53 protein-coding genes and 1 riboswitch (2 of these 54 only partly in view) are annotated in these 57,671 nt (G+C 61.0%); of the genes, 15 read left to right on the top strand and 38 right to left on the bottom strand.

Translation table 11 applies throughout. The annotated features are described in order from the left end of the window. From QIW53_RS06320 to mtnA, 13 genes are all read right to left on the bottom strand, one after another. Positions 1-373 carry the 5' portion of a sugar 3,4-ketoisomerase gene (locus tag QIW53_RS06320; protein ID WP_371048788.1) on the bottom strand. Its footprint begins 44 nt before the window's first position, so only the first 373 of its 417 coding nucleotides appear in the window; it begins with the start codon at positions 371-373; its stop codon lies beyond the left edge, outside the window. Between the two features lie 937 nt (positions 374-1,310). Continuing rightward, a complete protein-coding gene (locus QIW53_RS06325) occupies positions 1,311-2,351 on the bottom strand; it encodes an LPS O-antigen chain length determinant protein WzzB (protein ID WP_371048789.1) in 1,041 nt (346 codons plus the stop codon). A gap of 110 nt (positions 2,352-2,461) precedes the next feature. After that, on the bottom strand, positions 2,462-2,650 hold the full coding sequence (locus QIW53_RS06330; protein WP_371049074.1) for a lipopolysaccharide assembly protein LapA domain-containing protein: 189 nt from the start codon (positions 2,648-2,650) through the stop codon (positions 2,462-2,464). A gap of 62 nt (positions 2,651-2,712) precedes the next feature. Further along, the gene (gene ihfB / locus QIW53_RS06335) at positions 2,713-3,003 is read right to left on the bottom strand and encodes an integration host factor subunit beta (RefSeq protein ID WP_371048790.1); all 291 of its coding nucleotides are present in this window, start codon (positions 3,001-3,003) and stop codon (positions 2,713-2,715) included. A gap of 147 nt (positions 3,004-3,150) precedes the next feature. Beyond that, a complete protein-coding gene (locus QIW53_RS06340) occupies positions 3,151-3,429 on the bottom strand; it encodes a hypothetical protein (protein WP_371048791.1) in 279 nt (92 codons plus the stop codon). Between the two features lie 180 nt (positions 3,430-3,609). Beyond that, the gene (rpsA, locus tag QIW53_RS06345) at positions 3,610-5,304 is read right to left on the bottom strand and encodes a 30S ribosomal protein S1 (RefSeq protein ID WP_371048792.1); all 1,695 of its coding nucleotides are present in this window, start codon (positions 5,302-5,304) and stop codon (positions 3,610-3,612) included. Positions 5,305-5,423: 119 nt separating this feature from the next. Continuing rightward, positions 5,424-6,113 carry a (d)CMP kinase gene (cmk, locus tag QIW53_RS06350; protein ID WP_192302015.1) on the bottom strand — a complete coding sequence of 230 codons (690 nt, stop codon included), beginning with the start codon at positions 6,111-6,113 and terminating at the stop codon, positions 5,424-5,426. Beyond that, on the bottom strand, positions 6,110-8,317 hold the full coding sequence (locus QIW53_RS06355) for a bifunctional prephenate dehydrogenase/3-phosphoshikimate 1-carboxyvinyltransferase (RefSeq protein WP_371049076.1): 2,208 nt from the start codon (positions 8,315-8,317) through the stop codon (positions 6,110-6,112). The genes cmk and QIW53_RS06355 overlap by 4 nt, the downstream gene beginning before the upstream one ends. Positions 8,318-8,345: 28 nt before the next feature. Next, a complete protein-coding gene (hisC, locus tag QIW53_RS06360; protein WP_371048794.1) occupies positions 8,346-9,458 on the bottom strand; it encodes a histidinol-phosphate transaminase in 1,113 nt (370 codons plus the stop codon). 11 nt (positions 9,459-9,469) lie between these two features. Next, positions 9,470-10,564, bottom strand: a complete 1,095-nt coding sequence (gene pheA, locus QIW53_RS06365; protein WP_192302018.1) for a prephenate dehydratase — start codon at positions 10,562-10,564, stop codon at positions 9,470-9,472. After that, positions 10,564-11,649 carry a 3-phosphoserine/phosphohydroxythreonine transaminase gene (gene serC, locus QIW53_RS06370; RefSeq protein ID WP_371048795.1) on the bottom strand — a complete coding sequence of 362 codons (1,086 nt, stop codon included), beginning with the start codon at positions 11,647-11,649 and terminating at the stop codon, positions 10,564-10,566. Before serC ends, pheA begins: the two co-directional genes overlap by 1 nt. Positions 11,650-11,855: 206 nt before the next feature. Further along, the gene (gene gyrA / locus QIW53_RS06375) at positions 11,856-14,510 is read right to left on the bottom strand and encodes a DNA gyrase subunit A (protein ID WP_371048796.1); all 2,655 of its coding nucleotides are present in this window, start codon (positions 14,508-14,510) and stop codon (positions 11,856-11,858) included. A 417-nt stretch (positions 14,511-14,927) separates the two neighbouring features. After that, positions 14,928-16,004 (bottom strand): S-methyl-5-thioribose-1-phosphate isomerase, encoded by a 1,077-nt coding sequence (gene mtnA / locus QIW53_RS06380; protein WP_371048797.1) that lies wholly within the window; start codon positions 16,002-16,004, stop codon positions 14,928-14,930. A gap of 108 nt (positions 16,005-16,112) precedes the next feature. Here mtnA and QIW53_RS06385 point away from each other — a divergent pair, with 108 nt between their 5' ends. From QIW53_RS06385 to QIW53_RS06405, 5 genes are all read left to right on the top strand, one after another. After that, entirely contained in the window at positions 16,113-17,447 is a 1,335-nt protein-coding gene (locus tag QIW53_RS06385) for a TRZ/ATZ family hydrolase (RefSeq protein WP_371048798.1), read from the top strand. 72 nt (positions 17,448-17,519) lie between these two features. After that, the gene (gene ubiG, locus QIW53_RS06390; protein ID WP_371048799.1) at positions 17,520-18,218 is read left to right on the top strand and encodes a bifunctional 2-polyprenyl-6-hydroxyphenol methylase/3-demethylubiquinol 3-O-methyltransferase UbiG; all 699 of its coding nucleotides are present in this window, start codon (positions 17,520-17,522) and stop codon (positions 18,216-18,218) included. A gap of 4 nt (positions 18,219-18,222) precedes the next feature. Then, complete coding sequence (gene mupP / locus QIW53_RS06395; RefSeq protein WP_371048800.1) at positions 18,223-18,894, top strand: N-acetylmuramic acid 6-phosphate phosphatase MupP; 672 nt, start codon at positions 18,223-18,225, stop codon at positions 18,892-18,894. 153 nt (positions 18,895-19,047) lie between these two features. Continuing rightward, a complete protein-coding gene (locus QIW53_RS06400; protein WP_371048801.1) occupies positions 19,048-19,788 on the top strand; it encodes a YciK family oxidoreductase in 741 nt (246 codons plus the stop codon). A 362-nt stretch (positions 19,789-20,150) separates the two neighbouring features. Beyond that, on the top strand, positions 20,151-21,077 hold the full coding sequence (locus QIW53_RS06405) for a GGDEF domain-containing protein (RefSeq protein ID WP_371048802.1): 927 nt from the start codon (positions 20,151-20,153) through the stop codon (positions 21,075-21,077). Positions 21,078-21,096: 19 nt separating this feature from the next. Here the strand turns inward: QIW53_RS06405 and QIW53_RS06410 are convergent, their stop codons facing one another. From QIW53_RS06410 to QIW53_RS06420, 3 genes are all read right to left on the bottom strand, one after another. Beyond that, the gene (locus QIW53_RS06410) at positions 21,097-22,971 is read right to left on the bottom strand and encodes an MFS transporter (RefSeq protein WP_371048803.1); all 1,875 of its coding nucleotides are present in this window, start codon (positions 22,969-22,971) and stop codon (positions 21,097-21,099) included. Between the two features lie 97 nt (positions 22,972-23,068). Next, on the bottom strand, positions 23,069-24,220 hold the full coding sequence (locus QIW53_RS06415) for a TDT family transporter (RefSeq protein WP_371048804.1): 1,152 nt from the start codon (positions 24,218-24,220) through the stop codon (positions 23,069-23,071). A 117-nt stretch (positions 24,221-24,337) separates the two neighbouring features. Continuing rightward, positions 24,338-25,534 (bottom strand): MFS transporter, encoded by a 1,197-nt coding sequence (locus tag QIW53_RS06420; RefSeq protein ID WP_371048806.1) that lies wholly within the window; start codon positions 25,532-25,534, stop codon positions 24,338-24,340. Positions 25,535-25,625: 91 nt separating this feature from the next. Between QIW53_RS06420 and QIW53_RS06425 the strand changes: the two genes are divergently transcribed. Beyond that, a complete protein-coding gene (locus tag QIW53_RS06425) occupies positions 25,626-26,165 on the top strand; it encodes a TetR/AcrR family transcriptional regulator (RefSeq protein ID WP_371048807.1) in 540 nt (179 codons plus the stop codon). A 208-nt stretch (positions 26,166-26,373) separates the two neighbouring features. Continuing rightward, entirely contained in the window at positions 26,374-29,844 is a 3,471-nt protein-coding gene (locus tag QIW53_RS06430) for a hybrid sensor histidine kinase/response regulator (protein ID WP_371048808.1), read from the top strand. Between the two features lie 135 nt (positions 29,845-29,979). On the opposite strand, the gene rmuC is transcribed toward QIW53_RS06430, so the two are convergent. After that, positions 29,980-31,344, bottom strand: a complete 1,365-nt coding sequence (gene rmuC / locus QIW53_RS06435) for a DNA recombination protein RmuC (RefSeq protein ID WP_371049077.1) — start codon at positions 31,342-31,344, stop codon at positions 29,980-29,982. Between the two features lie 175 nt (positions 31,345-31,519). Next, positions 31,520-31,843, bottom strand: coding sequence for a sel1 repeat family protein (locus QIW53_RS06440; protein WP_371048809.1), 324 nt, complete (start codon positions 31,841-31,843; stop codon positions 31,520-31,522). 982 nt (positions 31,844-32,825) lie between these two features. On the opposite strand from QIW53_RS06440, the gene QIW53_RS06445 reads away from it, so the two are divergent. The 3 genes from QIW53_RS06445 (at position 32,826) to QIW53_RS06455 (ending at position 35,229) form a co-directional block, all read left to right on the top strand. Further along, the gene (locus tag QIW53_RS06445; protein WP_130908481.1) at positions 32,826-33,050 is read left to right on the top strand and encodes a hypothetical protein; all 225 of its coding nucleotides are present in this window, start codon (positions 32,826-32,828) and stop codon (positions 33,048-33,050) included. A gap of 278 nt (positions 33,051-33,328) precedes the next feature. Beyond that, positions 33,329-33,811 carry a hypothetical protein gene (locus QIW53_RS06450; RefSeq protein WP_371048810.1) on the top strand — a complete coding sequence of 161 codons (483 nt, stop codon included), beginning with the start codon at positions 33,329-33,331 and terminating at the stop codon, positions 33,809-33,811. Between the two features lie 146 nt (positions 33,812-33,957). Next, entirely contained in the window at positions 33,958-35,229 is a 1,272-nt protein-coding gene (locus QIW53_RS06455; protein ID WP_192302034.1) for an OmpP1/FadL family transporter, read from the top strand. 89 nt (positions 35,230-35,318) lie between these two features. On the opposite strand, the gene QIW53_RS06460 is transcribed toward QIW53_RS06455, so the two are convergent. The 14 genes from QIW53_RS06460 to cobO all read right to left on the bottom strand — a co-directional run bounded on the left by QIW53_RS06460 (position 35,319) and on the right by cobO (position 46,800). Next, a complete protein-coding gene (locus QIW53_RS06460; protein ID WP_201189632.1) occupies positions 35,319-35,870 on the bottom strand; it encodes a glutathione peroxidase in 552 nt (183 codons plus the stop codon). Between the two features lie 54 nt (positions 35,871-35,924). After that, entirely contained in the window at positions 35,925-36,047 is a 123-nt protein-coding gene (locus tag QIW53_RS06465) for a hypothetical protein (protein ID WP_371048811.1), read from the bottom strand. Further along, positions 36,044-37,252: an MFS transporter gene (locus tag QIW53_RS06470; RefSeq protein ID WP_371048812.1), complete on the bottom strand. Its 1,209-nt coding sequence runs from the start codon at positions 37,250-37,252 to the stop codon at positions 36,044-36,046. The genes QIW53_RS06465 and QIW53_RS06470 overlap by 4 nt, the downstream gene beginning before the upstream one ends. A gap of 54 nt (positions 37,253-37,306) precedes the next feature. Beyond that, positions 37,307-37,711 (bottom strand): MarR family winged helix-turn-helix transcriptional regulator, encoded by a 405-nt coding sequence (locus QIW53_RS06475; RefSeq protein ID WP_371048813.1) that lies wholly within the window; start codon positions 37,709-37,711, stop codon positions 37,307-37,309. 152 nt (positions 37,712-37,863) lie between these two features. Beyond that, complete coding sequence (locus QIW53_RS06480) at positions 37,864-38,595, bottom strand: adenosylcobinamide-GDP ribazoletransferase (RefSeq protein WP_371048814.1); 732 nt, start codon at positions 38,593-38,595, stop codon at positions 37,864-37,866. 2 nt (positions 38,596-38,597) lie between these two features. Then, positions 38,598-39,173, bottom strand: coding sequence for an alpha-ribazole phosphatase family protein (gene cobC / locus QIW53_RS06485; protein ID WP_371048815.1), 576 nt, complete (start codon positions 39,171-39,173; stop codon positions 38,598-38,600). Beyond that, the gene (gene cobT / locus QIW53_RS06490; protein WP_371048816.1) at positions 39,170-40,225 is read right to left on the bottom strand and encodes a nicotinate-nucleotide--dimethylbenzimidazole phosphoribosyltransferase; all 1,056 of its coding nucleotides are present in this window, start codon (positions 40,223-40,225) and stop codon (positions 39,170-39,172) included. Before cobT ends, cobC begins: the two co-directional genes overlap by 4 nt. Further along, positions 40,222-40,743: a bifunctional adenosylcobinamide kinase/adenosylcobinamide-phosphate guanylyltransferase gene (gene cobU, locus QIW53_RS06495; protein WP_371048817.1), complete on the bottom strand. Its 522-nt coding sequence runs from the start codon at positions 40,741-40,743 to the stop codon at positions 40,222-40,224. Before cobU ends, cobT begins: the two co-directional genes overlap by 4 nt. Before the next feature lie 63 nt (positions 40,744-40,806). Beyond that, on the bottom strand, positions 40,807-42,258 hold the full coding sequence (locus tag QIW53_RS06500; RefSeq protein ID WP_371048818.1) for a cobyric acid synthase: 1,452 nt from the start codon (positions 42,256-42,258) through the stop codon (positions 40,807-40,809). Next, positions 42,255-43,247 (bottom strand): threonine-phosphate decarboxylase CobD, encoded by a 993-nt coding sequence (gene cobD, locus QIW53_RS06505; RefSeq protein ID WP_371048819.1) that lies wholly within the window; start codon positions 43,245-43,247, stop codon positions 42,255-42,257. The genes QIW53_RS06500 and cobD overlap by 4 nt, the downstream gene beginning before the upstream one ends. Then, on the bottom strand, positions 43,240-44,148 hold the full coding sequence (gene cbiB / locus QIW53_RS06510; protein ID WP_371048820.1) for an adenosylcobinamide-phosphate synthase CbiB: 909 nt from the start codon (positions 44,146-44,148) through the stop codon (positions 43,240-43,242). Before cbiB ends, cobD begins: the two co-directional genes overlap by 8 nt. After that, a complete protein-coding gene (bluB, locus tag QIW53_RS06515) occupies positions 44,145-44,795 on the bottom strand; it encodes a 5,6-dimethylbenzimidazole synthase (RefSeq protein ID WP_371048821.1) in 651 nt (216 codons plus the stop codon). Before bluB ends, cbiB begins: the two co-directional genes overlap by 4 nt. Then, the gene (locus QIW53_RS06520) at positions 44,792-46,192 is read right to left on the bottom strand and encodes a cobyrinate a,c-diamide synthase (RefSeq protein ID WP_371048822.1); all 1,401 of its coding nucleotides are present in this window, start codon (positions 46,190-46,192) and stop codon (positions 44,792-44,794) included. Before QIW53_RS06520 ends, bluB begins: the two co-directional genes overlap by 4 nt. Next, positions 46,189-46,800 carry a cob(I)yrinic acid a,c-diamide adenosyltransferase gene (cobO, locus tag QIW53_RS06525; protein ID WP_371048823.1) on the bottom strand — a complete coding sequence of 204 codons (612 nt, stop codon included), beginning with the start codon at positions 46,798-46,800 and terminating at the stop codon, positions 46,189-46,191. The genes QIW53_RS06520 and cobO overlap by 4 nt, the downstream gene beginning before the upstream one ends. A gap of 81 nt (positions 46,801-46,881) precedes the next feature. Continuing rightward, positions 46,882-47,096, bottom strand: a riboswitch (cobalamin riboswitch). Between the two features lie 154 nt (positions 47,097-47,250). Between cobO and QIW53_RS06530 the strand changes: the two genes are divergently transcribed. Further along, positions 47,251-47,835, top strand: coding sequence for a hypothetical protein (locus QIW53_RS06530; protein WP_371048824.1), 585 nt, complete (start codon positions 47,251-47,253; stop codon positions 47,833-47,835). Between the two features lie 68 nt (positions 47,836-47,903). After that, the gene (locus tag QIW53_RS06535) at positions 47,904-49,217 is read left to right on the top strand and encodes a PQQ-dependent sugar dehydrogenase (RefSeq protein WP_371048825.1); all 1,314 of its coding nucleotides are present in this window, start codon (positions 47,904-47,906) and stop codon (positions 49,215-49,217) included. Between the two features lie 159 nt (positions 49,218-49,376). Here QIW53_RS06535 and QIW53_RS06540 read toward each other — a convergent pair whose 3' ends face one another. From QIW53_RS06540 to QIW53_RS06560, 5 genes are all read right to left on the bottom strand, one after another. After that, positions 49,377-49,910 carry a C40 family peptidase gene (locus tag QIW53_RS06540; RefSeq protein WP_371048826.1) on the bottom strand — a complete coding sequence of 178 codons (534 nt, stop codon included), beginning with the start codon at positions 49,908-49,910 and terminating at the stop codon, positions 49,377-49,379. Between the two features lie 221 nt (positions 49,911-50,131). Beyond that, positions 50,132-50,761 (bottom strand): C40 family peptidase, encoded by a 630-nt coding sequence (locus QIW53_RS06545; RefSeq protein ID WP_371048827.1) that lies wholly within the window; start codon positions 50,759-50,761, stop codon positions 50,132-50,134. 214 nt (positions 50,762-50,975) lie between these two features. Continuing rightward, a complete protein-coding gene (hda, locus tag QIW53_RS06550; RefSeq protein ID WP_371048828.1) occupies positions 50,976-51,680 on the bottom strand; it encodes a DnaA regulatory inactivator Hda in 705 nt (234 codons plus the stop codon). A 229-nt stretch (positions 51,681-51,909) separates the two neighbouring features. After that, positions 51,910-52,983 carry an AI-2E family transporter gene (locus QIW53_RS06555; RefSeq protein WP_371048829.1) on the bottom strand — a complete coding sequence of 358 codons (1,074 nt, stop codon included), beginning with the start codon at positions 52,981-52,983 and terminating at the stop codon, positions 51,910-51,912. 38 nt (positions 52,984-53,021) lie between these two features. Then, positions 53,022-54,080 carry a DUF2066 domain-containing protein gene (locus QIW53_RS06560; RefSeq protein WP_371048830.1) on the bottom strand — a complete coding sequence of 353 codons (1,059 nt, stop codon included), beginning with the start codon at positions 54,078-54,080 and terminating at the stop codon, positions 53,022-53,024. Between the two features lie 370 nt (positions 54,081-54,450). Here QIW53_RS06560 and purM point away from each other — a divergent pair, with 370 nt between their 5' ends. The 3 genes from purM to QIW53_RS06575 are packed head-to-tail and all read left to right on the top strand — an operon-like array spanning position 54,451 to position 56,881. Next, positions 54,451-55,509, top strand: a complete 1,059-nt coding sequence (purM, locus tag QIW53_RS06565; protein WP_371048831.1) for a phosphoribosylformylglycinamidine cyclo-ligase — start codon at positions 54,451-54,453, stop codon at positions 55,507-55,509. Beyond that, positions 55,509-56,159 carry a phosphoribosylglycinamide formyltransferase gene (gene purN / locus QIW53_RS06570; RefSeq protein WP_371048832.1) on the top strand — a complete coding sequence of 217 codons (651 nt, stop codon included), beginning with the start codon at positions 55,509-55,511 and terminating at the stop codon, positions 56,157-56,159. The genes purM and purN overlap by 1 nt, the downstream gene beginning before the upstream one ends. Positions 56,160-56,167: 8 nt before the next feature. Continuing rightward, complete coding sequence (locus tag QIW53_RS06575) at positions 56,168-56,881, top strand: DUF3108 domain-containing protein (protein ID WP_192302058.1); 714 nt, start codon at positions 56,168-56,170, stop codon at positions 56,879-56,881. Positions 56,882-56,956: 75 nt separating this feature from the next. Here the strand turns inward: QIW53_RS06575 and QIW53_RS06580 are convergent, their stop codons facing one another. Beyond that, positions 56,957-57,671: the 3' portion of an amidohydrolase family protein gene (locus QIW53_RS06580; RefSeq protein WP_371049078.1), read on the bottom strand. 278 nt of this gene lie beyond the right edge of the window; the window shows 715 of its 993 coding nt (coding positions 279-993); its start codon lies off the right edge, out of view; its stop codon occupies positions 56,957-56,959.

Raw genomic sequence — 57,671 nt, forward strand, 5'->3', positions numbered from 1 at the left:
GATAATCCCTTATGTAATCATTCTCGTCATATAGATCGCTCGCAAGGACGAGAAGCACGCAGTCCGGAGAAAAAGAATGCATCTCATGCCAAATCATCTTTTCTATCATTATCACTTTATCAGGAGAATCCAGCCAAACGCTTTCCTCCGTACTGCCATCGTCTAGCTTCATTAGGCAACGGCCAGAAACACACACTGCTACTTGGATTAACTCTTTATGGGCATGAAAACCTCGGGGCACACCTTCGAGGGTACCAGTAAGGTAATAGGCTCTTTTTATCTCAAAAGGAACGTTTATATTATTTTCCAGGACAACCAGTTGCCCTCGTTCATCTCCAAGCGTTTTAATATCTAAAAATTTTATTAAACTCATAAGCGTTCCAATTAAACCTTACCATTTTTCGAGTGGATCCCTACGTTGGTATTTCGAAATGGCCAAGCGTCAACTACAACTGCAGCCAGAAAAATCCAATATAGGTGCTGAAGATCCCACCGATGTCGATTCTTGGCTGTAATTTGCTCGACAATGTGCGCGTGCATTACCAACATTTCTCAGCGATTTCACATGTCGTGCCAACCCATCCAAGGCTTGCGGTGGCGCCACCCTCCTGAATTTTCTGTGATTTTGTGTAAAAACTGCTTGCTTGTCCCCCTTCAGCCAACGCCGTAGCATCAGCGGGCTTCCAATCAAGGGTGAGTATTTGGATCACCTTGATGATTCAGCAGAAAACACAGCAGCAAAAGCCTGTCCGCAGCTCTTCCTGATCTCGCTCGGGTAGGTGAATGCGTGATTGAGCTGATTCATCCACCTCCAGGACTGCGTCTCCACTCGTCGAGTTGAGCGAATGCGAGGCGACATTATCTCTTAACTGGCAACGCAATGTTATTAGATTTTTCGCAAGGTTCAGCCCCGGCCCGCCCAATTTCCGGCCTCATACCAACGCATCGCGCCAGAACCCTGCTCAAATCGAGTCCCAGTAATTTCACTCGTGGCGATCTTTCAGTGCCCATCGCAAGCTCCCGGTTCAATTGAGAATGCTTGTCGTTGAATCAAGGTGCTTCTCGGAGGCGCCGGAAATTTATCCTAAAACCCTGTGAAAACAACATGTATCGCGAGCGAATTTATATCAGGATTTTTCGACACGCTGCAGCGTCTGCCATTATGCACCTTGATATGAGATACAGAGCAAAAAAAAGGGGCTGATGCCTGCCGCAAAATTAGCGGTCCCCCTCTTACTAAAAAATTTCAGCACTCACCATTGCAGGGCGCGACTGGAAATCTATGGGGTACATTTGACGTGACAACAATCTCACCGCCTGTGTTTTCCCAGAAAATATAGCGCACTAACGGTCAGCGCACCGAGCATCAAGCCTAAAATTCCGCCCATCGCGATAAACAGGCCCCGCTTCGAACTGATCCGACTGTCTGGTACATAAACCGCTCCGTCTTGGCGATACACCGAAACTTTCGATTCATCAATAGCTACATGATTAAGGGAACTAAGTTTAGCTTGCAGTGGACGCAATCCAGCAATAAATGGATCATCTGAAACCCGTTGTTTCAGATTTCTTATTTCCGCTTCGATTGCCTCACTTCCGCGCATATAAAGCGCGGGGCCGTCAGCCCCTGTTCGTACCTCTGCGACAGTGTTGCCACTAGAAACCAAAGGACGTTTGAGATTTATCATTTTTGCAATATTCAAGGCCTCGCCGAGAATTAGAATCTGGTCCTCGCGTTGCCCTATTGCTGCCTCTCGGAGGCGATTGATCTGCTCAGAAATATCGCGTATGTTCATCTGAGCTTCACCAGAAGCATTGGTGATTATTTCCTTTTTTGATTCGCTATCAGCGCGATCAACGTAGGCGCGCACCCAATAAGATGCCTCTGTCGGGCTCGACCCCCGAAAGGAGATAGAATAACGATCCTGATCCTTACCTAATACCAGGACCGTCAGTTGCCTCGAAAAATGCTGATAAAGCCGATCTTTAGGTGCCTTTTTCTCTTCGTCGGACAATCTGGGAAAGAAAACCTCATTGAAAAATGCTCGCCGCTGAGACTCATCCATCAGCTTGTGCCCGAACACATCCGACACATCCTTAACCTTATAAGGATTTAGATCCGTTCCAGGCCCTCGGCCAGAGTTCAGAGCAACCAAACCACTTTCAGTCGGCGGCAGCGTGAGGATTTTAGCTTCATATACAGGCTTTAACTTAAATGCGTAAAGCGAGACCGCGGATGTCACTAAAACAGCGATGCCGACGATTAGCCATTTTTTTGCCCATAAAGCCCGAATTAGAGCAAAAATATCAATAGCTTCATCTTGCAGATCATTCCGCATATGCTGCTGCATGAAAAAATACGTCCCTGATTGAGAAGATTTTAGAATTTTAGTCTAATTACATAAAACGTTGGAAAGTGCGGCCACGCCGAAGCGCAACACACGATTTAATTTAGCCCACATCAGAGATTCCGCTTACGCATGACGGTATATAAAGTAAAAAACGGGCCTAAGACCAATCCAGTGAGCATACTGATGACGAGAAACAAGGAGATGGGTAAGTGAGGTGTAGACCACCCAAGAAAAGACACGCTGACAGGAGTGGGATTCTCAAGCATAAAAACCAACGTTGCCACAGCGACAATCAACATTGAAGCTAACGAAATTGCGAGCTTCAGCCTCCGCCGAGTCCGCTTTCCTCCTACCAAGGTGCTCAATCATCTTCCTCCTCATTGACGCGGTCTCTTAACTCCTTCCCTGGCTTGAAATGCGGCACAAATTTCCCATCAAGACTCACCGACTGCCCAGTCTTCGGATTCCGCCCCACTCGCGGCGCACGGTAGTGCAACGAAAAGCTGCCAAACCCCCGAATCTCTATCCGATCCCCAGTCGCCAGGCACTGTGACATCTGTTCAAGCATAGTCTTGATAGCCAACTCCACATCCTTGGATGAGAGCAACCCTTGATGGGTGACTATTCGCTCGATCAACTCCGACTTCGTCATATTTTTCCCTTCTTTTTCAAGCAGCTAGGAAAATCGCTTCAAAAGGTTTTAGCATGACCAGCGGTATTTGAACAGCCCAAATAAGCGGGCACAATTATCAGCCATATAACGTTACATTTTAACCAGCGCCAGCGACTCAATCATTCGCTATCTGCACATCACCAGCATTGTTCGCGTGACGAACCCTGCGGGATTGAAGCCGAATGGATACGCATCTTCGTCCTTGGCATCATCGGATCTGGCGATGACCTTGTAACCAGCTCCCTTGCACTCCTTCGTAGCTCGGTTACGGCACTTCTCCCACCCGGAGCCCAACCCTGAGCAGTCGACCTCGATACCGCTTACCCCACGTACTGCGTGGGTCTTGGCGCTCGTCGTGCACCCCACCAGGACGAGCACCGCAATTACGATAATGAGCTTGTTCATTGCCTTCCTTAGGCCTGGCACGACACCTGACCGCTGCTTTCGGTATAGAGCATAGACGCCAATAAGCGGTTGATCCAATTAAAGAAAGAGACAACCGTGCGAGTCATTTGGTTTCAAGCACCAAATCCCGCCCACAAAAAAGGGCGACCGAAGTCGCCCTTTTTCACAGAAAGTCAGAACTTAGTTCTGTTTTTCCGCTTGTGCAGCACGCAGCAGGTCACCCAGGGTGGTGGCTACTGGAGCATCCGAAGCTACTGGCTTGTCGCGCAGGCTCTGGATGGCTTCTTTCTCGTCTTCCACGTCTTTCGACTTGATCGACAGCTGGATTACGCGGCTCTTGCGGTCAACGCTGATGATCTTGGCTTCTACTTCTTCGCCTTCTTTCAGAACGTTGCGCGCGTCTTCAACGCGGTCACGGCTGATTTCGGAGGCTTTCAGAGTCGCTTCGATATCGTCGGCCAGAACGATGATGGCGCCTTTGGCGTCAACTTCTTTCACAGTGCCTTTAACGATGGCGCCTTTGTCGTTAACCGAGACGTACTCGGAGAACGGATCGCTTTCCAGTTGCTTGATACCCAGGGAGATGCGCTCGCGCTCTGGGTCAACCGACAGGATAACGGTGTCCAGCTCGTCGCCCTTCTTGAAGCGGCGAACGGCTTCTTCGCCCACTTCGTTCCAGGAGATGTCGGACAGGTGAACCAGACCGTCGATGCCGCCGTCCAGACCAATGAAGATACCGAAATCGGTGATCGACTTGATGGTGCCGGAGATTTTATCGCCCTTGTTGAACTGGCCAGAGAAGTCTTCCCATGGGTTGGACTTGCACTGTTTGATGCCGAGGGAGATACGACGACGCTCTTCGTCGATGTCCAGAACCATGACTTCCACTTCGTCGCCGACTTGTACGACTTTCGAAGGGTGGATGTTCTTGTTGGTCCAGTCCATTTCCGAAACGTGTACCAGACCTTCAACGCCCTCTTCCAGCTCAGCGAAGCAGCCGTAGTCGGTCAGGTTGGTTACACGAGCGGTAACGCGAGTGCTTTCTGGGTAACGGGCTTTGATAGCAACCCATGGATCTTCGCCCAGTTGCTTCAGGCCCAGGGAAACACGATTGCGCTCGCGATCGTACTTCAGAACCTTGACATCGATCTCGTCGCCAACGTTGACGATTTCGGAAGGATGCTTGATGCGTTTCCAAGCCATGTCGGTAATGTGCAGCAGGCCATCGACGCCACCCAGATCGACGAATGCGCCGTAATCGGTGAGGTTCTTGACGATACCTTTGACTTGTTGGCCTTCCTGCAGGGATTCCAGCAGAGCTTCACGCTCGGCGGAGTTCTCGGCTTCGAGGACGCTGCGACGGGAAACGACAACGTTGTTGCGCTTCTGGTCCAGCTTGATGACCTTGAATTCCAGCTCTTTGCCTTCCAGGTGCGTGGTGTCGCGCACTGGACGGACGTCAACCAGAGAACCTGGCAGGAACGCACGGATGCCGTTAACGTCGACAGTGAAGCCGCCTTTAACCTTACCGTTGATAACGCCCTTGACCACTTCTTCGGCTGCGAAGGCTGCTTCCAGAACAATCCAGCATTCAGCGCGCTTGGCTTTTTCACGGGACAGCTTGGTTTCACCAAAGCCGTCTTCAACCGAGTCCAGAGCAACGTGAACTTCGTCACCGACATTGATAGTCAGATCGCCAGCGTCGTTGTAGAACTGCTCAAGCGGGATGAGTGCTTCAGACTTCAGGCCAGCGTGAACGGTTACCCAGCGAGCTTGGTAATCGATATCAACGATAACACCGGTGATGATGGAGCCAGCCTGAAGGTTCAGGGTTTTTAGGCTTTCTTCAAAGAGTTCCGCAAAGCTTTCGCTCATTTTAATTCCTGTAGATAAGGGCGAAGAATACGCCCATTTCCGCATCCCAGACGATGTGGGTTGGTTTCATTTAAAAGAAGCGCCGCAGGACTATGACTGGTCCCCTGTGGCCCTCTTGGTCACCCGGCGATATCGCGAAGCGCGATCTCACTCATGATGCGTTCCAGCACCTGATCGATGGACAATTCCGTGGAATCCAGCTGAATGGCGTCGGCCGCCGGCTTGAGCGGGGCTACCGCTCGCTGGGTGTCGCGCTCATCGCGCGCACGTATCTCATCTAGCAGACTCGACAGACTAACACCATCGACTTTTCCCTTCAACTGCAAGTATCGACGGCGCGCGCGCTCCTCGGCACTGGCAGTGAGGAAAATCTTCAGTGGCGCGTCCGGAAAAACCACCGTCCCCATGTCGCGGCCATCGGCCACCAGGCCGGGTGCTTCCTGAAATGCACGCTGACGCTGCAGCAACGCCTCACGCACGGCGGGCAAAGCCGCCACCTGGGAAGCACCGGAACCGACGCTCTCCGTACGGATCACATCGCTGACTTCGTCGCCTTCCAGAATGATGCGTTGCAACTGACCGTCGGTCGCCGCGATGAATTGCACATCCAGATGAGCGGCGAGTTTCTTCAGCAACTCTTCGTTGGTCAGGTCCACGCCATGGTTATGCGCGGCAAAGGCCAGCAAACGGTAAAGCGCACCGGAATCCAGCAGGTTCCAGCCCAGGCGCTTGGCCAGGATCCCGGCGACTGTGCCCTTGCCAGAGCCGCTTGGCCCATCGATGGTGATGACCGGTGCGATGTTTTTCACGACTGAGCCTCTTGTGCAACACGGATACCGACCTGGGCACACAGCGCCAGGAAATTCGGGAACGAAGTCGCGACGTTGGCGCAATCATGGATCCGGATCGGTGCGGTAGCGCGCAGTGAAGCCACGCTGAACGCCATGGCGATCCGGTGATCGCCGTGACCGTGCACTTCGCCGCCGCCGATCGAGCCGCCGTCGATGATAATGCCGTCCGGCGTCGGTTCGCACTTGACGCCCAGCGCCAGCAAGCCATCGGCCATTACCTGGATCCGGTCGGACTCCTTGACGCGTAGCTCCTCAGCGCCACGCAGCACGGTGCGCCCTTCGGCACAGGCTGCGGCCACGAACAGCACCGGGAACTCGTCAATGGCCAATGGCACCAGCGCTTCGGGAATCTCGATACCCTTGAGTTTAGCTGCACGCACGCGCAAGTCCGCCACTGGCTCGCCACCGACTTCACGCTGGTTTTCCAGGGTGATGTCCGCCCCCATGAGGCGCAGGATGTCGATCACGCCGGTGCGGGTCGGGTTGATTCCGACGTGCTCGAGCACCAGCTCGGAACCCTCGGCGATCGACGCCGCCACCAGGAAGAACGCCGAAGACGAGATGTCGCCTGGCACTTCAATGTGCGTGGCCGTCAGCTTGTGCCCGGACTCCACCGACGCCGTCGCACCGTCGACGCTGACCGGGCAACCGAAACCACGCAGCATGCGCTCGGTGTGGTCGCGAGTCGGTGCAGGCTCGGTCACGGTGGTCTTGCCTTCGGCGTACAGGCCCGCCAGCAGCAGGCAGGACTTAACCTGGGCGCTGGCCATCGGCATGGTGTAGGTCAGGCCTTTGAGCGCGTGGCCGCCACGAATGGTCATCGGTGGGCGACCTTCCGCAGCGGTCTCGATCACGGCGCCCATTTCACGCAGCGGATTGGCCACACGATTCATCGGACGCTTGGACAGCGACGCATCGCCGGTCAGGGTGCTGTCGAAATTCTGCGCAGCCAGCAGGCCGGACAGCAGGCGCATCGAAGTACCGGAGTTGCCCAGGTAGATCGGGCCCGGCGCTGGTTTCAAGCCATGCAGGCCGACGCCGTGGATGGTCACGCGACCATGGTGCGGCCCTTCGATCACGACGCCCATGTCACGGAAAGCCTGCAAGGTCGCCAGGGCGTCTTCACCCTCGAGGAAGCCCTCGACTTCGGTCACGCCTTCAGCCAGTGAGCCCAGCATGATCGAGCGGTGGGAAATCGATTTGTCGCCCGGTACACGAATCCGCCCAGTCAGGCGGCCACCCGGTTGTCCCAGGAAAATCAGGTCGTTGGAGTTCATAGCGTCCACATAAGCCCGGCGGGCCAGGATTTTACTGAAATGTTCGCGGGCAACCCGGGCGCGAGTGAAGACGCCCAACAACTGGTGCCCATCCCCTGCATCGACCGCGTCGCGCAAGGCGTCGAGGTCGCTGCGAAATGTATCGAGTGTGCGCAGGACAGCTTCGCGGTTGGCGAGGAAGATGTCATGCCACATGACCGGGTCACTCCCCGCGATTCTCGTGAAATCGCGGAAACCGCCGGCAGCGTAGCGGAAGATCTCCAGGTTTTCATTGCGCTTGGCCAACGAATCAACCAGGCCGAACGCCAGCAGGTGCGGCAGGTGACTGGTCGCTGCCAGGACTTCGTCGTGACGCTCGACCTGCATGTGCTCGACATCGGCGCCCAGTTCACGCCACAAGCGGTCAACCAGCGCCAGCGCCGTCGGATCGGTTTGCGCAAGCGGGGTCAGGATCACCTTGTGACGACGGAACAATTCGCCGTTGGAAGCCTCGACCCCGCTCTGCTCGGAACCGGCGATCGGATGACCCGGCACGAAATTCGCCGGCATGCCACCAAATGCTTCAGTGGCCGCGCGCACGACGTTACCCTTGGCACTGCCGACATCGGTCAGAATCGCCCGCCCCAGATCCACGCCGGCCAGGCGGCCCAGCAGCTTCTCCATGGCCAGGATCGGAACGGCCAACTGAATCACGTCGGCGCCCTGGCAAGCTCGCACCAGGTCCTCTTCACAACGGTCGACCACGCCCAATTCAACCGCGAGCTTGCGCGATTGCGGATCGAGGTCGACACCGACCACTTCGCGGCAAAGACCGCTTTCACGCAGGCCCTTGGCGAACGAACCGCCGATCAAGCCCAGACCGACCACCACCAGGCGACCGATCACAGGCTCGGCAGATTGCGCTGCGGTGACATCAACCACGAGCCAGGACCTTGGTCAGCGCCTCGAGGAAGCGGCTGTTTTCCGCCGGCAGGCCGATGGTGACGCGCAGGTGGTTCGGCATGCCGTAGTTGGCCACCGGGCGCACAATCACACCTTCGCGCAACAGGCCCTGGAACACCGGAGCCGCCACACGCCCCAGGTCGACGCAGATAAAGTTGCCCTTGGAGGGGATCCAGCTCAGCCCCAACTCACGGAAGCCTGCCTCAAGCTGCTGCATGCCGGCTTCGTTCAGACGGCGGCTTTCAGCCAGGTACGCTTCGTCCTGCAACGCGGCACACGCGGCGGCCAGGGCCAGGCTGTTGACGTTGAACGGCTGACGCACACGGTTCAGTACATCGGCGACGACCGCAGTGGACAAGCCATACCCCACGCGCAACGACGCCAGGCCATAGGCCTTGGAGAAGGTGCGCGACACCAGCAGGTTCGGGTAAGCCGCCAGGAAGTCGAGGCCGTCCGGCAGGTCGCTGCCCTCGGCGTACTCGATGTAGGCCTCGTCCAGCACCACCAGCACATGCTCCGGCACGTCCTGCAGGAATTCGTCCAGCGCCTCGGCGTCGAACCAGGTCCCGGTCGGGTTGTTCGGGTTGGCGATGAAGACCACGCGGGTATCGGCGTCGATCGCGGCCAGCATGGCCGGCAGATCGTGACCCCAGTTTTTCGCCGGAATCACCTTGGCCGTGGCGCCGACGGCCTGTGTGGCGATCGGATAGACGGCGAACGCATGTTCACTGAACACGGCGTTGAGGCCCGGCGCCAGGTAAGCGCGGGCGACCAGTTCCAGGATGTCGTTGGAACCGTTGCCCAGCGTCACCTGATTCAGCTCGACGCGGCATTGCTCGGCCAGCAGTGTCTTGAGCGCAAAACCGTTGCCGTCCGGGTAGCGGGTCAGCTCGGCCAGCTCATCGCGAATCGCGGCCAGCGCCTTTGGGCTGGCGCCCAATGGGTTTTCGTTGCTCGCCAGTTTGACGATGCTCGCCGGATCGATGTCCAGTTCGCGGGCCAGTTCATCCACAGGCTTGCCCGGGACGTAAGGCGACAGTTGTTGCACGCCCGGCTGCGCCAGGGCGAGGAAGTTGCCACTCATTTTGCTACCCCTTAGAGAACGGCTTTCGGGTAGGAACCCAACACTTTAAGTGCCACTGCTTCCTGACTGATTTTTTCCAACACGCCCTTGACCAGCGGGTCACGGTGGTGACCGACGAAGTCGATAAAGAACACGTAGGTCCATTTACCGCTGCGCGAAGGGCGCGTCTCGATGCGGGTCAAGTCGATGCCATTGTCGTGGAACGGCACCAGCAACTCGTGAAGCGCACCGGGTTTGTTGCTCATGGAAACGATGATCGAGGTCTTGTCGTCGCCGGTGGGTGGTACTTCCTGATTACCGATCATCAGGAATCGCGTGGAGTTGTCCGGGCGATCCTCGATTTTCTCGGCCAGGCGGGTCAAGCCGTACAGACCAGCGGCCATGTCACCGGCAATCGCCGCCGAGTTCCACTCCCCTTTCACCCGCTTGGCGGCTTCGGCGTTGCTCGACACCGCCACGCGCTCGACATTCGGGTAGTGTGCATCCAGCCACTTGCGGCACTGGGCCAGCGACTGGGCATGGGAGTAAATGCGGCTGATGCTGTCGGTCTTGGTGTTTTCACCGACCAACAGGTGGTGGTGAATGCGCAGTTCGACTTCGCCACAGATGACCATGTCGTGTTCGAGGAAGCTGTCGAGGGTGTGGTTGACCGCGCCCTCGGTGGAGTTTTCCACCGGGACCACGCCAAAGTTCACCGCTCCGGCTGCCACTTCACGGAACACTTCGTCGATCGCCGCCATCGGCTTGCTGATGACAGCATGGCCGAAGTGTTTCATGGCGGCTGCCTGGGTGAAGGTGCCTTCCGGGCCGAGGTACGCCACTTTCAGCGGCTGCTCGAGGGCCAGGCACGAGGACATGATTTCGCGAAACAGCCGCGCCATCTCTTCGTTGCCCAACGGCCCCTGGTTGCGCTCCATCACCCGCTTGAGCACCTGAGCTTCACGCTCGGGACGATAGAACACCGGCACTTCGCCTTCAGCCAGCGAAGCCATCTTTACTCGCGCAACTTCCTGGGCGCAGCGTGCGCGCTCGCTGATCAGCTCCAGGACCTTGAGGTCCAGGGCGTCGATGCGAACGCGCAGTGCCTTGAGTTCTTGCTCAGACATCAGCCGTGTTCCTTCTCGAACTCTGCCATGTACGAAACCAGTGCGTTGATCGCAACGATGTCGACGGCGTTATAGATGGAGGCGCGCATGCCGCCCACGGAGCGGTGGCCCTTGAGGTTCAACAGGCCGCGCGCTTCGGCGCCCGCCAGGAATGGCTTGTCGAGGCGATCGTCGGCCAGACGGAACGGCACGTTCATCCAGGAGCGGTCGGACTGGTTGATCGGGTTGTTGTACAAGCCGCTGGCGTCGATGAAGTCGTACAGCGTGCGCTGCTTCACGTCATTGAGCTTGCCGATGGCTTCGACGCCACCCTGCTCTTTCAGCCATTCGAACACCAGGCCGGACAGGTACCAGGCCAGGGTTGGCGGGGTGTTGTACATCGAGCCGTTATCGGCCGCGACCTTGTAGTCGAGCATGGTCGGGCACAGTGCACGGGCCTTGCCCAGCAAGTCCTCGCGAACGATGTTGACGACGATACCGCTCGGGCCGATGTTCTTCTGGGCGCCGGCGTAGATCATGCCGAAGCGCGAAACGTCGACCGGACGCGAAAGAATATCGGAAGACATGTCGGCCACCAGCGGCACGTCACCGGTTTGCGGGATCCACTGGAATTCCAGGCCGCCGATGGTTTCGTTCGGCGCGTAGTGAACGTAGGCCGCGTCTTTGGACAGGTTCCACTCGTTCTGACCAGGAATCGCGAAGTAATCATAAGGCTTGGCGGTAGCCGCGACGTTGACATGGCCGTAGCGCGAAGCTTCTTCGATGGCTTTCTGCGACCAGATACCGGTGTCGATGTAGTCGGCCGAGCCGCCTTCGGGCAACAGGTTCAGCGGGATCTGAGCGAACTGCTGGCTGGCGCCACCTTGCAGGAACAGCACTTTATAGTTCGAAGGGATATTCAGCAGATCACGCAGATCCTGCTCGGCCTTGGTCGCAATGGACACGAACTCATCGCTGCGATGGCTCATTTCCATGACGGACAGGCCCTTGCCGTGCCAATCCAGGAGTTCTTCCTGGGCGCGCTTCAGGACCGCTTCGGGAAGTGCCGCAGGACCGGCACAGAAGTTAAAGGCTCTCTTGCTCACATCCAATCTCGCTCTGATTTGGTAGGTCGACACGAATGTGGGAGCGGGCTTGCTCGCGAAAGCGGTGCTACGGGAGACATCTGTGCTGAATGTCAGTCCGTCTTCGCGAGCAAGCCCGCTCCCACAGGGATTTTCGTGGGTGTCGAATTTTGTTCCAGGGACAAACAACAAGGGGGCGAATTTTCATCCGCCCCCTGTTTGTCCGCTTACTCTTGCGGTTCTTCGTCTGCGGCGGCGTCGAGCTGCTGGTCTTCAACGACGTCGTTTATCACGACTTCGCCGTCGAACTCGGCACCCTCTTCACCTTCCAGCTCTTCGCCCTCGACTTCCGACGGCTCCTGAACCCGTTCCAGGCCTACCAGCGTTTCATCACTGGCCAGCTTGATCAGGGTCACGCCCTGGGTATTACGGCCCAGGCTGGAGACTTCGTCGACACGGGTACGAACCAATGTGCCCTGGTCGGAAATCAGCATGATTTCCTCACCGTCGAGCACCTGGACTGCGCCGACCAGTCGGCCGTTCCGGTCGTTGCTGACCATGGCGATAACACCCTGGCCGCCACGCTTGTACTCGGGGAACTCGCCGATGGCGGTGCGCTTGCCATAACCACGCGCCGAAGCGGTGAGGATCTGGCTGCCTTCTTCCGGGATCAGCATGGAAATCAGCTTCTGACCTTCAGGCAGACGCATGCCGCGAACACCGCGAGCGGTACGGCCCATGGCACGAACGTCGGTTTCCTTGAAGCGGGTCACCTTGCCACCGTCGGAGAACAGCATGACTTCACGCTCGCCATCGGTGATGGCGGCCGAGATCAACACGTCGCCTTCGTCCAGCTCCAGCGCGATCAGGCCGACGCTGCGTTGACGGCTGAAGGATTCCAGCGGGGTCTTCTTCACGGTGCCCTTGGCGGTGGCCATGAAGATGAAGTGACCTTCGGTGTATTCCTCGACCGGCAGCATGGTGGTGATGTACTCATCACTGTCCAGCGGCAGCAGGTTGACCAGCGGACGGCCGCGCGCGGCACGGGACGCTTCCGGAATTTCGTAGGTCTTGAGCCAGTACACCTTGCCCTTGCTGGAGAACAGCAGCAGCGTGGTGTGGCTGTTGGCTACCAGCAGGTGAGCGATGTAGTCCTCATCCTTGACGCCGGTCGCCGATTTGCCTTTACCGCCACGACGCTGGGCCTGGTACGCAGCCAGCGGCTGGGTCTTGGCATAGCCGCCGTGGGAAATGGTCACGACACGGTCTTCTTCCGGGATCATGTCGCCCAGGGTCAGGTCGAGTCGGGCATCGAGAATCTCGGTGCGACGCACATCGCCGTATTCGGCGCGGATCACTTCCAGCTCTTCGCGGATCACTTCCATCAGGCGCGCGGCGCTATTGAGGATGCGGATCAGCTCGCCGATCTGGTTGAGGATCTCCTGGTACTCGGCCAGCAGTTTCTCGTGCTCCAGACCGGTCAGGCGGTGCAGACGCAGCTCGAGGATGGCCTGGGCCTGCTCTGGCGACAGGAAGTACTTGCCGTCACGCAGGCCGTACTGCGGGTCGAGGTTTTCCGGACGGCACGAATCGGCACCGGCACGCTCCACCATCGCCACCACCGCCGAGGATTCCCACGGGGTGCTGACCAGCGCTTCCTTGGCTTCCGATGGGGTCGGCGAGGCCTTGATCAGGGCGATGACCGGGTCGATGTTCGACAAGGCAACCGCTTGACCTTCAAGGATGTGACCACGCTCGCGCGCCTTGCGCAGTTCGAACACGGTACGGCGGGTAACGACTTCGCGACGGTGACGCACGAAGGCTTCCAGCAGGTCCTTGAGGTTGAGGATCCGCGGACGGCCGTCGATCAGCGCCACGATGTTGATACCGAACACGCTCTGCAGCTGGGTCTGGGCGTAGAGGTTGTTGAGGATCACCTCAGGCACTTCGCCACGACGCAGTTCGATCACGACGCGCATACCGTCCTTGTCGGACTCGTCGCGCAGTTCGGTGATGCCTTCGAGCTTCTTCTCTTTTACCAGCTCGGCGATCTTCTCGATCAGACGCGCCTTGTTCAACTGGTAAGGCAGTTCGGTAATGACGATCTGCTGACGGCCACCGACCTTGTCGATGTCTTCGATGGTCGAGCGGGCGCGCATGTAAATGCGGCCGCGACCGGTGCGGTAGGCTTCGATGATGCCGGCGCGACCGTTGATGATCGCCGCCGTCGGGAAGTCCGGACCCGGGATGTATTGCATCAGTTCATCGACAGTCAGCTCAGGGTTGTCGATGAGCGCCAGGCAACCGTCGATGACTTCACCGAGGTTGTGCGGCGGGATGTTGGTCGCCATGCCCACGGCGATACCGCTGGAGCCGTTGACCAGCAGGTTGGGAATACGGGTCGGCATGACCGCCGGGATCAGTTCGGTGCCGTCGTAGTTCGGCACCCAGTCCACGGTTTCCTTGTGCAGGTCGGCCAGCAGCTCGTGCGCCAGCTTGGTCATGCGCACTTCGGTGTATCGCATGGCCGCCGCGTTGTCGCCGTCCACGGAGCCGAAGTTGCCCTGGCCGTCGACCAGCAGGTAGCGCAGCGAGAATGGCTGCGCCATCCGGACGATGGTGTCGTACACCGCGGTATCACCGTGCGGGTGATACTTACCGATCACGTCACCGACGACACGGGCAGATTTCTTGTACGGCTTGTTGAAGTCGTTGCCCAGCTCGCTCATCGCGAACAGCACACGCCGGTGCACGGGCTTCAAGCCATCGCGCGCATCCGGCAGTGCCCGCCCGACAATTACGCTCATTGCGTAGTCGAGGTAGGACTGCTTCAGCTCGTCTTCGATATTGACCGGGAGGATTTCTTTGGCCAGTTCGCCCATGAGAAGCCTGATTCCTTTTTCTGGTGAAACTTCGTCAGGACCAACGAAGCTCGTCGATGCAAGCTGATTGCCGAGGCACCGACTTACGACAAATCAACAAGTTATGCCATGGATCTGCGCAGTAGAGGCAGCCACCTTGGACTGCCCTGGAAACCGCCGGATGTTATCACAAGAGCCGCCACGCACCTATCCCCCAGATGCGCATGGAGAGTAGTTAGTTGACTGATGGCGTGCTTGAGGGGGAGCTGAGGGGCTTAGAGCTGTGCTGAATGGAGAAAAAGGGGGCATATCCAGCTGGTTTGTCGAGTTTTTGCCCTCATCGCGAGCAGGCTCGCTCCCACAGGAATTGTGGTGCACGCAAAATCCGTGTGGGAGCGAGCCTGCTCGCGATAGGGCCCGCAGAGCTAGCCGATATCTTCAGTGCAACCGCTTGCGGCACATCAACTGCGCCATCTTCGCCGTGTCCGGGCGCTCGACAATGCCCTTTTCCGTGACGATCGCGTCGATCAGGTCCGCCGGCGTCACGTCGAACACCGGGTTGAACGCATCGACATCGGCGCCCACCCGCTTGCCGCCGACCTCCAGCAACTCACGGCCGTCGCGCTCTTCGATCGGGATGTCGTCGCCACTGGCCAGGTTCATGTCGATGGTCGAGCTCGGCGCCACCACCATGAAACGCACCCCGTGATGCATGGCATTCACCGCCAGTTGGTAGGTGCCGATCTTGTTCGCCACGTCGCCATTGGCGGTGATGCGGTCGGCTCCGACGATGACCCAGGTGATGCCCTTGGTCTTCATGATGTGGGCAGCGGCGGAGTCGGCATTGAGTGTCACGGGAATGCCTTCATTGGCCAGCTCCCACGCCGTCAACCGTGAACCCTGCAGCCAGGGGCGGGTTTCGTCGGCGTACACACGTTCCACCATGCCTTCGATAAACGCACCACGAATCACCCCCAAGGCGGTACCGAAGCCGCCGGTGGCCAGGGCCCCGGTGTTGCAATGGGTCAGGATCGCCTGGGCATTGCCCTGGTGTTTGCGGATCAGGTCCACCCCCAACTGAGCCATGGTCAGGTTGGCTTCGCGATCACTTTCGTGAATGGCGATGGCCTCAGCCTCCAGCACGGCCAGCGGATCGTCATGGTCTTTCAGCCGATCCAGCCGATCATGCATGCGTCCCAGGGCCCAGAACAGGTTGACGGCGGTGGGACGGGAATCGGCGAGCAACGCGAAATCCTCTTCCAGCGCCGCGTACCAGTCGCCGCCTTCGGCCAGCCGGGCACGGGCCGCCAGCACAATGCCATAGGCGGCACTGATGCCGATCGCCGGCGCCCCACGCACCACCATCGAGCGAATGGCCTCGGCCACGCCCGTGGCACTGGTATAGGCGAGCCAGGTTTCCTCGAACGGCAAGATACGCTGATCCAGCAGATACAGGGCGCCATCACGCCAATCGATGGCCTTCACTTTCTCTGCCGCCATTAGTCGATCGCGCATCCCTCACCCCGCACTCATGAACAAAAGCCGCCGATTATAGCGATCCCCCCGCCAAGACGCTCGGGTATACTTCGCCATCTTTTACAAAAGTACCGGAACCCGACCTCGATGCCGAACACTGCCGCTGCGCTCGACCTGCTATTGCTGCCGACCTGGCTGGTACCTGTCGAACCCGCTGGTGTTGTCCTCAAGGATCATGCCCTGGGCATCCGCGACGGGCACATCGTGTTTATCGGCCCCCGTGCCGCCGCACTGAAGCTTGAAGCAGCCGAAGTCCGCGAACTGCCGGACATGCTGCTCAGCCCTGGCCTGATCAATGCCCACGGGCATGCGGCGATGACGCTCTTTCGCGGCCTGGCCGACGACCTGCCGCTGATGACCTGGCTGGAAAACCACATCTGGCCGGCAGAAGCCAAATGGGTCGATGAAGCCTTTGTACGCGATGGCACCGACCTTGCCATCGCCGAGCAGATCAAAGGCGGGATCACCTGTTTCTCTGACATGTATTTCTTCCCGAAGGTTGCCAGCGAACGCGTGCACAACAGCGGCATTCGCGCGCAGATCGCGATTCCGATCCTCGATTTCCCGATTCCGGGCGCTGGCAGCGCCGATGAAGCCATTCGTCAGGGCGTCGAGCTGTTCAACGATCTCAAGCACCACGAACGCATCAAGGTCACCTTCGGCCCGCACGCGCCCTACACCGTAGGCGACGAAAACCTGGAGAAAATCCGGGTGATCGCCGAAGAGCTGGATGCGTCGATCCACATGCATGTCCACGAAACGGCCTTCGAAGTGCAGCAAGCGCTGGAACAGCGTGGGGAACGACCACTGGCCCGACTGGCGCGCCTGGGGTTGCTGGGGCCGCGCTTTCAGGCGGTGCACATGACTCAGATCAGCGATGAAGACCTGGCAATGCTGGTAGAAAGCAACACCACGGTGATTCATTGCCCGGAATCGAACCTGAAGCTGGCCAGCGGGTTCTGTCCGGTGGAGCGGTTGTGGCAGGCAGGCGTCAACGTGGCGGTCGGCACCGACGGCGCGGCGAGCAATAATGACCTCGATCTGCTTGGCGAGACGCGCACCGCTGCCCTGCTCGCCAAGGCCGTTGCCGGCTCGGCCACCGCGCTGGACGCCCATCGCGCCCTGCGCATGGCCACATTGAACGGCGCCCGGGCCCTGGGAATCGAAGCCGAGGTGGGCTCGCTGGAAATCGGCAAGGTCGCGGACATGGTCGCCTTCGACCTGTCGGGCCTGGCACAGCAACCGGTCTACGATCCGGTTTCGCAGCTTATATATGCCACCGGTCGCGATTGCGTGAAACACCTTTGGGTTGCCGGCAGGCAATTGCTGGATGACCGCCGCCTGACGCGTCTCGACGAGGCACAACTAAGCGCCACGACCAAGGCCTGGGGCCAGCGCATCAGCGGCCACAGCGAATCGTAATCAGCCGAATTGAAAAGCCCGTGGCGCCAGGCGCCGGGGCAACAGGATTTTTCAAGTTTTAGAGGATGAACCATGAGTAACGTCGACCACGCAGAAATCGCCAAATTCGAAGCCCTGGCCCATCGCTGGTGGGACCGCGAAAGCGAATTCAAACCGCTGCACGACATCAACCCGCTGCGCGTGAACTGGATTGACGAGCGGGTCAATCTGGCCGGCAAGAAGGTGCTCGACGTCGGTTGCGGCGGCGGCATCCTCAGCGAAGCCATGGCGCAACGCGGCGCGACCGTGATGGGCATCGACATGGGCGAAGCGCCGCTGGCCGTGGCGCAACTGCATCAACTGGAGTCTGGTGTGAGCGTCGAGTACCGGCAGATCACCGCCGAAGCCCTGGCCGAAGAAATGCCCGAGCAGTTCGACGTGGTCACCTGCCTGGAGATGCTCGAGCACGTACCGGACCCTTCGTCGGTGATCCGCGCCTGCTTCAAGATGGTCAAGCCCGGCGGCCAGGTGTTCTTCTCCACCATCAACCGCAACCCGAAGGCGTACCTGTTCGCCATCGTCGGCGCCGAATACATCATGAAGCTGCTGCCTCGCGGCACTCACGACTTCAAGAAATTCATCCGCCCTTCCGAGCTGGGTGCCTGGAGCCGCATGGCCGGCCTGACCGTCAAGGACATCATCGGGCTGACGTACAACCCGCTGACCAAGCACTACAAGCTGGCGCCCGACGTGGACGTCAACTACATGATCCAGACCCTGCGCGAGGAATAAGCCGATGCGTATCAGAGCAGTCCTTTTCGACATGGACGGCACCCTGCTCGACACCGCGCCGGACTTCATCGCGATCTGTCAGGCGATGCGTGCCGATCGCGGCTTGCCGCCCATCAATGACAAGCATATCCGCGACGAGATCTCCGGTGGCGCCAAGGCAATGGTCGCCGTGACCTTCTCCATGGACCCGGAGTCGCCAGGCTTCGAAGAACTGCGCCAGGAATTCCTGGAACGCTACCTCGCCGGTTGCGCCGTGCACAGCAAACTGTTCGACGGCATGCCCGAACTGCTGGCCGACATCGAGAAGGCCAACCTGATCTGGGGCGTGGTCACCAACAAGCCGGTACGGTTTGCCGAGCCGATCATGCAGCAACTGGGGCTGGCCGAACGCTCGGCCCTGTTGATCTGCCCGGACCATGTGAAGAACAGCAAGCCTGACCCCGAGCCACTGATCCTGGCGTGCAAGATGCTCGACCTGGACCCGGCCAGCGTGCTGTTCGTCGGCGATGACCTGCGTGACATCGAATCCGGCCGCGATGCCGGAACCAAGACCGCCGCCGTGACCTATGGCTACATCCATCCGGACGATAACCCGCGGCATTGGGGCGCGGATGTGGTGGTGGATCATCCGCTGGAGTTGCGCAAGGTGCTTGATAGCGCGCTGTGCAGTTGCTGAGCGGCATTTGCCGAATGACACATGTGGGAGCGAGCCTGCTCGCGAAGGCGATGCATCAGGCGACATCCGTGTTGACTGACATGGCCCCATCGCGAGCAGGCTCGCTCCCACAGGGATAGCGCTGACCCAGAAGAATTTTTGTCGAGGTTTCTCATGTTTGATTATTCCGCCCGCCCCGAACTGCTCAAGGACCGGGTCATTCTGGTCACCGGCGCCGGTCGTGGCATTGGTGCCGCTGCTGCCAAGGCCTACGCCGCGCATGGCGCAACCGTCCTGCTGCTGGGCAAGACCGAAGCCAACCTGACTCAGGTCTACGACGAAATCGAAGCGGCCGGCCATCCACAGCCGGCGGTGATCCCGTTCAACCTGGAAACCGCCCAGCCGCATCAATACGATGAACTGGCCGCAATGATCGAAAACGAATTCGGCCACCTCGACGGTTTGCTGCACAACGCCTCGATCATTGGTCCACGTACGCCGATCGAGCAGTTGTCCGGCGAGAACTTCATGCGCGTCATGCACGTCAACGTCAACGCCATGTTCATGCTCACCAGCACCCTGCTGCCCTTGCTCAAGCTGTCGCAGGATGCATCGGTGGTGTTCACCTCCAGCAGCGTCGGCCGCAAGGGCCGTGCGTATTGGGGCGCCTACGGCGTCTCGAAATTCGCCACCGAAGGGCTGATGCAAACCCTGGCGGACGAAGTGGACACCGTGGCCCCGGTTCGCTCCAACAGCATCAACCCCGGCGCCACCCGCACCAGCATGCGCGCCCAGGCCTACCCCGGCGAAAACCCGCTGAACAACCCGACGCCCGAGGAGATCATGCCGGTCTACCTCTACCTGATGGGCCCGGACAGTACCGGCATCAATGGCCAGGCGTTCAACGCCCAATAACCGTGCGTCGCTTTTGTGCTGCGGCGAATTCCCGTCGCAGCACTCTGCAGGCAGCGTCTTTCGAGTCAAACAAACGTCGCCCACGGTTTCAGACGGCCCCAATAGCGACTACAAATCCTTGATTTTCATCTGATTTTAATAAAATCAAACTAACTGGCACGGCTTTCGCTCTGATTAGATTCAGACACGCCGTGTGAAAATGGACGGGCCGACGCTCCAGTCGACGGGTTATTAATCTTCGCCAAAGCAGATTAAACTTGTACGAAATGTCCTACGGGACTGATGGATCAGTACGACGCGCAGCCCAAAGCCGCTCTCACCCAGCTTGTAAGACAGCCTTACTGCTCAAGGGCGCACGCCATATGAAATCACCCTCCCAGACCAACGCAATTGACTTCGACAGCGCCAAATTGCAACGCCTGGGCTTTGCTCAACAACCGCCGCTTCTGAAGCGTCCGGCCAGCCTTGCGCAAGTGCGCCAGCAACTGAACCAGCAGTTGCAGACCAGCCTCGAGCCGCAACGCATCCTTGAGACCTTTTTCCGCGAAATTCATCGGCTCGTGCCGCTCGACGCCTTGAGTTATGAACACAAGGCCTGCGACTTGCGCCTGGAATTCGGCCTGCGCGGTCACCATTCGGTCAGCTACAGCCTCAGCCATGAAGGCGAGCACCTGGGCGAGCTGCTGTTCCGCCGCAATCAGCGTTTCAGTGAGCAGGAGCTGGGCCACCTCGAGTCGTTGCTCTCCGCCCTTCTTTACCCGATGCGCAATGCCCTGCTCTACCGTGCAGCGACCCAGAGTGCCTTGCGCGACCCGCTGACGGACACCGGCAATCGCATTGCCATGGACCAGACGTTGCAACGGGAGATCGAGATGTCCCGTCGGCACCTGCAACCCTTGTCCCTGCTGATGCTGGACATCGACCATTTCAAGCGGATCAATGACGGCCACGGCCACAGCGCCGGTGACGATGTGCTGCGGGCCGTCGCCGCCTCGATCAAAAGCCAGTTGCGCAATGTCGACATGGTGTTCCGCTTCGGCGGCGAAGAGTTTCTGATCCTGCTGTCCAACACCGGACGCGAGGCCGCCGCCCTGGTCGGCGAGCGGCTGCGGCTTTGCGCACAGAACAAGGATTTCCTCGCCGATGGTCATCTGATCGAGTTGACCGTCAGCCTTGGCTGTTCGACCCTGCTGCCGGGAGAATCTGCCGAAAGCCTGCTGCGCCGGGCCGACAGCGCCTTGTATGTGGCCAAGCGCGAAGGCCGCAACCGGCTGGCGATGGCGGGCTGAGCAGCCCGCCTCGTCAGGTTCAGCGCACCGCGCCGCGCAACTCGCCGACCAACCCGCGCAAACTGTCCGGCTGCGCCGCCTCGACCGTCACCGCCGGGCCGGCCACCAGGGTCACCCGCGACCACAGGCGACGAAATAACCCCTTGGCGGGATCACGACTGAAGAAGCTGCCCCACAGCCCCTGCAGCGCCAGTGGAATCACCGGCACCGGCGTTTCCTCGAGGATCCGCGTCAGCCCACCCTTGAATTCGTTGATCTCGCCATCGGCGGTCAATTTTCCCTCGGGGAAAATACACACTAACTCGCCTTCTTTCAGGTAGTGCGCGATCCGCGTGAAGGCCTTTTCGTAAATCTGGATATCTTCATGGCGCCCCGCGATCGGAATCGTTCCGGCGGTACGGAAGATGAAGTTCAATACCGGCAGGTTGTAGATCTTGTAGTACATCACAAAGCGAATCGGCCGACGTACAGCGCCACCGATCAGCAGGGCATCGACAAACGACACGTGGTTGCACACCAGCAGCGCCGCGCCTTCATCCGGGATCAGGTCCAGGTTGCGATGTTCCACACGGTACATGGAATGGCTGAGCAGCCAGATCATGAAACGCATGGTGAACTCCGGAACGATCCTGAAGATGTAGGCGTTGACGCCAATGTTCAGCAACGACACCACCAGGAAAAGGTGGGGAATCGACAACTTGGCCAGGCTCAGCAATACGATCGAGACAATGGCCGACACCACCATGAACAAGGCGTTGAGGATGTTGTTGGCGGCAATCACCCGCGCCCGCTCGTTTTCCGGGGTTCGCGACTGGATCAGCGCGTAGAGCGGCACGATGTAGAAACCGCCGAAGATGCCCAGGCCGAGAATGTCGATCAGCACCAGCCAGGTGTGACCAAAACCAAGGATGTCGACCCAGCCATGGCCGTTGGCACTGTCTGGAATCCCCCCGGAGTGCCACCACAACAACAGCCCGAACAGGGTCAGCCCGAATGAACCGAACGGCACCAGGCCGATCTCGACCTTGCGCCCGGAGAGCTTTTCGCACAACAGCGAACCCAGGGCGATGCCGACCGAGAACACCGTCAGGATCAGCGTCACCACGGTTTCGTCGCCGTGCATCCACTCCTTGGCATACGCCGGAATTTGCGTGAGATAGATCGCCCCGACGAACCAGAACCACGAATTGCCGACAATCGAGCGCGACACCGCGGGCGTCTGCCCCAGGCCCAGTTTCAAGGTGGCCCAGGATTGGCTGAAGATGTTCCAGTTCAGGCGCATGTGCGGTGACGAGGCCGCCGCCCTCGGGATGCTGCGGCTGGCCAGATAACCGAGCACCGCAATGCCGATGATCGCCGTGGAGACGATGGGCGCGTAGTTGGCGGACGACATCATGATTCCGGCACCGATGGTACCGGCCAGAATCGCCAGGAAAGTCCCCATTTCCACCAGACCATTGCCGCCGACCAGTTCCTCCTCGTGCAGCGCCTGGGGCAGGATCGAGTATTTCACCGGTCCGAACAGCGCCGAGTGAGTGCCCATGGCGAACAACGCCACCAGCATCAGCGACAGATGATCGAAGACGAAACCCACCGCCCCCACCACCATGATGGCGATCTCGCCCAATTTGATCAGGCGAATCAGCGCATCCTTGGCGAACTTCTCGCCAAACTGCCCGGCCAGCGCCGAGAACAGGAAGAACGGCAGGATGAACAGCAGCGCGCACAGGTTGACCCAGATCGAACGATCACCCTCGATGGTCAACTTGTACAAGATGGCGAGGATCAGCGACTGCTTGAACACGTTGTCGTTGAACGCCCCAAGGGATTGGGTCAGAAAAAACGGCAGGAAGCGCCGGGTGCGAAGCAAGGTGAACTGTGAGGGGTGACTCATCTTCCGTGTTTCCCTGGTTTAGGTAGCGAGTGGCCTGGATTCTATTATGGGAATGTCGAATGTCGATCCAGGCCACAGATTACCGAATCCTGGGCGGTTATTTCTGTAATCCTGCAATGCACGGCGAGACAAACAACTCGCCGCGCCATGCGCCCTGCGCAGTACGTTTGGCGACGATCAGCCACATCACCGCCAGCAAGGCCACCAGCGCGCAGCCAAAGACACTGAAAAACAGCAGGCCCAGATGACTGGCCAGCTTCAGCGTGGCCAGAGAATAGACGCCCAGCGGAAAGGTGAACCCCCACCAGCCCAGGTTGAACGGGATGCCGACGCTCAGGTAACGGCAGGTGATCAGGAAGGCGATCAGCATCCACCACAAACCGAAACCCCACAGCGTAATCCCCGCCACCAGCCCCAGCCCGGCGGCGATCTCGCCGATGCCCGGCAAGCCGTTGGCGGCGAAGATGGCCGGCGCGTCATTGCCCAGCAACAGCATGCCCAAGGCCCCGGTGCCGATCGGCCCCAGCGCCAGCCAGCTCGAGGCCGCCATGCTCTCGTGAGGCAGTTTATGCAGGGCCATGCGCAGCAACAGAATGGTCAGGATGCTCAGGGCCACCGGCAGCGAAAACGCCCAAAGCACATAGCTGGTCACCAGCACCACCCATTGCGCATGGGCATCGACCAGGTGCGGCGCCAGCAGGCCACCACTGGCAGCCGCCACTTCGGCAGCCACCACCGGCAGCAGCCAGACAGCGGTCATCTGGTCAATGCTGTGTTCCTGCCGGGTAAACATCATGTAGGGAATCAACACACCGCAGGCCACGGACAACGCCACGTCCAGCCACCACAACAGCCCGGCGATCTCGATCATGCCCTCGCCCCAACGCGGCAAACCGAACACCAGGCAACCATTGATGATGGTCGCCAGCCCCATGGGGATGGTGCCGAAGAACATGGAGACGGTGGAATGACCGAAAATCCTTCGCGCCTCGTCAAAAAACAGCAGCCAGCGTGCGGCGTAGAGCACGGTGAACAACCCGAACAGTACGATGTTCAGCAGCCAGAGCGCTTCGGCCAGCGCATGCAAACCAGGCACCGGGATCGGCAGTTGCGCCAGCGCCAGGGCCAGAACCCCGGTTCCCATGGTCGCAGCGAACCAGTTGGGCGTGAAGTGGCGAATCACATCGCGCGGATGCTGCAGTTGACTGAAAGGTTTGATGCTGCGGGTGACGGCATGGGTGCCTGTCATGGCGTACTCCTGTCCTCCCTTGAGGTGGAGCCCATGCTAGACCTGAATCGAATATCTATATAACGGGTAATTTCTCTAACAGTTATCGATTTTATTAATAACGCAAAAACTCGGTCTTCATGGGCGCACCGATGCGCTGCATGCCTGAGCTGGACGCTGGCGCAGCAGCGACAGCAATCCACAGACCGCCAGCAGGACCAGCACTGCGCCATAACCGTCGGTGGTCGTGACCAGGCCAAAGCTGCGCGTGAGACTCCCCGCGAGCAGCGACGGCAGGCAGAACGCCAGATAACTCAGCACGTAATAGGCCGACATCAGACCCGCACGTTCGTGCGGCAGGGCCAGCGGAACGACCGTGCGCAGCGTCCCGAGAAAACTGGCGCCAAAGCCGCAGCCGGCGATCAGCGTCCCGATGAAGAACAGTGTCAGGCTGGCGCTGTGCACGCCCAGCAGAATCGCCGCCACACCCACTGGCAAGACGCTCGCGCCCAACCGCAAGACTTTGTCGGCGGGACGATTGCGCAAGGTGTAGATCATTACCGCGCCCGTCACTGTCAGCACGGCAACGGTCGCACCGCCAATCAGGTTGGAGGTTGAGCCGGTAGCGGTTCGAACCAGTGACGGCGCGAGGGAGGCGAAGAATCCGCCCAGTGCCCAGGCGGCCGTGTTGATCGGCAACACCCGGTACAAGGTGCGACGCGCCTGCACCGGGACGTGCAAGGTTGGCAGCAGCGACGCCAGCGCGCCGGGTTGCGGGCTGACACTTTCCGGCAGACGCCAGACATACAACGCCTGCCCGGCGAACAGCACCAGCAGGACCCAGTAGGTCAGCTGCATCGGCAGCGGTGCAAACTCGGCCAGCAAGCCGCAGCCCATGGCCCCGGCCGCCATGCCGAGCAGTGGCGCGACGCTGTTGACCAACGGACCTTGCTGACGATCAGTGTCCAGCAATGCGGCGCCCAATGCTGCCGTGGCCATACCGGTGGCAAAGCCCTGGAGTACCCGTGCAGCGATCAACCACGCCACGCTGTCGGCGTTGATGAACAGCAGCATGGCCAGCATGTTGAGCAGTACCGAGGTGAAAATCACCGGTTTACGCCCCAGGTAATCCGAGAGCGAACCGACGGTCAGCAAGGCCACCAACAAGCTGATGGCATACACGCCGAAAATCAGCGTCAGGGTCGCTGCCGAGAAGTGCAGATGCTCCTGGTACAAGTGATACAAGGGCGTCGGCGCCGTGGAAGCGGCGAGAAAACTGAGTAAAGTGATCGCCAGAAAGCCCAGGCTTGACCGTTTGGAAATTGAATTCGGCATGTGCACACTCCGCAAAAGCTAATTTTTTGCTTTTGCTGAGTGTGCTACTCGCTGGCGCTTAAAGCAAATTCTTTGTGTTAAGGTCCGATCCATGGCTATTAAAGAAGGTTTACGCCCAGGCGGCCGCAGCGCCAGGGTTCAGGAATCGATCCATTCAGCGGTCCGCGCGCTGCTGGCCGAACAGGACCGATCCAGCGTTACCGTCCCGCAGATCGCTGCGCGGGCAGGCGTCACGCCGTCGACCATTTATCGGCGCTGGGGCGACGTGTCGGCACTGCTGGCGGATGTGGCATTGGCGCGCATGCAGCCCGACAGCGAACCGGTCAACACCGGCAGCTTGCGCGGTGACGTGCAGGCGTGGGCGGAGCAATACCTGGATGAGATGAGTTCGGAACCCGGTCGCAACATGCTGCGCGATGTCCAGGCGAGCCCGACGCCTGGCTGCTGCGCGACTATCATCGCCGGGCAGTTGCAGGCGATTCTGGACCGTTACCCCGATCAGCCGAAACCGGGTGTCGATCGGTTGATCAACCTGGTGGTCGCGCCCTCGGTGTTCCGCATCCTGTTTTCCACGACGCCGCTGGAGGTTGAAGAGTTGCAGCAGTTGGTCGAGATGGCGCTCGCTCAGTAAACGCTTATCGCGAGCAGGCTCGCTCCCTCAGGGGGAATTGCGCTGGACGGTAGGGGCGAGCCTGCTCGCGACAGGATCTCACGGACCACCGAAATGAGCTGCGACACCCCGCCACGCCACGACCTTGGTCGACACTGACTAACGCAGACGGTCGTGCGAGACTGTCGGTCCGGGCACAAGCCCCGGGAGTCTTTTGTCTGGAGTTTCCATGTCGCTGTCCAGCGGGCTGATCGCCGCCGTCGCCCTGGCCTATATGGCCATCATGTTCGCAATCGCCTTCTACGGTGATCGACGCAGTACCCCGCTGCCTCCACGCGTGCGCGCCTGGGTGTACAGCCTGTCGCTGGCGGTCTACTGCACCAGCTGGACGTTCTTCGGCGCCGTCGGCCAGGCGGCCGAACAACTCTGGTCGTTCCTGCCGATCTACCTCGGGCCGATCCTGCTGCTGGTCTGCGCGCCGTGGGTCCTGCAAAAAATGGTGATGATCAGCAAGCAGGAAAACATCACGTCCATTGCCGACTTCATTGCCGCCCGCTATGGCAAATCCCAGTCCCTGGCGATTGTCGTGGCGCTGATCTGCCTGGTCGGCGTGCTGCCCTACATCGCCTTGCAACTCAAGGGCATCGTGCTGGGCGTGAACCTGTTGATCGGCGCCGGCGCCGACGCCATGGGTACTCGCGCACAGGACACCGCGCTGATCGTCTCCCTGGTGCTGGCGTTGTTCACCATTGTGTTCGGTACGCGCAACCTCGACGCCACGGAGCACCACCGTGGCATGGTGCTGGCAATTGCCTTCGAATCGCTGGTCAAGCTGTTCGCCTTTCTCGCGGTTGGCGCCTTCGTGACCTATGGGCTTTATGACGGTTTCGACGATCTGTTCAACCAGGCCATGCTAGCCCCGCGCCTGGAGGAATACTGGAAGGAAACCATCAACTGGCCGTCGATGGTGGTGCAGACCGGCGTGGCGATGATGGCGATCATCTGCCTGCCGCGACAGTTCCACGTCACGGTGGTGGAAAACATCGACCCGCAGGATTTGCGCCTGGCCAAATGGGTATTCCCGGCCTACCTGGCGCTGGCGGCGCTGTTCGTCGTGCCGATTGCCCTGGCCGGTCAGATGATGCTGCCCAGCTCGGTGATACCGGATTCGTTCGTCATCAGCCTGCCACTGGCCCAGGCCCATCCCGCGCTGGCCATGCTGGCTTTTATCGGTGGCGCCTCGGCAGCGACCGGCATGGTGATCGTCGCCAGCGTGGCGCTGTCGACCATGGTCTCCAACGACATGCTGTTGCCGTGGTTGCTGCGCCGCAACAACGCCGAGCGCCCCTTCGAAGTGTTCCGCCAGTGGATGCTCTCGGTGCGCCGGGTCAGCATCGTGGTGATTCTGCTGCTGGCCTACGTCAGCTATCGTCTGTTGGGTTCCACCGCCAGCCTGGCGACCATCGGCCAGATCGCCTTCGCCGCCGTGACCCAACTGGCGCCCGCCATGCTCGGCGCGCTGTACTGGAAACAGGCCAATCGCCGAGGCGTATTCGCCGGCCTCGCCGCCGGCACCTTCCTGTGGTTCTACACGCTGATTCTGCCGATTGCCGCCCACAGTCTCGGCTTGTCGTTGAGCAGCTTCCCGGGCCTGGCCTGGCTGCACAGTAACCCGCTCAACCTGCCGATTACACCCCTGACCCAAGGCGTGGTGCTGTCACTGGCCGGCAACTTCACCCTGTTTGCCTGGGTGTCCGTGCTCTCGCGCACCCGCGTCTCGGAACATTGGCAGGCGGGCCGCTTCATCGGTCAGGAGATCAGCGCCCGCCCCAGCGCCCGTTCGATGCTGGCTGTGCAAATCGATGACCTGCTGCAACTGGCGGCACGCTTCGTCGGCGAAGAACGCGCCCGCCAGAGTTTTATCCGTTTCGCCTATCGCCAGGGCAAAGGCTTCAACCCGAACCAGAACGCCGACGGCGAATGGATCGCCCACACCGAACGCCTGCTGGCCGGCGTGCTCGGCGCCTCATCGACGCGCGCGGTGGTCAAGGCCGCCATCGAAGGTCGGGAAATGCAGCTTGAGGATGTCGTGCGCATCGCCGACGAAGCCTCGGAAGTGCTGCAGTTCAACCGCGCCTTGTTGCAGGGTGCGATCGAGAACATCACCCAGGGCATCAGCGTGGTTGACCAGTCACTGCGCCTGGTGGCGTGGAACCGGCGTTATCTGGAGCTGTTCAACTATCCGGACGGCCTGATCAGCGTCGGCCGACCGATTGCCGACATCATCCGCTACAACGCCGAGCGCGGCCTGTGCGGCCCGGGTGAGTCGGAAGTGCACGTCGCCCGCCGCCTGCACTGGATGCGTCAGGGCCGTGCCCACACTTCCGAACGACTGTTCCCCAACGGCCGGGTGATCGAGCTGATCGGCAACCCGATGCCCGGCGGCGGTTTTGTCATGAGTTTTACCGACATCACCGCATTCCGCGAGGCCGAACAGGCGCTGACCGAGGCCAACGAAGGCCTCGAGCGCCGGGTGACGGAACGCACCCATGAACTGTCGCAACTCAACGTGGCGCTGACCGAGGCCAAGGGCACCGCCGAAACGGCCAACCAGTCGAAGACCCGCTTCCTGGCAGCGGTCAGCCATGACCTGATGCAACCCCTGAACGCCGCGCGACTGTTTTCCGCCGCCCTGTCGCACCAGGAAGACGGCTTGTCCAGTGAAGCGCAGAAACTGGTGCAACACCTGGATTCGTCACTGCGCTCGGCCGAAGACCTGATCAGCGACCTGCTGGACATCTCCCGCCTCGAAAACGGCAAGATCAACCCGGACATCAAGCCGTTCGAGCTCAATGAGCTGTTCGATATCCTCGGTGCGGAATTCAAGGCACTGGCACGCGAGCAAGGGATCAAGTTCCGGGTGCGGGGCAGCCACCTGCGGGTCGACAGTGACATCAAGTTGTTGCGCCGGATCCTGCAGAACTTTCTGACCAACGCCTTCCGTTATGCCAGAGGTCCGGTGCTGCTGGGGGTTCGTCGGCGCAAGGGCGAGCTGTGCCTGGAAGTCTGGGATCGAGGCCCGGGAATTGCCGAAGACAAACTGAAGGTGATCTTCGAAGAGTTCAAGCGCCTCGACAGCCACCAGACCCGCGCCGAGAAAGGTCTCGGGTTGGGCCTGGCGATTGCCGATGGGCTGTGCCGTGTGCTGGGTCATTCGCTGCAGGTGCGCTCGCGGCTCGGACGCGGCAGTGTGTTCAGCGTCCGCGTGCCGTTGACTCAGGCGCCCGTCGCCGCCCCGGTCAATGCGACCGAGTTGAACGGCAAGCTCCTCGGCGGCGCGCAAGTGCTGTGCATCGACAACGAAGACAGCATCCTGATCGGCATGAACAGCCTGCTGACCCGCTGGGGTTGTCAGGTCTGGACCGCCCGCAACCGCGACGAATGCGCGGCGCTGTTGAGCAGTGGCGTACGTCCGCAACTGGCCCTGGTGGATTACCACCTGGACGATGGCGAGACCGGAACCGAGTTGATGGGCTGGTTGCGTACCCGTCTGGGCGAACCGGTGCCGGGTGTGGTGATCAGCGCCGACGGCCACCCGGAGACGGTGGCCCAGGTACACGCTGCGGGCCTGGATTATCTGGCCAAACCGGTGAAGCCGGCGGCGCTGCGGGCGCTGTTGAGCCGGCATTTGCCGTTGTGAGGGGTCTTTTGTCGTCTGGGGCATCGCCTTCGCGGGCAAGCCCGCTCCCACAGGGTTTGGGTTGATCCCCTCTTTTGTGAACGACCCAGTCAGTTGTGGGAGCCGGCTTGCCCGCGATGATGTCAGCTCGGTCGCCTATTCGGGCAACTCGACCAACCCATCCACATCAGTCATCGCCCGCTCCAGCAAGTCGGCCGGCAGGCTTTTGCTCGCCCGCGCGCCCAGCAGCTTGAGCTGCTCGCTGCGGCTGACCAGATTGCCGCGTCCTTCCGTCAGCTTGTTACGCGCCGAGCTGTAAGCCTTGTCCAGTTGCTGCAAACGATTGCCGACTTCATCCAGGTCCTGGATGAACAACACGAACTTGTCGTACAGCCACCCTGCCCGCTCGGCGATCTCCCGCGCATTCTGACTCTGGCGCTCCTGCTTCCACAGGCTGTCGATGACCCGCAAGGTGGCCAGCAAGGTGGTCGGGCTGACGATCACGATATTGCGGTCGAAGGCTTCCTGGAACAGGCTCGGCTCTGCTTGCAGGGCGGCGGAGAACGCGGCCTCGATGGGCACGAACAACAAGACGAAATCCAGGCTGTGCAGACCGTCCAGGCGTTTGTAGTCCTTGCCGGCCAGCCCTTTGACGTGGCTGCGCAGCGACAGCACATGCTGCTTGATGGCGATTTGAGCGATGCCGTCGTCTTCGGCCGCGACGAACTGCTGATAGGCCGTCAGGCTGACCTTGGAATCGACCACCACCTGCTTGTCGCCCGGCAGATAGATGATCACGTCCGGCTGGAAACGCTCGCCATCCGGGCCCTTGAGATTGACCTGGGTCTGATACTCACGCCCCTTCTCCAGTCCGGCATGCTCAAGCACCCGCTCCAGAATCAGCTCGCCCCAGTTGCCCTGGGTTTTCTGGCCCTTCAACGCGCGGGTCAGGTTGGTGGCTTCGTCGCTCAGACGCAGGTTCAGCTGTTGCAGGCGCTCCAGCTCCTTGGCCAGGGAAAAACGCTCACGAGCCTCGGCCTGGTAGCTTTCCTCGACGCGCTTTTCAAATGACTGGATACGTTCCTTCAACGGGTCGAGCAATTGCCCCAGGCGTTGCTGGCTGGACTCGGCGAACCGCTGTTCGCGCTCATCGAAAATCTTTCCGGCCAGCTCGGCGAACTGGGCGCGCAACTCGTCCCGCGAACCTTGCAGGTCCGCGAGGCGCTGCTGATGGCTTTCCTGTTGCTCACGCAGTTCGGCATTCAGGGAAGCGGTCTGGGCGTCCAGGCGACGCAACTCCGCCTCTTTGCCGGCGCGCTCGATGTTCCACGCATGGGAAGCGTCGCGGGCGTCATCACGCTCGATCTGCAACAGCTCGACTTCACGGCGCAGCGCGGCCAGGTCGGCTTGTTTGGCGGCGTTGGCCTGGCCCAGATCGGCAATTTCGTCGCGACTGGCCTCAAGCTGCGCGCTCAGCCCGTCCTGCGCCAATTGGGCCATGGCCAGGCGCTCTTCGAGCAGTGCGACGTCCGACTGGCAGTGACTCGCCCGGCGCTGCAGTTGCCAGGCCAGCGCCAACAACGGCAGTGCAGCCCCTGCCAGACCAAGCAATATGCTGGTCAAGTCCATCGCCATCGCCATTCCTGCCCATTCGATAAAACCTGAAGGTTAACCAAGGTGTCAGGTCTTGGACAGCTCAGTCTTCGATCAGCCCCAGTTCTCTCTGGGCCCGCAGATCGCCGGCGCGCGCGGCCTGGCGCAGGAGATCCTGGCCTATGCGACGGTCCCGGGCATTGCCACACTCGCGGCACATCAATTGCCCGAGACGGCTCTGCGCGGCCACCACGCCTTCGCGAGCCGGCTGCTTGAGCAAACGTCCGGCGAGGTGTTTGACGTTGGTGTTTTCTCCCAGGCGCGGGCTGTCGAGCAGCCACTCGGCCACACGCATTGAAATGCGCTTGGGTGGGGTAACACGGGAGGGTTGATCGGTGACAGAAACTGATACGGAGCGAAACTTCATAAAGCACTGTGGGGCAGATCGGAAGGCGCGCCACTCTACTCTCTTTTTCTTACAGGTAAAGTCTAAATATTCCTGGCACCCGCGTCCTAGAGCAAGCGCTCGGGACAATCCACAGAAGCTGTGGATAACTCAGTGGACAACCGCCCTTGAACTCGCGCAAAGCCCTGTGGAATGGGGCTCGCAGACAAACTGACGATTTTTTCACCAGTAAAAAAAAGCGATGTTTTTCATTGACTTAAATTTTGCTTGCAGGCAGCCACTGCGCTTGCAAGCCATATGACAGCGAGGTTACAGCTTGCGCAACTAATGTGCACAAGTACCTCCAGGACGGTTATATCGGTGCGCTTTTTCGGCGCATTTTGTTACTGGATCTGGGGATAACCGAGGCAAACCCCGTACTGGACGCTGTATTCAAGCCGACGAACGTCACCCACCGATTGTCGGATTCTGTGCCTTTTCGGGGCGAACGATCTCAAATGCCCCGCGCATGAGGCGCGAGTACCGCACGCTGCGCGTTTTTTGCTTGGCACGCTTCCCTTCCGTCATTCAATCGATTACTATCTGCGGCGTTAGTACCAAGCTGAAAGTCAATTCTGGTCGAACAAATCCCCCCGGTGTGCCTTCTTACGGAAAGCCCGAACCGAACAAGCGGGATCGACCACCTCGATGGTTTCCAGGTAAATCTTGCGTCAACACGGCCTTTGAATTGAATGCAAAGGGTGTTGCGAAGCTCACTTACTCTGACCGAACCAACCTGCAAATTGATCAGGATCTTCACCCCGGGCCCAGAACCTTTGCCCTTGATGTGTTGCCTGCCCTCCTAAGTACCTACCTGCCAGCCCAAGCGCGCCAATTTATTCAGCGCTTCAAACTGGCTGCTTTGTTCCAGTCGGGTTCTTCGTTCGACCAATGGTGGTCGTCGTTACTGGAACGTTTTAATTTTGCACGGTTCCTATCCGTGTCGCTTGCAGGAACACCTTTAATGACTACTCAAATCCATGCTCAGGATGCCATCCGCACCCTAACCAACGCTTTTGCACCCATGAACTGCCTGATCATGGCCGCTCGCAAAGGCTGCTTCAGTTTCACCCTGGTCAACGAACACGGCATCGCTCGTCACAGCGAACGCCTGTACCCCGATCAATACTCCAGCGCCGAACCGCTGCAGGCCGTGATCGAGCGTACCCGTCAGGCACTGGTTGCCTGACACGCCAGCCAGGCTGAAAAGCCAAAAGCCTCGCTTCCACAGCGGGGCTTTTTATTGCTTCAAGTTTCTGTTTCGCCCGTCAGCGCTTAAGCACCGATCGGTATAACGATTATAACTGCGGATCGGAAATATTTTAAAAACAGTCCTTTACAGCACGAATATGACACTAGACTTCAAGTCAAGCGGCTTGATCCGCTTCCGGCGAGCCTGAGTCTCGATCCACCGCTGCCAACGCTCCCTCTCAGGACTCGCCGACCACTTCATGTTCCGAGGGTGTTATGGGTATCGCTGCCAGCGAACTGTGCCGTTATGTCATTCGTCCGACCTTGATCTACCTTGGGCGCCATAGCGCAACGGCCGAATCCCTGCTGCTGGGCATTGCCGCCAGTCAGTCAGCCCTGGGTCAAGCCCTGCATGACCGCCGTGGCCATGGCTTGTACCGAATTGCCGAACCCCGCCATCAGGCACTCTGGGACCATTACCTGGCGCTGGATCCGGAACGTGCCAGCCTGGTCCGTGGCCTGGCCAGCCAGCACGCTTTTCTCAGTGGCCCTCACCTCGAACTCACCGTCAACCTGCGTTACGCCACAGCCATCGCCTGGCTGCTGGTGGAAGAACAGAACACTCCTCTCCCCGAAGCCAATGATCTGCTGGGTATGGCGCGCATCTGGCGCCAGACCTTTCAGCCGCAAGGACGCCTCAGAGACTTCACCTACGCCTGGCAAACCTGTGTTTCACCGCTGAATCAGGTTGCCTGCTGACTCACCTCGCCTGAAAGATCGCGCAACATGTGGCGAATCTGGTTGGATTGTCCTACAAAACCGCTCTAAATCAAGCAATACAGCCTATAGCGCCCGAACGAAAATGTTGGTAATTTTCGCCCCGGTGATCACCAGGAGTTCTAATAATGAAAAAAGTAATGCTCAAAACCACCCTTAGCCTCGCCGTTACCCTCGCCTCCACCCAGATCTTCGCGAGTGGCTTTGCCCTCAACGAGCAAAGCATCAGCGGGATGGGCACAGGTTTTGCCGGGCGATCTTCAGCTGCCGACGACGCATCCACCGTATTTGGCAACCCTGCCGGCATGTCGCGCATCAAGCGTGAACAAGTCACCGGCGGCGTTGCATTCATCGACGCACACACCGACATCAGCGACGTCAGCTCCCGCCCAAGCGGTGGCACCAACAAAGGTGACATGGTGCCGTTCATGGGCGTACCGATGGGCTACTACGTCAAGCCAATCGATGACCACTGGGCGTTCGGCCTGGGCGTCTACGCGCCATTCGGCCTGGTGACCGACTACGAAAACAGCTTTTCCGGCCGTTACTTCGGCAGCAAAAGCGAAGTCAAGATCGTGACCGTCCAGCCAACCATCAGCTACGCCTTCAACGATGTGGTGTCGATCGGTTTCGGCCCGACCATCAACCGTATTGACGGCAAGCTGGAATCAAACCTGTCGCTCAACCCTGCTGCTCCCGATGGTCAAGTCAAGATCAAGGGCGACGACACCGCACTGGGTTACAACTTCGGCGTATTGGTTCAAGCCACCGACAGCACCAGCCTCGGCCTGACCTACCACTCGAAAGTGAAATACAAGCTCGACGGTGACACCAAGGTCAACTACGGCGTGCTGGCTGCCCTGGGTCAGAACCCAAACCAGAAGTTTGACGCTTCGCTGGACCTGACGACGCCTGAGTCCGTGGATTTCTCGGTGACTCACAAACTCGATGACCAGTGGACCTTGTACGCCGGCAGCACCTGGACTCGTTGGAGCCGCCTGAAGGAAATCACCGTTGAAAACAGCGGCGTTCCTGCGGCGCTGGCGGCTCGTGGCCTGGGCACCATCACCGAAGAACAGAACTGGCACGACACCTGGGCACACGCCATCGGTGCGTCCTACAAGGTGAACAAGGAGTGGGTGCTGCGTACCGGCTTCTCGGTTGACCAGGCACCGACCAACAACGAAAACCGCTCCCCACGCATCCCGACTGGCGATCGCAAGATTTTCAGCCTGGGCGCCGGCTGGAGCCCGACCGATGACCTGACCATCGATGTGGCCTACTCCTACCTGTGGGAAGAGTCCGTCAAGGTCAACAACAGCAACGGCCGCCAGGCTTACAGCGCCAAGTATGAAAACTCGGCGAACGGTTTTGGTGTCGGCGCGACCTATCGCTTCTGATGATGCCGGGCGAGCCTGAACCACTCGCCACCTGAAGCAAAAAAGCCCCGCTCTCTGAAACAGAGGCGGGGCTTTTTAGTGGCCGTCGATCAGGGTTGTGAAGCCAGGGCCTTTTCCACGGCACTGATGAATTCGGGATCATCGGGTTTGGTCAGGCTGGAAAAGTTGGCGATGACCTTGCCCTTGCGGTCGACGACGTATTTGTAGAAATTCCACTTCGGCGCCGAACTCTGCGCAGCCAGCACCTGGAACAGATGCGTCGCATCGTCACCGCGAACCTTCTGCGGCTCGGTCATGGTGAAGGTCACGCCGTAGTTCACGTAACATACCTTGGCGGTCTCTTCGCCATCCTTGGACTCCTGTTTGAAGTCATTGGACGGCACGCCAATCACTTCCAGCCCCTGCCCCTTGTAGTGCTGACTCAGCGCCTCCAGCCCTTTGAATTGCGGGGCGAAGCCACAAAAGCTGGCGGTATTGACCACCACCAGCGGTTTGCCAGCGAAGCGCTGGCACAGGTCGATCGACTCCTTGGCACGCAGCTTGGGCAGCGAGCCCTGCAACAGCTCCGGACACTCGGCGGCATGCGCCAGCCCGGTAAACGCAACGAGTAACGCCGGAACGGCAAGCCAACGCATCAACATGTCCAGTTATCCTTGAAAAGTCTCTGCCATGAACTTACTCGCCCACGCCTCGTGCTAGCAAGCGCCCATTCCCAATTGCATCAGCGCCAGCCCGCCCTGGTGCCAGCCCCACCACACCAGGGCCAGCAGCAGGATACCTGTCGCTGCCACGGCGATTCGCGGCCAGAGGCTGTTCATGTCGCGCTCATCTGCGTCTGCAGACGCGCCACGGGCCGCTCACGCACCGGCCAGTTCAAGGCGGCGGCCATCAGGCTCAACAGAATCGCTACCTGCCAGATCAAGTCATAGCTCCCGGTCCGGTCATACACCACCCCGCCCAGCCAGCCGCCGAGGAACGAGCCCAACTGGTGGAACAGGAAAACGATCCCCCCCAGCATGGACAGGTTTCGTACGCCGAACAAGGTCGCCACGGTGCCGTTGGTCAACGGCACCGTCGACAGCCACAGGAAGCCCATCGCCATGCCAAACAGGTAGGCGCTGGTCGTGGTCACCGGTGCCCAGATAAACAGCACGATCACCACCGCCCGCAACAGATACAGGCCAGTCAGCAGGCGCGGCTTGGACATGCGCCCACCGAGCCAGCCGGCGGTGTAGGTACCGAAGATGTTGAACAGGCCGATCAGCGCCAGCACCGTGGTGCCCACCGTGGCCGGCAGATGCTGATCCACCAGGTAGGCCGGCAGGTGCACGCCAATGAACACCACCTGGAAACCGCAGACAAAAAAGCCGAACGCCAGCAACCAGAATCCGGAATGGGAACAGGCCTCGCGCAGCGCTTCGGACAAGGTCTGCTCGTGGCCAACCACGGGCAATGGCTTGTCCTTGAGCATGCTCACCAGCGGCACGATCATCGCCACCAACAGGCCCAGCACCAGCAAGGCCGCCGACCATCCCAGCCAGCCGATCAAGCCCAGCGTGCCGGGCAACATGGCGAACTGGCCAAAGGACCCTGCGGCGCTGGCGATCCCCATGCCCATGCTGCGTTTCTCCGGCGGTACTGCCCGCCCGACCACACCAAGAATGACCGAAAACGAAGTGCCCGACAGACCGATACCGATCAGCAGGCCGGCGCTCAATGACAAGGTCAGGGCAGAGTCCGACAAGCCCATCAACGCCAGGCCAGCGGCGTAGAGCACACCGCCGATCAACACCACTTTCGCCGCGGCGAAGCGATCGGCCAGGGCGCCGGTAAACGGCTGGGCGAGCCCCCAGATCAGGTTCTGCAACGCAATGGCAAAGGCAAAGGTTTCACGTCCCCAGCCGAACTCGGCACTCATCGGCGCCAGGAACAGCCCGAAACCATGTCGCACCCCCAGGGACAGCGCCAGAATGAGCGCACTCCCCAACAGAACCCAACCGCACGTACGCCACATCGATGTCATTTTCTTATTCTCCGGTCGCGGGTATATACCCGCTTGAATTTGCATGAACCGGCTTCAGGCCAGTTCATCCAGCAACTTGAGCAAGGTTTCACGTTTTTCAGCACCCAGGCGATCAACCAGTCGCTGCTGCGCCGCCTCCCAGGCAGGCAGGGCCGCCGTCAGGCGTTCAGCACCGGTCTCGGTCAACTTGACGATGCGGTTGCGCATGTCCTCGCCCTCGACCAGCATGACCAGGCCTTCGCCCTCCAGCACCCGCAAATTGCGCCCAAGCGTGCTGCGGTCCAGCCCCATCGCTTCGGCGAGGGAAGAAATGCTCGGTTCATTCAGACGTTGCAGGTTACACAACAAAGAATACTGGGCGACGTTGATTCCGAAGCCATCGAGAGCGCCGTCGTAATGCCTGCTGACGCCACGGGCGGCACGACGCAGGTTGATGCATAGACATTGGGATTCGAGCATGGTGCGTGTATATACCCGCGTGTGTGGTTGCTCAAGATACCGCGTTTACTCAGTGGCTGGAAGGTGTCGGGGGCTCGCTCCCGCAGGTGAACCGCATTACCTCGTGGGAGCGAGCCTGCTCGCGATGGCGCCAGCCGGTCATTCGATGATCTTCAGAACACCGCCAACCCCACCAGCACCGCCACTTCCATCAACTCCAGCAATGCTCCCGCCGTATCGCCCGTGGTGCCGCCCAACCGGCGCATCATCATCTGTCGCCCCCCGACAAACACCAGCACCGCCAGGACCAGCGCCCAGAGCCCGCTCAATCCGGCGATCAATACACAGGCCAGCGCGCTGATGCCCAGGACCTGCTTGCCGGCCGTGCGCGGCAGATGATCGGCCAGCGCCTGGCCGAGGCCACCTGCCCGCACATAAGGCGTCGTCAGGAACAGCCCCAACAAGGCCGCGCGCCCGATGAGCGGCACGATCAGCAGCAGGACAGCGTGCTGTTGCTCGATCAGCGCCAGCAACGCACAGAACTTCAGCAGCAACACCAGCACCAGCGTGACCACGGCGATGGGCCCGCTGCGTGGGTCCTTCATGATCGTCAGCGTTCGTTCGCGGTCGCCGAAACCACCCAGCCAGGCATCGGCGCTGTCCGCCAGCCCATCCAGATGCAGGGCGCCGCTGAGCAACACCCACGCGCTCAACAACAACGCCGCGTGCAGCAACGTCGGCGTACCGAGCAGCAACGCATTCAAGCTCCACAGGATCAGGCCAAACAACAGGCCCACCAGCGGGTAAAACAGCAACGAACTTCCCAGCGCCTTGGGTTCCGGCATCGCCGACAGACGAACCGGCAGGCTGCTGAGAAATTGCAGGGCGATCCAGAACGGCAACATGATCAGATCGCTTCCTTGAGGGTCATGTCGGATTCGACTTGCAGAGAAAACAACGCGCCATGGCCAACCTCGACGTTGAGCAACTGCTCACGGGGCAATCCCCGCGCCTGGGCCAGCAGCAAACGCATGACGCCGCCATGACTGATCAGCAACACCCGCTCACCGACATGGGCGGCCTGCAGCCGGGCAACGGCCGCCAGCACCCGCGCCGAAAAATCCTCGACGCGCTCGCCTTGCGGCGGCGTAAACGAATAAGGATCAGCCCAGAACAAGCCCAGCGCCTCGGCGTCCGTTTCCATCAACGCTGCTGCGCTCTGCCCTTCCCAGTCACCGAAATGCAGCTCCTGCAGATCAGGCTCCAGTTGCACCGGCAACTCCAGTTGCGCCCCGAGCGCCTGGGCGAACCGCGCACAGCGTTGCAACGGCGAGCTGACCAGCCGATCCCACGGCCCCTGCCCGAGCACTGCCGCGCGCATCTGCGCCCAACCGGCGTCGGTCAACGCATCGTCGAGGCTGCCGCGCAGGCCGCCGCCGCGTTCGGTTTCGCCGTGGCGCAGCAGGTCCAGGCGCAGAGTCATGCCGGACGATCTGCCACGGCGGCCTCGGCAAACGTCGCCATCTGCCCGTGCAGGTCGCAGGCCAGGCGCAACACCGGCACGGCCAACGCCGCGCCGCTGCCCTCGCCCAGGCGCAAGCCCAGCTCCAGCACCGGGTCAGCCGCCAGGGTGTCGAGCACATGAGCATGGCCTGGCTCGGCACCGCGATGTCCGAACAGCAGCCATGGCCGAGCCTGAGGGTTCAAGCGCACCGCCAGCAACGCCGCGACGCTGCAGATGAACCCGTCCACCAGTACCGCCACCCCTTCCTGGGCGCACGCCAGGTAGGCGCCAACCAGTGCGGCGATTTCAAATCCACCCAGGTTGAACAGGGTCTGCAACGCATCGCCGCGCTGCGCCCCGTGCAAGGCCAATGCCCGCTCGATGACCTGCGCCTTGTGGTTGACACCCGCCGGGTTCAGGCCGGTGCCCGGCCCCGTCAGTTGCCCGACCGGGCAATCGAGCAAGGCGCAGGCCAGCGCACTGGCAGCCGTGGTATTGCCGATGCCCATCTCGCCGCCGATGAACAACCGCGTCCCTGCCGCGACGGCACGCAACGCGCTGTCACGACCGGCCTGCAAGGCGAGCTCGCCTTGGACGCGGGTCATGGCCGCCCCCTGGACAAAATTCGCCGTGCCCGCACCGACGTTCAAGTGGCGCACGCCCGGCAGGTCCAGCGTCGGTGTCACCGTGCCGAGGTCGACCACTTCAAGGGAGGCACCGAGCTGGCGCGCCAGCACACTGATCGCCGCACCACCGCTGACGAAATTGCGCAGCATCTGACCGGTCACCGCCTGGGGAAACGCCGACACACCTTCGGCCACCACCCCGTGGTCACCGGCAAAAATGGCGATCCACAGCTGATCCAGATTCGGCTTGACCTGCCCTTGCAGGCCGGCCAATTGCACGGCCAGCGACTCCAGACGGCCGAGTGAACCGGCGGGTTTGGTCAGTTGCTGTTGACGTGCCTGCGCCTGTTCGACGGCTTGGGTGTCGATCGGTTGGCAAGGGTTCAGCCACCAGGATTGAGTCATAACGCAGTTCCTTTCAAAGTCAGGGGCAAGCCGGCGATAGTCAGCACCACGCGCTGGCAACGTTCAGCCAGCGCTTGATGCAGCCAGCCGGCTTCATCGACATAACGGCGAGTCAATTCGCCCAGCGGCACGACACCCATTCCGGTCTCGTTGCTGACAAAAACGATTTCACCCGGCAGTTGCGCCAGGCAGTCGAGCAGCGCCTGGCGTTCGCGTGACAGGCGCCCGGCGTCGTCGAGCATCAGCAGATTGGTCATCCACAGGGTCAGGCAGTCCACCAGCAGGCAACGGTCTGCCCGGGCGTTTTCCTGCAGGACACGGGCAAGGTGAACCGGCTCTTCGATCAGCGCCCATTCGGCCGGACGCCGCGCACGATGATGGGCCACCCGCTCATTCATTTCACCGTCCAGAGGCTGGCTGGTGGCGATGTAGGTCACGGCCAGGCCGGTATCGGCTGCGAGCTTTTCGGCCAGGCGGCTCTTGCCGGAGCGGGCACCGCCGAGGATCAGTTGAAGCATGGTGTGTTCCCTGGCTTGATCCGTGGGAGCGAGCCTGCTCGCGATGAAGTTCTCGACATCAACTCAAAACCCACAGAGCTGACGCATCAGTTCGGTATCCAGATGCTGCTCCACCAGATCGGCCAGGCGCTCGATATCCCGCTCGCGCAGCTCGTGGTAATCCACCGCCTGCACCTCCTGTAAACCGGCCCAGCGCAACAGCGCACCGCACGCCGCCGGGGACTCGAACAGGCCATGCAGATAGGTGCCGAAAATCTGCCCGTCACCACTTTGCGCGCCATCGCAGCGCCCGTCGTCCAGGTGCACCGCAGCCTGCTCAAGGCCAGGCCCGGTGGTCACGCCGGCATGAATTTCATAGCCGCTGACCTCGGCATTCTCCAGTGCCAGTCTCCCGCGCACGTTGCGCAGTTGCTTGTCAGCTTCCAGTCGGGTTTCGAACGTCAGCAACCCCAGACCGGCACTGGACCCCGGCGCGCCTTCGAGGCCCAGGGGATCGTGCACCTGTTCGCCCAGCATCTGCAGGCCGCCGCAGATCCCCAGCACTTTCCCGCCGTAGCGCAGATGGCGGGCGATGGCGGTGTCCCAGCCACTGCCGCGCAGGTACGCCAGATCGCTGCGCACGCTTTTCGAGCCGGGAAGGATGATCAGGTCGGCGGCGGGAATCGCCTGCCCAGGGCCAATGAACTGCAGGTCCACTTGCGGGTGCAGGCGCAGCGGATCGAAATCGGTGTGGTTGCTGATGCGCGGCAGCACCGGCACCACGACTTTCAGCACCTGGTCAGCCTTGTCGGTCTGGCGTCGATCGATGCCGTCCTCCGCCTCCAGGTGCAGGTCCATCACGTAAGGCAAGACGCCGATCACCGGCTTGCCGGTGCGCGCCTCCAGCCAGTCGAGCCCCGGTTGCAGCAAGGCGAGGTCACCGCGAAAACGGTTGATGATAAAGCCCTTGACCCGTGCCTGTTCACTCGGTGACAGCAGTTCCAGCGTGCCCACCAAATGGGCGAAGACGCCACCACGGTTGATATCGGCGATCAGCAGCACCGGGCAATCCACCGCTTCGGCGAAGCCCATGTTGGCGATGTCGCCCGCACGCAGGTTGATCTCTGCCGGCGAGCCCGCCCCTTCGACCATGACCACCGGGTACGCCGCGCTCAGGCGCTGGTGCGAAGCCAGCACCGCTTGCATCGCGATGGCCTTGTAGTCGTGGTACGCCACCGCGTTCATCGTCGTGACCGCGCGGCCATGGATGATCACCTGGGCGCCGGTGTCGCTGTTGGGTTTGAGCAGCACCGGGTTCATGTCGGTGTGCGGCTGCAGGTAAGCGGCCTGGGCCTGAACGGCCTGCGCCCGGCCGATCTCGCCGCCGTCGGCCGTCACGGCACTGTTGAGCGCCATGTTCTGCGGTTTGAACGGCACGACACCGACACCCTGGCGCGTGACCCAGCGGCACAGCGCCGTCACCAGGGTGCTTTTACCGGCGTCGGAGGTCGTGCCCTGCACCATTAACGTGGTCATCGAACTTCCTTGGCAAAAGCCTCGAATGCCTGATCGAGGCGCAGCCAGTCAGCTTCCTCACCCGGCAGACCGAACCGCACGCTGCTGTTGTGGGTAAACAAACGCAGCAGGATGCCGCGCCGGGCCATGAACTCGTACAGCTCTTCGGCGCGTGGCGTGCTCAGCCACTGAAACAGGGCACAACCGCCCTGAGGTTTGAAACCGTGCTTTTCCAGCAAGGTCGCCAGGCGTTCACTGGCCACTTCGCTGCGTTGGCGTTGCTGCGCATGCGCCTCGGTGTCCCGCAGGCACGACTGCCCCAGCACCCGCGTCGGGCCGCTGACCGCCCAGGGCCCGACCTGCTCGGCGAGCAACTTGAGCAACTTGCGCTCGGCCAGGACAAACCCCAGGCGCACACCGGCCAGACCGAAGAACTTGCCGAATGAACGCAGGACCACCAGGCCGACCCGATGGGCAAAGGGCGCCAGGCTCAGGTGCGGCGTGTTGTCCATGAACGCTTCGTCCACCACCAGCCAGCCGCCGCGTTGGGCCAGCCGGGAATGCCAGTCGAGCAGACGCTCCGGCGTGAGGTGCAGGCCCGTCGGGTTGTTGGGATTGACCACCACCAGCACATCGAGGCTGTCGATGAAAAAGTCGACTTCCTGCTCCACTACTTCGCGCACGATGTAGCCGCTGCGGCGCCAGGCTTGCGCATGCTCGGCGTAACAGGGCGACAACACCCCGACCTTGCCCGCGCGCCGCAGGCGCGGCAACAACTGGATGGCCATTTGCGAGCCCGCCACCGGCAGCACCTGCGCGGTGCCGTAGTACTCGCAGGCGGCCTGCTCCAGACCGTCATCGGTTTCCGGCAATCGGGCCCAGGCACGCTGCGCAATCTCCGGGACCGCAAATGGCCAGGGCGCAAGGCCACTGGACAGGTCGAGCCAATCGGCTTCGGCAACGCCGTATTCGAGCGCCGCCTTGCGCAACCGTCCACCGTGTTCAAGCATAGAATTCAGTCCCCACGCACAGAATCAGCAGCCATAACCATACCCCGCGCTGGACCAATTGCCAGCCTCGATCAATGGCGTCGGCATCCGCCGGCACACCTTCGCCGAGTGGCGGGCGCTGGTGCAGTTCACCGTGATAGATCGCCGCCCCACCCAACTCGACCCCGAGCGCCCCGGCCCCCGCCGCCATGACCGGGCCGGCGTTCGGGCTGTCCCAGGTCGGCCCTTGCGTGCGCCAGCACTTCAAGGCGAGTCGGGTTTTGCCCAGCAGTGCGTAGGTCAAGGCCACCAGCCGGGCCGGAATGTAATTGAGCAGATCATCGATCTTCGCCGCCGCCCAGCCGAACCGTTCGAAGCGCTCGTTGCGATAGCCCCACATCGCGTCCAGCGTATTGCTCAGGCGGTAGAGCACCACACCGGGCGCACCGGCCACGGCGAACCAGAACAAGGCAGCGAACACCGCGTCGCTGCCGTTTTCCAGGACCGACTCGGTGGCGGCGCGGGCGACTTCGGTCGCGTCGAGCTCGCTGGTCTGGCGACTGACCAGATACCCGACACGCTGGCGCGCCAACTCCAGATCATCACTGCGCAAGGCCTTGGCCACCGGCTCGACGTGTTCACCCAGACTGCGCAGGCCGAGCGCGCAATACAGCGCGAGAATCTCGACGATCCAACCGACATAGGGCGCCCAGGAAAAAGCTGTGGCCAGCAGGGTCAGCGGTATCACTGCAATGACCCAGGCCGTGACACCGTGGCTGCGCCAGCCACGACCGCCACCGTTGAAACGTTGTTCGATGCGATCGGCAAATCCGCCGAACGCCACCAGCGGATGCCAGCGTTTGGGTTCACCCAGCAGCGCATCCAGCGCCACGGCGGCGACACTCAACAACGCCACACTCATTGACTCACTCCCCAGAAATTCTCATACAGCAGTTCGCTCAGCGGCCGCTCCTGCGCCCACCCTTCGAGGACCAGCATCGGCGCCGGGTAGAACTGCTCGACGGGCCCGAGGCACAGCACCGCCAGGGGTTTGGCCCCGGCGGGCAAGCCCAGCAGGTCGGCCAGTGCCTGTGGCTCGAACAACGACACCCAGCCCATGCCGAGCCCTTCGGCACGAGCGGCCAGCCACAGGTTCTGGATCGCGCAGGACAAGGAAGCCATGTCCATCTCCGGCAGGGTGCGGCGGCCGAAAATATGCCGCTCGCGGTCATCCATCAACGCGGCAACCAGCACCTCGGCGCAATCGTTGATCCCTTCGACTTTCAGTTTCATGAACTCGTCACTGCGCTCGCCGAGGGCTTGCGCGGTACGCACCCGCTCTTCTTCCACCAGCGACTGGATCTGGCCGCGCAGGCGGCGATCGCTGATGCGGATGAACCGCCAGGGCTGCATCAGGCCGACGCTGGGCGCCTGGTGCGCGGCTTCGAGCAGGCGCCGCAATTGCGCAGGCTCGACGCTGCCGCCGCTGAAATGGCGCATGTCACGGCGTTCGGCGATGGCTCGGTAGACGGCCGCGCGTTCGTCCTCGGAGAAGGCGTTGTCGCTCATGGCCGCTTCGCGAGCAGGCTCGCTCCCACAGACATGTGCATTTCTTCAGGTGATACACGGTCGATTGTGGGAGCTGGCTTGCCAGCGATGGCGGCTTCAAGGTCAGGCGCGAAAAGCGCGGCCACCGCCGACGGATTCGACGGAAAATAAAAATGCACATAAGAGGCAGTCATCCGCCCCTCGCGATAGACCGCCTCCGCACCGCGTCCACCGTTCGGGCTCTGGCCACGGGCAATCGGCGCCAGTTCAGTGGTGGTCAACGAATGGTGGTAGGTGTGTCCGCGCAGCGAACCTTCCGGCAATTCGACCGCCTGCAACGCCAGCGCCGCCAGGCGTTTCTGCATCACGGCATCCCCCGTCAGCAAGCCCACCAGCTCGGCGCGCGTGCCGTCGACATCGGTCAACGAGTCGAGCAGGTACAACATGCCGCCACACTCGGCCAGCAACGGCTTGCCCGCCGCGTGATGAGCGCGGATCGCCTCGAGCATCGAGGTATTGTGCGCCAGCGCCACATGGTGCAGTTCCGGGTACCCCCCCGGCAGATAGAGGCTGTCGCAGTCCGGCAGTTGCGCATCGCGGATCGGCGAGAAGAATGACAACTCGGCACCCATGGCCCTTAACAAGTCCAGGCTGGCGCCATAGGTGAACGCGAACGCTTCATCGCGCGCCACGGCAATGCGCACGCCAGCGAGCAACGGTTCGGCGACGACCACCTCTGGCGCGCCGAACTCCACGGCGGGCGGCAGCGCGACTTCGCAACTGCTGGCCAAGGCTTCGGCGGCGGCATCGAGGCGCAGATCGAGATCGTTCAGCTCGCTGGCCTGGACCAGCCCCAGGTGACGGCTCGGCAACTCGATCCCGGTTTCCCGGGACAGCGCGCCATACCAGCGCAAACCTTCGGTCAGGCTGCCTTCCAGCAATTGCGCATGGCGCAAGGTGCCGACCCGGTTGGCCAATACGCCGGCGAACGGCAGGTCCGCCTGATACTTCGCCAGGCCCAACGCCAGGGCGCCGAAGGTCTGCGCCATCGCCGTGCCGTCGATCACCCCGAGCACCGGCACACCGAAATGCCGCGCCAGATCGGCGCTGGACGGTGTGCCGTCAAACAGGCCCATGACGCCTTCGATGAGAATCAGGTCCGCTTCATCAGCCGCCTCCCACAACAGGCGACGACTTTCCTGCTCGCCGACCATCCACATGTCCAGTTGGTACACCGGCGCACCGCTGGCGCGCTCGAGGATCATCGGGTCGAGGAAATCCGGTCCGCACTTGAACACACGCACCTTGCGCCCCTGGTTGCGGTGCAAACGGGCCAGCGCAGCGGTGACGGTGGTCTTGCCCTGGCCGGAGGCCGGCGCGGCAATCAATACCGCCGGGCAATGACGTGGCTCACTCACAATTCGACGCCCTTTTGCGCTTTGATCCCGGCCTGGAAGGCGTGCTTGATCATGCCCATTTCGGTGACCGTGTCGGCCAGCTCGATCATCTCCGGTTTGGCGCCACGGCCGGTCACCACCACGTGCTGCATCGGTGGCCGCGCCTGCAGGTCGCCGAGCACCTGGTCGAGGTCGAGGTAGCCGTGCTTGAGGGCGATGTTCAACTCGTCCAGCACCACCAGGCCGATCGCCGGGTCGCGCAGCAGTTCGCGGGAAACCGTCCACGCGGCTTCTGCGGCGGCGATGTCGCGCTGGCGATCCTGGGTTTCCCAGGTAAAGCCTTCGCCCATCACGTGGAAACGCACCTGTTCCGGGAATCGACGGAAAAACATTTCTTCGCCGGTGCTGTTGCGGCCCTTGATGAATTGCACCACTCCGCATTGCATGCCGTGGCCCATGGAACGGGCGAGCATGCCGAACGCCGAGCTGCTCTTGCCTTTGCCGTTGCCGGTCAGCACCAACAGCAGGCCGCATTCATTCGGCGAGTTGGCGATGCGTTCGTCGATCACGGCTTTTTTACGCAGCATGCGCGCCAGATGGCGTTCGTCACGATCAGGGGTATCGGTCATGGGGAGCTCTCCGTTGAGGCTGAATAACGGCGGGCAGGCACAAGAACAGGTGGCAAGAAGCCTGACATCGCCCACCGTGATGCCACTGGATTGAATCAGGCCGGTCTCCGGGCTCATGAGCGGCATGACACCTGACTGCGCGCCTTCCCATGTCGCGATCGACACAGTGGCTCAAGGCGCAGCGTTCACTCATTTACCGTTGCGGGGGCAGCGCCGGGATCGTGCACGCACTCACCGGCTTCCCTGTTTCACTCTATCGACCAGGGTCATAGAGCACCTGAAACAAGCCGCGAAGGTTAGAGGGTTGGGGGTGGAGCGTCAATTAAAGCCGAGACGCCGCCGGGCGAATAACTGCCGCTGATCAATAAAATGACGCCAATCTTGTGCCATGCTTCCAGCAGTGATATCAAAGAGCCACAACCCCACATCACAAGAACAAGGGTGAGCCCCATGCAAGGCATGATCATCAGCAATCCGCGACTCGAATTCCTGCGCCCGCTGCTGGAACGCTGGTTTGACTGTATCGACCGCTACAACGCCGTGCGCGGCGACAACGACACGCCTTACTGGTACGACGAAAAAGCCAACCTGGGCCTGCTCTCCGCTGCCGCCTGGATGGCTGAAATGGTCACCTTGCAAAACACCCAGACCCGTAAACAGATCGAGGAAGGCGAACGCAACGCCCGCGCCGACCTGTTTATCGCATCCAGCGAGACACGGGCCTATCTGCAGGCAACGCAGCGCTGGCCACGGGTCAACGGCCTGAACCTGACGCAGGCCCTGGCCGAGATCACCAGCGACGCCAAGCGCATCAGCTACACCAGCGACCTGAAACTGGGCTGCCTGTTCGTCGCCCCACAAAAACCCCAGCACGGCGCCACGCCGGAAGAGCTGCAGGACATGGTCGACGACCTGCAGAAGGAGAATTCCTGCGCCGTGGCCTGGTATTTCCCCTACGCCTACCGCAAGTTGCACAACGAGGCGGGCAACTACCATCCAGGCATCGCGGTGCTGCTCAAGGAAGCCCGCGGCTGACTGGTTGAACCATCGCGGGTTTGCGCCTCTCTACTGATCAGGTCACTGCATTCATAGGGAAGATCAGTATGCGCAAGCCCCAGTTCGCTCTCGTCGTTGTGATCGCCGGCGGGCTCGCCGCTTGCGGTGAAACCTCCACCCTGCAAGTTTCCGACGGTACCGGTCCGTCGCCTCAATTACCGGAACCGAACAAGACCCTGTTCCCCACGATGAACATCGCCCCCGCCATCGGCTGGCCGGAGGGCACCAAACCCACGGCAGCGACAGGCACCCAGGTGGGCGCGTTTGCCGAGGGACTCGATCATCCGCGCTGGCTGTACGTGCTGCCCAATGGCGACGTGCTCGTCGCCGAAACCAACGCACCGCCCAAGCCCGATGACAACAAAGGCATCAAAGGCTGGGTCACGCAAAAAGTCATGAGCCGCGCCGGGGCCGGCGTTCCCAGCCCGAACCGCATCACCTTGTTGCGGGACAGCGACCATGACGGCATCGCCGAGACCCGCACGGTATTTCTGGAGCATCTCAATTCGCCCTTCGGCATGACGCTGGTCGGCAATGACCTGTATGTCGCTGATACCGACCGCTTGTTGCGTTTCCACTACGAAGAGGGCGACACGGCGATCAAGTCGCAACCGATCAAAGTGGTGGACCTGCCGGGTGGCACGTTGAATCACCACTGGACCAAAAACGTCATCGCCAGCCAGGACGGCAGCAAGCTGTACGTCACGGTAGGCTCCAACAGCAACGTTGCCGAAAACGGCATGGACAAGGAAGAAGGCCGCGCCGCGATCTGGGAAGTGGACCGCGCCACCGGCCATCACCGGATCTTCGCCTCAGGCCTGCGCAACCCCAATGGCATGGCCTGGGAACCGCAGAGCGGCGCCCTGTGGACAGCCGTCAACGAGCGCGATGAAATTGGCAGCGATCTGGTTCCGGACTACATCACCTCCGTCAAGGACGGTGCCTTCTATGGCTGGCCGTTCAGTTATTACGGTCAGCACATCGACGTGCGTGTCCAGCCGCAGAACGCGGACCTGGTCGCCAAGGCCATCGCGCCGGACTATGCAGTCGGCCCACATACCGCTTCGCTGGGCCTGACGTTTGCCGAAGGCAACACCCTGCCAGCGCCGTTCAAGGAAGGCGCATTCATCGGCCAGCACGGCTCGTGGAACCGCAAACCGCACAGCGGTTACAAGGTCATTTTCGTGCCGTTCAGCGCCGGTAAACCGCAAGGCGCACCGATTGACGTGCTCACCGGTTTCCTCAATGACAAGGAAGAAGCCATGGGCCGGCCGGTCGGCGTGGTGATAGACCGCCAGGGTGATCTGCTGGTGGCTGATGACGTAGGGAACAAGGTGTGGCGGGTGTCGGCGGCTAAATAGCGCTGCTCTCGCACAGATCGAAAGCGAATCAGGTTTTCAATACACCGCAGACCCGTGTGGGAGCGGGCTTGCTCGCGATAGCGGTGGGTCAGTCGGCATAGACTTCGACTGGAACTCCGCCATCGCGAGCAAGCCCGCTCCCACAATGGAGAGTGGAGGTCAGGGATTACGCGCCAGGTGCTCCGGTTGCAGGACACGTTTGGCGCTCAGGTAGGCTTTTTGCCAATAGGCCTTGGACAGGCTGTCGAGCTTGACTGTGCCGCCCGTGGCGGGTGCATGGACGAACCGGCCTTCACCGACATAGATCCCGGCATGGCTGACCTGTGAACCGCCATTGGTAGCGAAGAACACCAGATCACCACTTTGCAGCCCTTCCTGGCCAACATCGGCCGCTTGCATGCTGATCATTTCCCGCGTGGTGCGTGGCAGGGAGATGCCAGCGGCGTCGCGGTAGACGTAACCGATCAGACCGCTGCAGTCGAAGCCCGAATCCGGCGTGTTGCCGCCCCAGCGATACGGCGTACCTACCAGACCCAACGCGCGAAACAACACGTCCTCGGCTTCGGGCGAAGAAGGCTGTGTGGAATTGAAGACAATGGGTGCGCGGACTACCTGCGGGGGCGGTGTGCGGCTGGCGCAGGCGCTGAGCAGCGAGGCGAGGACCATGAGTGTGAGGCGGGCCGACATCGTCATAAGCAGAACATCCTGATCTGTCTGCGGCTGATTTCTGCCCGATCGGCAGAAAAGAAAACCGCCTGCGCAGAACGCAGGCGGTTTGCCATCAATAATGGATCAGATTCTAGCGCCTATGCGGCAAACTTCAAGTAAGACTTTAAGTTCACCATGTAACCTGTCCGGCTACTCCCTTGCGCAGGAGCCCGGGTCACCACAGGAAGTGGCGACCCATCGCCGCATTACTTGCGCGCGGTGACCACGGTCGGAGCCATGGCGAGTGCGCGCTTGGCTTCGATGAAGGTCTTGCTCCAGTAGCTGTCGCCCAGGCTGTCGACCCGGACACCACCGCTCTTGCGGCTGCTGGAGTGGATGAACTGGTTGTCGCCCAGGTAGATCCCGGCGTGACTGACACGACCGCGACGACCGTTGGTAGCGAAGAACAGCAGGTCACCCGGCTTGAGTGCGCTGCGGGACACCAGGGGCGCATCAACGTTGATCATTTCGCGAGTGGAACGTGGCAGGTTCATGCCGGCCTCTTCACGAAACAGGTAACCGATGAAACCACTGCAATCGAAGCCGGCTTCGGAGGTTCCACCGAAACGGTAGCGAGTACCGATCAGGGACATGCCGCGCTCAAGAATGCTGTCTGCCAGCACTGGAAGCTGATACGACTTGCCGTCGGCAAAGTTGGCCAGTTCCTTGTCGGTTTCCAGTTCTTGCTGGAAACGCTGGGACGAGGATTGTGCAGTGACCGGGTTGTTGCTGACCTGCTGTTGTGGAGCCTGCTCGGACACTGGGGAGTGGGCAGCGCAACCGAACAACAGGGTAACGAGTGCGAGAGGCACGAGGGGTGCGAAGCGCTTTAGCATGGGCACGACCGTGGCTGGATAGTTGTAAAGAAGCCGAGACTATGCCCGCTATCAACCTCATTTGCAAATTCAATCGAAACTTTTGTGACTTTTCGTTTTCGCGTCAACATCTAAGCGCTTAAGCCCCATTTAGACGCTTGCGCAGCCTGCACCCTGTAGGAAAGCGGGTTTACTGGCGCCTGAAATATGCCGGAAGCCGCGAAACACGCGGGTTTTACCAGCCCAATGTCTCTTTCAGGAACGGGATGGTCAGCTTGCGCTGAGCCTGAAGGGAGGCTTGATCAAGCTGCTCGAGGAGATCGAACAAGGCACTCATGCTGCGGGTGCCGCGAGTCAGGATGAAATGTCCGACTTCGTCGGTCAGGTGCAGACCACGGCGGGAGGCGCGCAACTGCAAGGCGCGCAATTTGTCCTCGTCGGACAGGGGGCGCATCTGGAAGATCAGCGCCAGGGTCAGGCGTGACTTGAGGTCGGCCAGCTTGACCGGCAATTCTCGCGGGGACGTCGAGGCCGCAATCAGCAGGCGCCGCCCGCTGTCCCGCAGGCGGTTGAAGAGATGGAACAGCGCCTCTTCCCAATCCGCGCGCCCGGCGACCGCCTGCAGGTCATCCAGGCAGACCAGTTCGTATTGTTCGAGATTGTCGAGAATTTCGACCCCGCGATCCATCAACTCCGCCAAGGGCAGGTACACCGCCGGCTCCCCCATCTGTTCGAAGCGCAGGCAGGCCGCCTGCAACAGATGCGTCCGCCCTACCCCATGCTTGCCCCAGAGGTAAATCAGGCTTTCGGTCCAGCCGGCGTCGGCTTCGCAAAGCCGCTCGACATAGCCGAGTGCAGCGGCATTGGCGCCGGGGTAGTAGTTGATAAAGGTGGCGTCATCACGCAGACGCACACCTAGGGGCAGCTGAATCGGTTTCATGCTGACTGAACAGTTCCAAATGAACCGTTAGTGGCCTCTGTGTAAAGTTTGCGAAGTTTATACCCGTGACGCTGGTCGCACAATGCGACAGACCATAAGCAAAATCAAAGGTTTGCGTTATTGCAACGGTTTCAGGGACGCCTCGACGGCGGCACATGTGACAGCCGCCCAACGGAGGGGACCCGCCCAGTTGTGCACCGGGCGACCCATCCACTGATCATTGCAGGCGCTAGAGCTCAGGATCATCGACACCGCTGTAGATATCCGAATCCTTGTACAGATCATGCACATGGCGCACCAGCACCATGATCACCGCGGCCACCGGCAGCGCCAGCAGCACCCCGGTGAAGCCGAACAGTTCGCCGCCGGCCAGGATGGCGAAGATCACCGCCACCGGATGCAGGCCGATACGATCGCCCACCAGCAATGGCGTAAGCACCATGCCCTCCAGCGCCTGCCCGACCATGAACACCGCGACGATGCCGATCATGGGATACAAGTCGCCACCGAATTGAAACAGACCGGCAATCAGCGCCGCACCAATCCCGATCACAAACCCCATGTACGGCACGATGGCCGCCAGGCCGGCGATCAGACCGATCAACAGCCCCAGCTCCAGCCCCACCAGCATCAGGCCGGCGGCGTAGATCACCCCCAGCGCGACCATCACCAGCAACTGCCCGCGCACGAACGCACCGAGCACCTCATGGCATTCGCCCGCCAGGCCGACAATGCGCTCTTCGCGATCACGCGGCAGCAGGCTGCGGATCTTGGCCATCATCAGGTCCCAGTCCCGCAACAGATAGAAACTCACCACCGGTATCAGCACCAGGTTGGCCAGCCAGCCGATCAACGCCAGGCTGGAAGCGGTCGCCTGACTCAGGACCACACCCACGATGTCGGTGGTCTGCCCCATGTGTTCGCTGATGGCGGATTTGACCTTGTCGAACTTCCAGAAGCCGTCCGACAGGCCGAACTTCGATTGCGCCCACGGCAGCGCGGTGTGCTGCAGCCAGTCGAGCATCTGCGGTGCCAGCTCGTACAAGCGAAACAGCTGCTTGGCGAGCATGGGCACCAGCACCAGCAGCAAGGTGGTGAAGATCAGCGTGAACAGCGCGAACACCGTCACCACGCCCCAGGTCCGGGACAACCCGGCCTTTTCAAGCCGATCCACCAGCGGGTCGAACAGATACGCCAACAGCAGCGCCACCAGGAATGGCGTCAGAATCGGATGCAACAGCCAGATAAACACGCCGAGCAGAACCACCCCGCCCAACCAGAACCAACGCCGCGTATCGGCCATGTACCGCTCCATCTGCATGTATATAAAGAAAGAAAACCTTACCAACGGAAACGCAGTTGCGGCACCGGAGCCGGCGCAGGTGCCGCGACAGGCGCCGTACCTTCGGCCACAGGTTGCACAGGCGCCGCCGGAGCCGGCGCCTCACCCGCCGCGACCTCCTGCAATTTCGCCAGCGACAACTGCGAGCGCAACTGCTCGGCGCTGCCATTGACCCGGTACAGAATGCGGTCAGCGTCGACATTCACCAGGCGCGCACCAAAGGGCTCCAGCAAACGCCCGAGCGTCGCGTAACGTTCCAGATTCATGCCTTGCACTTCCAGCAACTGCTCGCCCGCAGCCCCCGGCTTGACCACAAACCGCGGCGCCAGCCGCTGATTGACCGCCAGCATCACCGCGTCGGCCACTGCGGCCTGATCCGCGCCCTGGACACTGCCCGCTTCCTTCTGATCACCCAGCCACAGGTGCCACTTGGCTTGCCATTGCCCACCGTCTTCACGGGCATGCACCGCCAGCAGCGCATCGGCGTTGTAACGGTCCGATGCCTCACGCAACGGAGCGGCATCGGTGCCTTCAAGGTTCGGCGCCGTGGCCACCAGTTGCTCGCTCAGGTCCGCCAGCGGCAGACGCAACGGCAGACCCCGATGCTGCGCGGCACGCCGCAGCGGCTCGGCGCTGGCCTGGCCATCGCCCACCAGACTCGAGCCTTCGGTTGAGTCATTCAGCCACCAGGTCAGGATCGATGGCCTATTTGCGCCCCACAATGACAGCCCGGCGCGACGCAGTGCCTGCCCGGTACTGGCCGGGTCGAAATCGACCTTCAACACTTCCGGCGGGCCAGCCTCGAAACCGTACTGGCTGATGATTTGTTGAGGATCCTTGCGAATCTCGGCCAGGCCCGGGCTCTGCGCGGCCTTGGCATCGCCGGTCAGGCGCAGCACCAGGGTATCGAGCGCGCGTTGGGTGGCCTGATCACGCTCATTCGGTGATTGGCTGGTGACCGGCTCACGCACCAGATAAAGGCTTTTGACCGTTTCGGCATGACTCGCCAAGCTGACCAGGGACAGACAACCCACGAACAATGATCTGAAAAAACGCATGAAGGATTCCTGACGACAAGAGCGGCTGGAACTGACCGCATGAAGACAATCGAGCAAGGCTGTGACCATTGCCCGACGCAAAACATTCACCCATCCGGGATATGTTTTTCGCACACCTATTACGATAGACGGTTAATAGCCCCACCTTATATGGACACGGCCCGGGCGACAGCGCTTTTTTTGTGTCGATATGCCCCTGCTGTCGGCCTGAGGATGGCCGCTGCTGCTCAAGCCTGATAAAATCGCGCGCCTTCGCAGACCGGCAACAGCCGGGGCCCTGAAATCCGCGCACGGCAGATGCCCTTCGTTTTTTCGGCGGTCCCACTGGACTCGGTCGTTACCCCCTGAATCCCCCCTAAAGGCCTGGATCATGAGCAAGCAACCCTCCCTGAGCTACAAGGACGCCGGTGTAGACATCGACGCCGGTGAAGCATTGGTCGAACGCATCAAGAGCGTCGCCAAGCGCACTGCGCGCCCGGAAGTCATGGGCGGCCTGGGCGGTTTTGGCGCCCTCTGCGAAATCCCGGCCGGCTACAAGCAGCCTGTGCTGGTTTCCGGCACCGACGGCGTGGGCACCAAGTTGCGCCTGGCCCTGAACCTGAACAAGCACGACAGCATCGGCATCGACCTGGTCGCCATGTGCGTCAATGACCTGGTGGTCTGTGGCGCCGAGCCGCTGTTCTTCCTCGACTACTACGCTACCGGCAAGCTCAACGTCGACACCGCCGCTCAGGTCGTGACCGGCATCGGCGCTGGCTGCGAACTGTCCGGCTGCTCTCTGGTCGGCGGCGAAACCGCTGAAATGCCTGGCATGTATGAAGGCGAAGACTACGACCTGGCCGGTTTCTGTGTCGGCGTCGTGGAAAAATCCGAAATCATCGACGGCTCCAAAGTGGCGGCTGGCGATGCCCTGCTCGCCCTGCCCTCTTCCGGCCCGCACTCCAACGGCTACTCGCTGATCCGCAAGATCATCGAAGTGTCCGGTGCAGAGATCGAGAACACCCAGCTCGACGGCAAACCGCTGACCGACCTGCTGATGGCCCCGACCCGCATCTACGTCAAGCCGCTGTTGAAGCTGATCAAGGAAACCGGCGCGGTCAAGGCCATGGCCCACATCACCGGTGGCGGTCTGCTGGACAACATCCCGCGCGTGCTGCCAAAAGGTGCTCAAGCCGTGGTCGACGTCGCGAGCTGGACCCGCCCAGCCGTCTTCGACTGGCTGCAGGAGAAAGGCAACGTCGACGAAAACGAAATGCACCGCGTGCTCAACTGCGGCGTCGGCATGGTGATCTGCGTTGCGCAGGAGCACGTTGAAAGCGCGTTGAACGTTCTGCGTGAAGCTGGCGAGCAGCCATGGGTCATCGGCCAGATCTCCACCGCTGCCGAAGGCGCGGCTCAGGTTGAACTGAAGAACCTCAAGGCGCACTGATGTCCCAGCCCTGTGATGTCGTGGTGCTGTTGTCCGGCACCGGCAGTAACTTGCAGGCCCTGATCGACAGCACGCGGACCGGCGACAGCCCGGTCCGCATCGCCGCGGTGATTTCCAACCGCGCCGACGCCTACGGCCTGCAACGCGCCAGGGACGCAGGCATCGCCACCCGCTCCCTGGATCACAAGGCATTCGACGGCCGCGAGGCCTTCGATGCCGCCCTGATCGAACTGATCGACGCCTTCAACCCCAAACTGGTCGTCCTGGCCGGTTTCATGCGCATCCTCAGTGCCGGCTTTGTCCGCCACTACACGGGCCGCCTGCTCAACATCCATCCCTCGCTGCTGCCCAAATACAAAGGGTTACACACCCACCAGCGTGCGCTGGAGGCCGGCGACACGGTGCACGGCTGTTCCGTGCACTTCGTCACCGAGGAACTCGATGGCGGACCACTGGTCGTACAGGCAGTAATACCGGTAGAGTTGCACGATTCGCCGCACAGTCTGGCCCAGCGAGTCCACACCCAGGAACACCTGGTCTACCCGATGGCCGTACGCTGGTTTGCCGAAGGTCGTTTATCGCTCGGTGAACAAGGTGCTTTACTGGACGGCCAGTTACTCGCGGCCAGCGGCCACTTGATTCGAACCTAGGAGATTTTATGCGTCGTGCCCTGCTGTTCGCCTGCGCTCTGCTCGCCCTGCCTTTCGCACAGGCCGCAGAGCTTCAACCTTTCTCCGCCAGCTACACCGCCGACTGGAAACAGCTGCCCATGAGCGGCACTGCCGAGCGCAGCCTCACCAAGGAAGCCAACGGCGTCTGGAAACTCAGCTTCAAGGCGTCGATGATGATCGCCAGCCTGTCCGAGGAAAGCACCCTGACCCTGGACAAGGACACCCTGCTGCCGCAGTCCTATCACTTTGAACGTGGCGGCCTGGGTAAAGCCAAGAAAGCCGACCTGGACTTCGACTGGACCGCCAAGAAGGTCACCGGTACCGACCGCGGCGACGCCGTGAACATCCCGCTCAACCGCGGCATGGTCGACAAATCCACCTACCAGTTGGCATTGCAGCATGATGTGGCCGCCGGCAAGAAGAGCATGAGTTATCAGGTGGTCGATGATGGTGAAGTCGATACTTATGACTTCCGCGTGCTGGGTTCGGAGAAGGTCGACACCAAGGCCGGCCAGATCGACGCAATCAAGGTCGAGCGCGTGCGCGACCCGACACAAAGCAAACGCATCACCGTGTTGTGGTTCGCCAAGGACTGGGATTACCTGCTGGTCCGCCTGCAACAGGTCGAGACCGACGGCAAGGAGTACAACATCATGCTCCTCGACGGCAAGGTCAACGGCAAGACCGTCAAAGGCAACTGATCCAAACGGGCCCCGCAAACGCGGGGCTTTTTTTCACCTGCACCGACCCTCCTGCAATTGATTGCCCCCACACCGCTACCGGGCTGACGACGCGGCAGAACTGCGCGGCAGGACACCGAGGAAATTGTCCCTCGCGACCTTTCTGGCGACGTCCTCAGGCAAAGCGTCGAGAAACGGGTCAAAGCCGTGCAGCTCATTGCCCAGCTTGTTGAAGCGCCCCACCACGTCCGATCCGATCATGAAGCGCTCAGGAAAACGCTCTACCAGCGCCAGCCATTCAGGCCGCGGCTTGCCCTGCTCGTCCAGCAGATAGGGCGTCAGCAAGCTCCAGGACAGGTCGATGAACAGATTGGGATAGGCCTCCAGCATCCGGGTCAGGGTGGGCAGCAGGAATTCCAGCCGGGTCTGGTGCCGATGGATCTCCGCACTGGTGCCCGCGTGTGCCCAGATGAAACGGGTATGCGGATGGTTGCGCAGCGGTTCTTCGATTTCCGCCAGATAGAGCGGGTTTCGCTCGCGCTTGGAGGTGATGTTCGAATGCACCATCACCGGCAGATCGTTTTCGGCGGCCAGGTGATAGATGCGCGTCATTGCCTCGTTGTTGGCCCGTGGCGTGTCGCCGGAAGTCAACGCGGTCAGGTCGTCATGGCGGGTGAAGACTTCGCCGATGCCCTGCCAGAGGCCCGGGTTGAGGTCGAGCATGCGCTGGATATGCGCGGCGGAGTTTTTGTCGTTGGGGTTGAAGCCGGACAGGAACGGGTGGAAGAACTGACGCTGCTGCGCAGGCAAC

Source organism: Pseudomonas fluorescens, assembly GCF_041354075.1.
Taxonomy (GTDB): domain Bacteria; phylum Pseudomonadota; class Gammaproteobacteria; order Pseudomonadales; family Pseudomonadaceae; genus Aquipseudomonas; species Aquipseudomonas fluorescens_CE.

Bases quoted from the DNA above. Each gene is read 5' to 3' on its own strand.
- QIW53_RS06325 (WP_371048789.1), bottom strand. From the start codon at position 2,351: ATGCAGCAGCATATGCGGAATGATCTGCAAGATGAAGCTATTGATATT.
- QIW53_RS06330 (WP_371049074.1), bottom strand. From the start codon at position 2,650: ATGTTGATTGTCGCTGTGGCAACGTTGGTTTTTATGCTTGAGAATCCC.
- ihfB (WP_371048790.1), bottom strand. From the start codon at position 3,003: ATGACGAAGTCGGAGTTGATCGAGCGAATAGTCACCCATCAAGGGTTG.
- QIW53_RS06340 (WP_371048791.1), bottom strand. From the start codon at position 3,429: ATGAACAAGCTCATTATCGTAATTGCGGTGCTCGTCCTGGTGGGGTGC.
- rpsA (WP_371048792.1), bottom strand. From the start codon at position 5,304: ATGAGCGAAAGCTTTGCGGAACTCTTTGAAGAAAGCCTAAAAACCCTG.
- hisC (WP_371048794.1), bottom strand. From the start codon at position 9,458: ATGAGTGGCAACTTCCTCGCCCTGGCGCAGCCGGGCGTGCAACAACTG.
- pheA (WP_192302018.1), bottom strand. From the start codon at position 10,564: ATGTCTGAGCAAGAACTCAAGGCACTGCGCGTTCGCATCGACGCCCTG.
- gyrA (WP_371048796.1), bottom strand. From the start codon at position 14,510: ATGGGCGAACTGGCCAAAGAAATCCTCCCGGTCAATATCGAAGACGAG.
- mtnA (WP_371048797.1), bottom strand. From the start codon at position 16,004: ATGCGCGATCGACTAATGGCGGCAGAGAAAGTGAAGGCCATCGATTGG.
- QIW53_RS06385 (WP_371048798.1), top strand. From the start codon at position 16,113: ATGCCGAACACTGCCGCTGCGCTCGACCTGCTATTGCTGCCGACCTGG.
- ubiG (WP_371048799.1), top strand. From the start codon at position 17,520: ATGAGTAACGTCGACCACGCAGAAATCGCCAAATTCGAAGCCCTGGCC.
- mupP (WP_371048800.1), top strand. From the start codon at position 18,223: ATGCGTATCAGAGCAGTCCTTTTCGACATGGACGGCACCCTGCTCGAC.
- QIW53_RS06400 (WP_371048801.1), top strand. From the start codon at position 19,048: ATGTTTGATTATTCCGCCCGCCCCGAACTGCTCAAGGACCGGGTCATT.
- QIW53_RS06405 (WP_371048802.1), top strand. From the start codon at position 20,151: ATGAAATCACCCTCCCAGACCAACGCAATTGACTTCGACAGCGCCAAA.
- QIW53_RS06410 (WP_371048803.1), bottom strand. From the start codon at position 22,971: ATGAGTCACCCCTCACAGTTCACCTTGCTTCGCACCCGGCGCTTCCTG.
- QIW53_RS06415 (WP_371048804.1), bottom strand. From the start codon at position 24,220: ATGACAGGCACCCATGCCGTCACCCGCAGCATCAAACCTTTCAGTCAA.
- QIW53_RS06420 (WP_371048806.1), bottom strand. From the start codon at position 25,534: ATGCCGAATTCAATTTCCAAACGGTCAAGCCTGGGCTTTCTGGCGATC.
- QIW53_RS06425 (WP_371048807.1), top strand. From the start codon at position 25,626: ATGGCTATTAAAGAAGGTTTACGCCCAGGCGGCCGCAGCGCCAGGGTT.
- QIW53_RS06430 (WP_371048808.1), top strand. From the start codon at position 26,374: ATGTCGCTGTCCAGCGGGCTGATCGCCGCCGTCGCCCTGGCCTATATG.
- QIW53_RS06440 (WP_371048809.1), bottom strand. From the start codon at position 31,843: ATGAAGTTTCGCTCCGTATCAGTTTCTGTCACCGATCAACCCTCCCGT.
- QIW53_RS06445 (WP_130908481.1), top strand. From the start codon at position 32,826: ATGACTACTCAAATCCATGCTCAGGATGCCATCCGCACCCTAACCAAC.
- QIW53_RS06450 (WP_371048810.1), top strand. From the start codon at position 33,329: ATGGGTATCGCTGCCAGCGAACTGTGCCGTTATGTCATTCGTCCGACC.
- QIW53_RS06455 (WP_192302034.1), top strand. From the start codon at position 33,958: ATGAAAAAAGTAATGCTCAAAACCACCCTTAGCCTCGCCGTTACCCTC.
- QIW53_RS06460 (WP_201189632.1), bottom strand. From the start codon at position 35,870: ATGTTGATGCGTTGGCTTGCCGTTCCGGCGTTACTCGTTGCGTTTACC.
- QIW53_RS06465 (WP_371048811.1), bottom strand. From the start codon at position 36,047: ATGAACAGCCTCTGGCCGCGAATCGCCGTGGCAGCGACAGGTATCCTG.
- QIW53_RS06470 (WP_371048812.1), bottom strand. From the start codon at position 37,252: ATGACATCGATGTGGCGTACGTGCGGTTGGGTTCTGTTGGGGAGTGCG.
- QIW53_RS06475 (WP_371048813.1), bottom strand. From the start codon at position 37,711: ATGCTCGAATCCCAATGTCTATGCATCAACCTGCGTCGTGCCGCCCGT.
- QIW53_RS06480 (WP_371048814.1), bottom strand. From the start codon at position 38,595: ATGTTGCCGTTCTGGATCGCCCTGCAATTTCTCAGCAGCCTGCCGGTT.
- cobC (WP_371048815.1), bottom strand. From the start codon at position 39,173: ATGACTCTGCGCCTGGACCTGCTGCGCCACGGCGAAACCGAACGCGGC.
- cobT (WP_371048816.1), bottom strand. From the start codon at position 40,225: ATGACTCAATCCTGGTGGCTGAACCCTTGCCAACCGATCGACACCCAA.
- cobU (WP_371048817.1), bottom strand. From the start codon at position 40,743: ATGCTTCAACTGATCCTCGGCGGTGCCCGCTCCGGCAAGAGCCGCCTG.
- QIW53_RS06500 (WP_371048818.1), bottom strand. From the start codon at position 42,258: ATGACCACGTTAATGGTGCAGGGCACGACCTCCGACGCCGGTAAAAGC.
- cobD (WP_371048819.1), bottom strand. From the start codon at position 43,247: ATGCTTGAACACGGTGGACGGTTGCGCAAGGCGGCGCTCGAATACGGC.
- cbiB (WP_371048820.1), bottom strand. From the start codon at position 44,148: ATGAGTGTGGCGTTGTTGAGTGTCGCCGCCGTGGCGCTGGATGCGCTG.
- bluB (WP_371048821.1), bottom strand. From the start codon at position 44,795: ATGAGCGACAACGCCTTCTCCGAGGACGAACGCGCGGCCGTCTACCGA.
- cobO (WP_371048823.1), bottom strand. From the start codon at position 46,800: ATGACCGATACCCCTGATCGTGACGAACGCCATCTGGCGCGCATGCTG.
- QIW53_RS06530 (WP_371048824.1), top strand. From the start codon at position 47,251: ATGCAAGGCATGATCATCAGCAATCCGCGACTCGAATTCCTGCGCCCG.
- QIW53_RS06535 (WP_371048825.1), top strand. From the start codon at position 47,904: ATGCGCAAGCCCCAGTTCGCTCTCGTCGTTGTGATCGCCGGCGGGCTC.
- QIW53_RS06540 (WP_371048826.1), bottom strand. From the start codon at position 49,910: ATGACGATGTCGGCCCGCCTCACACTCATGGTCCTCGCCTCGCTGCTC.
- QIW53_RS06545 (WP_371048827.1), bottom strand. From the start codon at position 50,761: ATGCTAAAGCGCTTCGCACCCCTCGTGCCTCTCGCACTCGTTACCCTG.
- hda (WP_371048828.1), bottom strand. From the start codon at position 51,680: ATGAAACCGATTCAGCTGCCCCTAGGTGTGCGTCTGCGTGATGACGCC.
- QIW53_RS06555 (WP_371048829.1), bottom strand. From the start codon at position 52,983: ATGGCCGATACGCGGCGTTGGTTCTGGTTGGGCGGGGTGGTTCTGCTC.
- QIW53_RS06560 (WP_371048830.1), bottom strand. From the start codon at position 54,080: ATGCGTTTTTTCAGATCATTGTTCGTGGGTTGTCTGTCCCTGGTCAGC.
- purM (WP_371048831.1), top strand. From the start codon at position 54,451: ATGAGCAAGCAACCCTCCCTGAGCTACAAGGACGCCGGTGTAGACATC.
- purN (WP_371048832.1), top strand. From the start codon at position 55,509: ATGTCCCAGCCCTGTGATGTCGTGGTGCTGTTGTCCGGCACCGGCAGT.
- QIW53_RS06575 (WP_192302058.1), top strand. From the start codon at position 56,168: ATGCGTCGTGCCCTGCTGTTCGCCTGCGCTCTGCTCGCCCTGCCTTTC.